General features: G+C 67.3%; 49 protein-coding genes and 2 tRNA genes (1 of these 51 running past the window's edge). 18 read left to right on the top strand and 33 right to left on the bottom strand.

From position 1 onward, the window contains the following. The 3 genes in view from rsmG to WFK98_RS18105 are tightly spaced (at most 37 nt apart) and all read left to right on the top strand, a layout consistent with a single transcriptional unit that may run on beyond the window. Nucleotides 1–533, top strand: partial view of a 16S rRNA (guanine(527)-N(7))-methyltransferase RsmG gene (gene rsmG, locus WFK98_RS18115; protein WP_336801216.1) — the 3' portion only. The gene continues 103 nt to the left of window position 1, outside the view; 533 of the gene's 636 nt are visible here — the last part of the coding sequence; its start codon lies off the left edge, out of view; the stop codon is at nucleotides 531–533. Nucleotides 534–559: 26 nt separating this feature from the next. Next, a complete protein-coding gene (locus WFK98_RS18110; protein ID WP_266336603.1) occupies nucleotides 560–1,408 on the top strand; it encodes a ParA family protein in 849 nt (282 codons plus the stop codon). 37 nt (nucleotides 1,409–1,445) lie between these two features. Next, a complete protein-coding gene (locus tag WFK98_RS18105; RefSeq protein ID WP_266336602.1) occupies nucleotides 1,446–2,330 on the top strand; it encodes a ParB/RepB/Spo0J family partition protein in 885 nt (294 codons plus the stop codon). Between the two features lie 205 nt (nucleotides 2,331–2,535). On the opposite strand, the gene holA is transcribed toward WFK98_RS18105, so the two are convergent. Genes holA through leuS form a run of 3 tightly spaced genes read right to left on the bottom strand, consistent with a single transcriptional unit; the run spans nucleotide 2,536 to nucleotide 6,762 of the window. Beyond that, a complete protein-coding gene (holA, locus tag WFK98_RS18100) occupies nucleotides 2,536–3,567 on the bottom strand; it encodes a DNA polymerase III subunit delta (protein ID WP_336801215.1) in 1,032 nt (343 codons plus the stop codon). 20 nt (nucleotides 3,568–3,587) lie between these two features. After that, complete coding sequence (gene lptE, locus WFK98_RS18095; protein WP_266336600.1) at nucleotides 3,588–4,154, bottom strand: LPS assembly lipoprotein LptE; 567 nt, start codon at nucleotides 4,152–4,154, stop codon at nucleotides 3,588–3,590. Beyond that, complete coding sequence (gene leuS, locus WFK98_RS18090; RefSeq protein ID WP_336801214.1) at nucleotides 4,141–6,762, bottom strand: leucine--tRNA ligase; 2,622 nt, start codon at nucleotides 6,760–6,762, stop codon at nucleotides 4,141–4,143. Before leuS ends, lptE begins: the two co-directional genes overlap by 14 nt. A 293-nt stretch (nucleotides 6,763–7,055) precedes the next feature. Between leuS and WFK98_RS18085 the strand changes: the two genes are divergently transcribed. Further along, a complete protein-coding gene (locus WFK98_RS18085) occupies nucleotides 7,056–7,775 on the top strand; it encodes a YggS family pyridoxal phosphate-dependent enzyme (protein WP_336801213.1) in 720 nt (239 codons plus the stop codon). Between the two features lie 353 nt (nucleotides 7,776–8,128). Here the strand turns inward: WFK98_RS18085 and WFK98_RS18080 are convergent, their stop codons facing one another. Next, complete coding sequence (locus WFK98_RS18080; protein WP_336801212.1) at nucleotides 8,129–8,680, bottom strand: L,D-transpeptidase family protein; 552 nt, start codon at nucleotides 8,678–8,680, stop codon at nucleotides 8,129–8,131. A gap of 151 nt (nucleotides 8,681–8,831) precedes the next feature. On the opposite strand from WFK98_RS18080, the gene WFK98_RS18075 reads away from it, so the two are divergent. Beyond that, entirely contained in the window at nucleotides 8,832–9,515 is a 684-nt protein-coding gene (locus tag WFK98_RS18075; protein ID WP_266333909.1) for a response regulator transcription factor, read from the top strand. 52 nt (nucleotides 9,516–9,567) lie between these two features. Continuing rightward, nucleotides 9,568–10,047 carry a cyclic nucleotide-binding domain-containing protein gene (locus WFK98_RS18070; protein WP_266336596.1) on the top strand — a complete coding sequence of 160 codons (480 nt, stop codon included), beginning with the start codon at nucleotides 9,568–9,570 and terminating at the stop codon, nucleotides 10,045–10,047. Nucleotides 10,048–10,059: 12 nt separating this feature from the next. Here WFK98_RS18070 and WFK98_RS18065 read toward each other — a convergent pair whose 3' ends face one another. The 10 genes from WFK98_RS18065 to tesB form a co-directional block, all read right to left on the bottom strand. Beyond that, nucleotides 10,060–10,857: an SDR family NAD(P)-dependent oxidoreductase gene (locus tag WFK98_RS18065; protein ID WP_336801211.1), complete on the bottom strand. Its 798-nt coding sequence runs from the start codon at nucleotides 10,855–10,857 to the stop codon at nucleotides 10,060–10,062. 64 nt (nucleotides 10,858–10,921) lie between these two features. Beyond that, nucleotides 10,922–11,491, bottom strand: a complete 570-nt coding sequence (locus WFK98_RS18060; protein ID WP_336801210.1) for an SRPBCC family protein — start codon at nucleotides 11,489–11,491, stop codon at nucleotides 10,922–10,924. After that, nucleotides 11,488–11,895 carry an ArsR/SmtB family transcription factor gene (locus WFK98_RS18055; protein ID WP_336801209.1) on the bottom strand — a complete coding sequence of 136 codons (408 nt, stop codon included), beginning with the start codon at nucleotides 11,893–11,895 and terminating at the stop codon, nucleotides 11,488–11,490. Before WFK98_RS18055 ends, WFK98_RS18060 begins: the two co-directional genes overlap by 4 nt. Nucleotides 11,896–12,102: 207 nt before the next feature. Beyond that, nucleotides 12,103–12,906 carry an exodeoxyribonuclease III gene (xth, locus tag WFK98_RS18050; protein ID WP_336801208.1) on the bottom strand — a complete coding sequence of 268 codons (804 nt, stop codon included), beginning with the start codon at nucleotides 12,904–12,906 and terminating at the stop codon, nucleotides 12,103–12,105. 384 nt (nucleotides 12,907–13,290) lie between these two features. After that, the gene (locus tag WFK98_RS18045; protein WP_266336591.1) at nucleotides 13,291–13,965 is read right to left on the bottom strand and encodes a LolA family protein; all 675 of its coding nucleotides are present in this window, start codon (nucleotides 13,963–13,965) and stop codon (nucleotides 13,291–13,293) included. Nucleotides 13,966–14,121: 156 nt separating this feature from the next. Continuing rightward, entirely contained in the window at nucleotides 14,122–16,692 is a 2,571-nt protein-coding gene (locus tag WFK98_RS18040) for a DNA translocase FtsK 4TM domain-containing protein (protein ID WP_442907453.1), read from the bottom strand. Between the two features lie 170 nt (nucleotides 16,693–16,862). Further along, a complete protein-coding gene (locus WFK98_RS18035) occupies nucleotides 16,863–18,044 on the bottom strand; it encodes an aminotransferase class I/II-fold pyridoxal phosphate-dependent enzyme (protein WP_336801206.1) in 1,182 nt (393 codons plus the stop codon). A gap of 181 nt (nucleotides 18,045–18,225) precedes the next feature. Further along, nucleotides 18,226–19,563 (bottom strand): ammonium transporter, encoded by a 1,338-nt coding sequence (locus tag WFK98_RS18030; RefSeq protein WP_266336588.1) that lies wholly within the window; start codon nucleotides 19,561–19,563, stop codon nucleotides 18,226–18,228. 147 nt (nucleotides 19,564–19,710) lie between these two features. Beyond that, the gene (locus tag WFK98_RS18025; protein WP_266336587.1) at nucleotides 19,711–20,049 is read right to left on the bottom strand and encodes a P-II family nitrogen regulator; all 339 of its coding nucleotides are present in this window, start codon (nucleotides 20,047–20,049) and stop codon (nucleotides 19,711–19,713) included. 291 nt (nucleotides 20,050–20,340) lie between these two features. Next, nucleotides 20,341–21,192 (bottom strand): acyl-CoA thioesterase II, encoded by an 852-nt coding sequence (gene tesB, locus WFK98_RS18020; protein WP_336801205.1) that lies wholly within the window; start codon nucleotides 21,190–21,192, stop codon nucleotides 20,341–20,343. A 99-nt stretch (nucleotides 21,193–21,291) separates the two neighbouring features. On the opposite strand from tesB, the gene WFK98_RS18015 reads away from it, so the two are divergent. Then, nucleotides 21,292–22,530, top strand: a complete 1,239-nt coding sequence (locus tag WFK98_RS18015) for a ubiquinone biosynthesis hydroxylase (RefSeq protein ID WP_266336585.1) — start codon at nucleotides 21,292–21,294, stop codon at nucleotides 22,528–22,530. Nucleotides 22,531–22,706: 176 nt separating this feature from the next. On the opposite strand, the gene WFK98_RS18010 is transcribed toward WFK98_RS18015, so the two are convergent. The 5 genes from WFK98_RS18010 to WFK98_RS17990 form a co-directional block, all read right to left on the bottom strand. Continuing rightward, nucleotides 22,707–22,898 (bottom strand): Trm112 family protein, encoded by a 192-nt coding sequence (locus WFK98_RS18010; RefSeq protein ID WP_266336584.1) that lies wholly within the window; start codon nucleotides 22,896–22,898, stop codon nucleotides 22,707–22,709. Nucleotides 22,899–22,907: 9 nt separating this feature from the next. Continuing rightward, nucleotides 22,908–23,585, bottom strand: coding sequence for an LON peptidase substrate-binding domain-containing protein (locus tag WFK98_RS18005; protein ID WP_266336583.1), 678 nt, complete (start codon nucleotides 23,583–23,585; stop codon nucleotides 22,908–22,910). Between the two features lie 12 nt (nucleotides 23,586–23,597). Continuing rightward, nucleotides 23,598–24,524: a thioredoxin gene (gene trxA, locus WFK98_RS18000; protein ID WP_336801204.1), complete on the bottom strand. Its 927-nt coding sequence runs from the start codon at nucleotides 24,522–24,524 to the stop codon at nucleotides 23,598–23,600. Nucleotides 24,525–24,598: 74 nt separating this feature from the next. Next, nucleotides 24,599–25,117 carry a prolyl-tRNA synthetase associated domain-containing protein gene (locus WFK98_RS17995; RefSeq protein WP_336801203.1) on the bottom strand — a complete coding sequence of 173 codons (519 nt, stop codon included), beginning with the start codon at nucleotides 25,115–25,117 and terminating at the stop codon, nucleotides 24,599–24,601. A gap of 143 nt (nucleotides 25,118–25,260) precedes the next feature. Then, entirely contained in the window at nucleotides 25,261–25,863 is a 603-nt protein-coding gene (locus WFK98_RS17990; protein ID WP_266336580.1) for an outer membrane protein, read from the bottom strand. 289 nt (nucleotides 25,864–26,152) lie between these two features. Here WFK98_RS17990 and WFK98_RS17985 point away from each other — a divergent pair. From WFK98_RS17985 to WFK98_RS17975, 3 genes are all read left to right on the top strand, one after another. Beyond that, nucleotides 26,153–26,227, top strand: a tRNA-Gly gene (locus tag WFK98_RS17985). Nucleotides 26,228–26,520: 293 nt separating this feature from the next. Beyond that, a tRNA-Gly gene (locus WFK98_RS17980) sits at nucleotides 26,521–26,595 on the top strand. A gap of 281 nt (nucleotides 26,596–26,876) precedes the next feature. Beyond that, on the top strand, nucleotides 26,877–27,395 hold the full coding sequence (locus WFK98_RS17975) for an Hsp20/alpha crystallin family protein (protein ID WP_336801202.1): 519 nt from the start codon (nucleotides 26,877–26,879) through the stop codon (nucleotides 27,393–27,395). Between the two features lie 34 nt (nucleotides 27,396–27,429). Here WFK98_RS17975 and WFK98_RS17970 read toward each other — a convergent pair whose 3' ends face one another. Continuing rightward, on the bottom strand, nucleotides 27,430–28,797 hold the full coding sequence (locus WFK98_RS17970; protein WP_336801201.1) for a class I SAM-dependent methyltransferase: 1,368 nt from the start codon (nucleotides 28,795–28,797) through the stop codon (nucleotides 27,430–27,432). Nucleotides 28,798–28,848: 51 nt separating this feature from the next. After that, nucleotides 28,849–29,844, bottom strand: coding sequence for a class I SAM-dependent methyltransferase (locus WFK98_RS17965; protein WP_336801200.1), 996 nt, complete (start codon nucleotides 29,842–29,844; stop codon nucleotides 28,849–28,851). 131 nt (nucleotides 29,845–29,975) lie between these two features. On the opposite strand from WFK98_RS17965, the gene WFK98_RS17960 reads away from it, so the two are divergent. Further along, nucleotides 29,976–31,004, top strand: a complete 1,029-nt coding sequence (locus WFK98_RS17960; RefSeq protein WP_336801199.1) for a glycosyltransferase family 2 protein — start codon at nucleotides 29,976–29,978, stop codon at nucleotides 31,002–31,004. Between the two features lie 16 nt (nucleotides 31,005–31,020). On the opposite strand, the gene WFK98_RS17955 is transcribed toward WFK98_RS17960, so the two are convergent. From WFK98_RS17955 to WFK98_RS17935, 5 genes are all read right to left on the bottom strand, one after another. After that, nucleotides 31,021–32,109: an ABC transporter ATP-binding protein gene (locus tag WFK98_RS17955; RefSeq protein ID WP_336801198.1), complete on the bottom strand. Its 1,089-nt coding sequence runs from the start codon at nucleotides 32,107–32,109 to the stop codon at nucleotides 31,021–31,023. A gap of 10 nt (nucleotides 32,110–32,119) precedes the next feature. Further along, a complete protein-coding gene (locus tag WFK98_RS17950) occupies nucleotides 32,120–32,965 on the bottom strand; it encodes a carbohydrate ABC transporter permease (RefSeq protein WP_336801197.1) in 846 nt (281 codons plus the stop codon). Nucleotides 32,966–32,975: 10 nt separating this feature from the next. Next, the gene (locus tag WFK98_RS17945; protein WP_336801196.1) at nucleotides 32,976–33,932 is read right to left on the bottom strand and encodes a carbohydrate ABC transporter permease; all 957 of its coding nucleotides are present in this window, start codon (nucleotides 33,930–33,932) and stop codon (nucleotides 32,976–32,978) included. 10 nt (nucleotides 33,933–33,942) lie between these two features. Further along, nucleotides 33,943–35,049 carry an enolase C-terminal domain-like protein gene (locus tag WFK98_RS17940; protein ID WP_336801195.1) on the bottom strand — a complete coding sequence of 369 codons (1,107 nt, stop codon included), beginning with the start codon at nucleotides 35,047–35,049 and terminating at the stop codon, nucleotides 33,943–33,945. Between the two features lie 236 nt (nucleotides 35,050–35,285). Beyond that, entirely contained in the window at nucleotides 35,286–36,536 is a 1,251-nt protein-coding gene (locus WFK98_RS17935) for an extracellular solute-binding protein (protein WP_336801194.1), read from the bottom strand. Between the two features lie 159 nt (nucleotides 36,537–36,695). Between WFK98_RS17935 and WFK98_RS17930 the strand changes: the two genes are divergently transcribed. Next, complete coding sequence (locus WFK98_RS17930) at nucleotides 36,696–37,364, top strand: GntR family transcriptional regulator (RefSeq protein ID WP_266336570.1); 669 nt, start codon at nucleotides 36,696–36,698, stop codon at nucleotides 37,362–37,364. 221 nt (nucleotides 37,365–37,585) lie between these two features. Here the strand turns inward: WFK98_RS17930 and WFK98_RS17925 are convergent, their stop codons facing one another. After that, on the bottom strand, nucleotides 37,586–40,195 hold the full coding sequence (locus WFK98_RS17925; RefSeq protein WP_336801193.1) for a DNA translocase FtsK: 2,610 nt from the start codon (nucleotides 40,193–40,195) through the stop codon (nucleotides 37,586–37,588). Between the two features lie 321 nt (nucleotides 40,196–40,516). Between WFK98_RS17925 and WFK98_RS17920 the strand changes: the two genes are divergently transcribed. After that, complete coding sequence (locus WFK98_RS17920; protein ID WP_336801192.1) at nucleotides 40,517–41,386, top strand: isopenicillin N synthase family dioxygenase; 870 nt, start codon at nucleotides 40,517–40,519, stop codon at nucleotides 41,384–41,386. Between the two features lie 5 nt (nucleotides 41,387–41,391). On the opposite strand, the gene WFK98_RS17915 is transcribed toward WFK98_RS17920, so the two are convergent. Further along, a complete protein-coding gene (locus WFK98_RS17915) occupies nucleotides 41,392–42,396 on the bottom strand; it encodes a LacI family DNA-binding transcriptional regulator (protein ID WP_336801191.1) in 1,005 nt (334 codons plus the stop codon). Between the two features lie 263 nt (nucleotides 42,397–42,659). Here WFK98_RS17915 and WFK98_RS17910 point away from each other — a divergent pair, with 263 nt between their 5' ends. The 5 genes from WFK98_RS17910 (at nucleotide 42,660) to WFK98_RS17890 (ending at nucleotide 48,398) form a co-directional block, all read left to right on the top strand. After that, a complete protein-coding gene (locus tag WFK98_RS17910; protein WP_336801190.1) occupies nucleotides 42,660–43,778 on the top strand; it encodes a BMP family ABC transporter substrate-binding protein in 1,119 nt (372 codons plus the stop codon). 40 nt (nucleotides 43,779–43,818) lie between these two features. Then, the gene (locus WFK98_RS17905; RefSeq protein ID WP_336801189.1) at nucleotides 43,819–45,345 is read left to right on the top strand and encodes an ABC transporter ATP-binding protein; all 1,527 of its coding nucleotides are present in this window, start codon (nucleotides 43,819–43,821) and stop codon (nucleotides 45,343–45,345) included. Further along, nucleotides 45,342–46,433 (top strand): ABC transporter permease, encoded by a 1,092-nt coding sequence (locus tag WFK98_RS17900; RefSeq protein WP_336801188.1) that lies wholly within the window; start codon nucleotides 45,342–45,344, stop codon nucleotides 46,431–46,433. Before WFK98_RS17905 ends, WFK98_RS17900 begins: the two co-directional genes overlap by 4 nt. Further along, nucleotides 46,430–47,344 (top strand): ABC transporter permease, encoded by a 915-nt coding sequence (locus tag WFK98_RS17895; RefSeq protein ID WP_336801187.1) that lies wholly within the window; start codon nucleotides 46,430–46,432, stop codon nucleotides 47,342–47,344. The genes WFK98_RS17900 and WFK98_RS17895 overlap by 4 nt, the downstream gene beginning before the upstream one ends. 91 nt (nucleotides 47,345–47,435) lie before the next feature. Next, the gene (locus WFK98_RS17890; RefSeq protein WP_266336562.1) at nucleotides 47,436–48,398 is read left to right on the top strand and encodes a nucleoside hydrolase; all 963 of its coding nucleotides are present in this window, start codon (nucleotides 47,436–47,438) and stop codon (nucleotides 48,396–48,398) included. Here WFK98_RS17890 and WFK98_RS17885 read toward each other — a convergent pair. The 5 genes from WFK98_RS17885 to WFK98_RS17865 form a co-directional block, all read right to left on the bottom strand. Next, entirely contained in the window at nucleotides 48,358–50,415 is a 2,058-nt protein-coding gene (locus tag WFK98_RS17885; RefSeq protein ID WP_336801186.1) for a bifunctional DedA family/phosphatase PAP2 family protein, read from the bottom strand. The genes WFK98_RS17890 and WFK98_RS17885 overlap by 41 nt on opposite strands. Before the next feature lie 40 nt (nucleotides 50,416–50,455). Further along, complete coding sequence (gene rnk, locus WFK98_RS17880) at nucleotides 50,456–50,872, bottom strand: nucleoside diphosphate kinase regulator (RefSeq protein ID WP_266336560.1); 417 nt, start codon at nucleotides 50,870–50,872, stop codon at nucleotides 50,456–50,458. A 412-nt stretch (nucleotides 50,873–51,284) separates the two neighbouring features. Continuing rightward, the gene (locus WFK98_RS17875; protein ID WP_336801185.1) at nucleotides 51,285–52,532 is read right to left on the bottom strand and encodes a D-amino acid dehydrogenase; all 1,248 of its coding nucleotides are present in this window, start codon (nucleotides 52,530–52,532) and stop codon (nucleotides 51,285–51,287) included. 134 nt (nucleotides 52,533–52,666) lie between these two features. Beyond that, the gene (locus tag WFK98_RS17870) at nucleotides 52,667–53,644 is read right to left on the bottom strand and encodes an ATP-grasp fold amidoligase family protein (RefSeq protein WP_336801184.1); all 978 of its coding nucleotides are present in this window, start codon (nucleotides 53,642–53,644) and stop codon (nucleotides 52,667–52,669) included. Nucleotides 53,645–53,823: 179 nt separating this feature from the next. Further along, nucleotides 53,824–55,458, bottom strand: coding sequence for a GMC family oxidoreductase (locus WFK98_RS17865; RefSeq protein WP_336801183.1), 1,635 nt, complete (start codon nucleotides 55,456–55,458; stop codon nucleotides 53,824–53,826). Nucleotides 55,459–56,090: the final 632 nt, after the last annotated feature.

The following is a 56,090-nucleotide window of genomic DNA, read 5'->3' as shown; positions in this document are numbered from 1 at the left end:
CGCAGAACCTCGTCTCGCCGAACACGCTCGGCCAGATCTGGACCCGGCATGTCGCCGACTGCGCCCAGCTGGTGGCGCTGTTTCCGGACACGCGGAAATGGCTCGATCTCGGTAGCGGCGCCGGCCTGCCGGGCCTGATCACGGCCATCCTGCTCGCCGACACCGAAGGCGCCATCGTTCATTGCGTCGAGGCTAACCAGCGCAAATGTGCCTTCCTGCGCACGGTGATCCGCGAGACCGGCGCCAAGGCGATCGTGCATGAGGGGCGGATCGAATCGGTTCTGAAACAGTGGAAAGAGCCGGTCGAGCGGATCAGCGGCCGCGCGCTGGCCTCGCTGGCGGATCTGCTCGATCTCTCGGCGCCGGTTCTGGCCGCCGGTGCCACAGGAACCTTTCACAAAGGTGAAGATTTCGAGGGGGAATTGGCGGAAGCCTCTAAATCTTGGTCCCTCGATCTGATAAGACACAAGAGCATGATCGACGAACGCAGTTCGATCGTCGAGATTTGCCGGGCAGAGCGCCGGATCGTCTGATCCCGCGCGCCATCGATGAGGCCGCCATGTCCTATGCCGATACGTTTTCGCCGCCGTCCCTGCTGCCGCCGCAGCCCCGCGTGATCGCGCTGGCCAACCAGAAGGGCGGCGTCGGCAAGACGACGACGGCGATCAACCTGGGGACCGCGCTGGCGGCGATTGGCGAGGAAGTGCTGATCGTCGATCTCGATCCGCAGGGCAATGCCTCGACCGGCCTCGGCATCGACCGCAAGAGCCGGCTGCGCTCGACCTATGACGTGCTGGTCGGCGAATCCACCCTGGCCGAGATCGTCATGGAGACGGCGGTACCGCGCCTGTCGGTGGCGCCGTCGACGATGGACCTGCTCGGCGTCGAGCTGGAAATCGCCAGCCGTTCCGACCGCGCCTTCAAGCTGCGCCGGGCGATCGCCAGCCACATGCAGCGGCCGGAGTCGATTCGGTCCCGAAACTACAGCTATGTGCTGGTCGACTGCCCGCCCTCGCTCAACCTGCTGACGATCAACGCCCTGTCGGCGGCGCATTCGATCCTGGTGCCGCTGCAGTGCGAGTTCTTCGCGCTCGAAGGCCTGAGCCAGCTGCTGCAGACGGTCGACCAGGTCAAGCATGCGCTGAACCCGGAACTGTCGATCCACGGCATCGTGCTGACCATGTTCGACAGCCGCAACAACCTGGCCAGCCAGGTGGTGGCCGACGTCCGCGCGCATATGGGCGACGCCGTCTATGACACGGTGATCCCGCGCAATGTCCGGATTTCGGAAGCGCCGTCGCATGGCAAGCCGGTGCTGCTCTACGATTTCAAGAGCACGGGCAGCCAGGCCTATCTCCGCCTGGCCTCGGAGATCATTCAACGCGAGAAGCGCCTGCGTGCCGCCTGAGGCGCCGCGGGCTCTGGGATTTGTGGGAGTTGACGCTATGAGCATGGAAGACGGATCGCGCCGGCGTCTGGGCCGTGGGCTCGCCGCCCTGATCGGCGATGTCGGCAGCGCCGATCAGGTTGCGAGCGACCCGCGCAGCCGCAATTCGCGCCGCGTGCCGGTCGAGTTCCTGCGTCCCAATCCGCGCAACCCGCGCAAGGCGTTCGAGGAAGAAGACCTCGCCGATCTCACCGCCTCCGTGCGCGAGAAGGGGATCATGCAGCCGATCCTCGTTCGTCCGGTGCCGGGCGGGCCGGCCGACGCCTATGAGATCATCGCCGGCGAGCGGCGCTGGCGCGCGGCGCAGCGCGCCGCCCTGCACGACGTCCCGATCATCATCCACGACGTCAACGACAAGGAAGCGCTCGAGCTCGCCATCATCGAGAACGTCCAGCGCGCCGATCTGAACGCGCTGGAAGAAGCGCTCGGCTATCAGCAGCTGATCGACGAGTTCGACTATAGCCAGACGGCGCTCGCCGACGTCATCGGCAAGAGCCGGCCGCATGTCGCCAACACGCTGCGCCTGCTGAAGCTGCCGCCGGCGGTGCAGACCTATCTGCGCGACGGCAAGCTGACCGCCGGCCACGCCCGCGCGCTCGTCACCGTCGACAATCCTGAAGCGGTGGCGCAGCGCATCGTCGACATGGGCCTGACCGTGCGCGACGCCGAGGCGCTAACCCAGAACGAGCCGAAGAAGGGCCAGCGCGCCGCCAGCAAGGCCGAGAAGGACGCGGATACGCGGGCGCTCGAGAAGCTGCTCGGCGACGTGCTCGGCCTGATGGTGACGATCGACCACAAGTCGAACGGCAGCGGCGAGCTGAAGGTCCGCTACAAGTCGCTCGAACAGCTCGACGAGGTCTGCCGCCTGCTGAAGCGCGACTAGATCTTTCCCACCTGGGCGCTGTCTGCGGCCGGGGCAGGATCGAAAACAGACGCCGACGCCGACCGTTCGCCCAGGGGCCTGCGGTCGGCGTTTTCGTCTGGGTCGAGGTTGTCGTGCCGAACGGCGGATGCAGACGGCCGGATCGGACAGGATCGGCCAAACAAAATAGTTGGTCGGCTAACAAAACCAAAAAGTGACAAAAAACCTAGCGGCGGGCGCGGGACATCATGGCGATGGCGAGCAGCGCCTGGCTGATTACTTCGTCGGCTATGCTGGCCTTCAGGCGGCTGTCGAGGATGGCGCGGTCGAGCCGTTCGAGCGCCTGCTGCAGCCGCTCGGTCGACCAGCTGCGCAATTGCTGTTCGAGCTTGCCCTTGCGCTGGAAGAAGATGCCGCCGGCGTAACGCTCGATCGCGGTCGATTGCGGCATGCCCTCGTCGGCGGCGGCGCGGATCCGGTGCAGCAGCTGGAAATGGCGCAGCGCCGCATTGGCGACGACGAAGGCGGCGGTGCCGGAGCCGAGGATGCGGCGGAAGGCCTTGTCGAGGCCGGTAGCGTCGCCGAGCGCCGCGGCGTCGACCGCCTCGTCGGTTGCCGAGGCGCCGGCATCGCCGACGACCGCGCGCACGGCGTCGGCGTCGATCGAGCCCTGGCCGAGGGCGTAGAGGCAGAGCTTGGCGACCTCGGAGCGGCTGGCGAGCCGGTCGGCGCCGAGCAGGCCGCGCAGCATCTGCCGCGCCTCCGGCTCCATCCTGAGCCCGGCAAGCTGCAGTTCGGAATCGATCAGCCGGTCGAGCGCGGCGTCATTGTCGGCATAGCAGGCGATCGCCGCCGCGCCGCGGGCGTTCTCGCAGACCTTGCGCAGGCCGACGCCCTTCTTGATGTCGCCGGCTTCGAGGATGACCCAGGCGTCCTGAGGCGGGTTGGCGAGCACGGCCTCGACGGCAGACTGGATCGGCCGGTTGCCGGCCACCTTGACCCAGATGGCGCGGGTGCCGCCGAAGAGCGCGATCGTGTTGGCCTCGTCGGCGAGGCGTCCGGTGTCGGAGGCGATCTCGGCGGAATCGAGCCTTACCAGCGCGAAGGGATCGTCGCTCTGGCCGAGCACGGTCTTCGCGAAGGCGGCGGCGCGCTCGGAGATGAGGCCGGTGTCGCTGCCATGCAGCAGCACCACGCGGATGCCGGGATCCGGCCGGCTTAGGAACCGGTCGGCATCCTGGGGCTTGATCTGGACCATTCGTCTGGCCGGCGCCGGGCCTAGCTCGACTTGCCGGTCGCCAGCGCCGCTGCCAGGCGCAGCTGGATATCGTCGGCGACGGACTGGGCGGCGCGGTTCTGCGCGTCGATCTGGGCCCGCTGGTTGGCGAAGGCCTGGTTCGAGCGGTCATAGGAGGCGACGCCGCGATTGATCGAGCGGAGAATGACCTTGCCGGTGGCAATTTCCTTCAGCTGGTAGGCGACGGTGACCGTCACCGAATAGGCCGGCGCCGTCTCGTCGCGTTCGAAGCCGAGGCGCGCGTCGGCCGAGGTGACCCGCATGGTCAGTTCGTAGCGCGGCGGGGCGGGGTTGCCGCCACCCGTGAAGCCGAAGATCAGGTTGTTGCGGACTTCCTGGCCGACGCGGTCGCTGACATCCTCGACCTGGATGGCGGAGAGGTCAGCGGCGACGTTGGGGCCGCTGGCGATAGGCATGTAGATTGGCTGGACCGTGCAGCCGGCCGCCAGCACGCCGAGCGCGAGGGCGGCAAGGCCGCCCCGCACCAGCCGCGTCAGGCCGCTGCCCGAGGGGCGCGCCAAATCCAGTCCGCGATCAGACGACGACATTGACGATCCTCTTCGGCACGATGACGATCTTGCGGGGCGTACGGCCCTCCAGCGCCTTGACGACGCCGTCGAGCGCCAGCGCGGCCGCTTCGATGTCAGTTTCCGACGCCGTCGCCGAGATTGTCAATTCGGCGCGTTTCTTGCCGTTGATCTGGATCGGCAGGACGATCTCGTCCTCGACCAGCAGCGCCGCGTCGACGGTCGGCCAGGGCGACTGCGCGGCCAGACCATCGCGACCGAGCGCGACCCAGAGCTCTTCGGCGAGGTGCGGGATCATCGGGCCGATGGCGGCGACGAGGAACTCCGCCGCTTCGCGGAGCGCGTAGGCAAGGTCCGCCGGCAGCTTGTCGCCGGCCTTGCGGGCGGCGCCGATCGCATCGCCGAAGACGTTGGCGAAGCCGTGGATGCGGGCGACGGCGACGTTGAAGCGCAGCCGGTCGATGTCGTCCTCGACATTCGCGGCCAGCTTGTGGCTGGCGCGCCGCAGCGCATTGGCCTCGGCGCCGAAGGTCTCCGGCCGGGCCTGGCCCGCCTCGGAAAGCTCGACCGCGTCGCCGACCAGGCGCCAGATGCGCTGGGTGAAGCGCCAGGCGCCCTCGATGCCGGCTTCCGTCCATTCGCTGTCGCGCTCGGGCGGCGTGTCGGAGAGCATGAACCAGCGGGCGCAGTCGACGCCGTAGGTCTCGGCCACCACTTCCGGCGGCACGACGTTCTTCTTCGACTTCGACATCTTCTCCGGCGGGCCGACCGTCACCAGCTCATCGGTGCCGACCTTGACTGCCGTGCCGTCGGCGCGCTTCTCGACCTCTTCGGGGAACAGCCACTTGCCGTTCTGGTCCTTGTAGGTCTCGTGCACGATCATGCCCTGGGTGAACAGGCCCGCGAAGGGCTCCGTCACCGAGACACGGCCGGTGCGCTCGAGCGCGCGGGTGAAGAAGCGCGAATAGAGAAGGTGCAGGATCGCGTGCTCGATGCCGCCGATATACTGGTCGACCGGCAGCCAGTGATCGACCGCGTCCTTCGAGAGCGGCGCCTCGCCGGGCGCGCTGGCGAAGCGGGCGAAATACCAGGACGAGTCGACGAAGGTGTCCATCGTGTCCGTCTCGCGGACCGCCGGCTCGCCGCAGTGCGGGCACTTGACGTGCTTCCAGGTCGGGTGACGGTCGAGCGGGTTGCCGGGCTGGTCGAAGGTGACGTCTTCCGGCAGCCTGACCGGCAGGTCCTGCTTCGGCACCGCGACCGGGCCGCAGCTCGGGCAATGGATGATCGGGATCGGGCAGCCCCAGTAGCGCTGGCGCGAGATGCCCCAGTCGCGCAGGCGGAAGTTCACCTGGCGCTTGGCCTGGGGCGCGTTGCCCAGAACCTGGCCTTCCAGGCGCAGCGCCACCGCTTCCTTCGCCTCGGGGATGGTCATGCCGTTCATGAAATCGGAACGGAACAGCGTGCCGTCATCGGTATAGGCGACGTCGCCGACCTCGAAGGAGAGCGCGTCGGCGCCTTCCGGCAGCACCACGGCCTTGACCGGGAGATCGTATTTGCGGGCGAAGTCGAGGTCGCGCTGATCATGCGCCGGGCAGCCGAAGACGGCGCCGGTGCCATAATCCATCAGGATGAAGTTGGCGACGTAGACGGGCAGGTACCAGCCCGGCACCAGCGGGTGCTTGGCGCGGATTCCGGTATCGAAGCCCTTCTTCTCCTGCGTCTCGATCGCTTCGGCCGAGGTGCCGGTGCGGCCGCATTCGACGATGAAGTCGGCGAGCGTCGGATTGCTCTCGGCGAGCTTGGCGGCGAGCGGATGGTTGGCGGCGATGGCGACGAAGGAGGCGCCATAGAGCGTGTCCGGACGGGTCGTGTAGACCTCGATCTCGGTCTCGCCCTGCGGGGCGGAAATGGCGTCGAGGCCGAAGCGGACCATCAGGCCCTCGGAGCGGCCGATCCAGTTCTTCTGCATCAGCCGGACCTTGTCCGGCCAGCGGTCGAGACCGTCCAGCGCGCCGAGCAGCTCCTCGGCGAAATCGGTGATCTTGAAGAACCACTGCGACAGCTTGCGCCGCTCGACCAGCGCGCCGGAGCGCCAGCCGCGACCGTCGATCACCTGCTCGTTGGCGAGCACTGTGTTGTCGATCGGGTCCCAGTTGACCTCGCTCTCCTTGCGATAGACGAGGCCGGCGGCATGCAGGTCGGTGAAGATGCGCTGCTGCTCGGCATAATAGGAGGGATCGCAGGTGGCGATCTCGCGGCTCCAGTCGAGCGAGAGGCCGAGCAGCTTCAGCTGGCCCTTCATCGTCTCGATGTTCTCGTAAGTCCAGATCTTCGGATGGCTGTTGCGCTCGATGGCGGCGTTCTCGGCCGGCAGGCCGAAGGCGTCCCAGCCCATCGGATGCAGGACGTTGAAGCCCTTCTTCCTCTTGAAGCGGGCCACCACGTCGCCCATCACATAGTTGCGGCCATGGCCGATATGGATGCGTCCCGACGGATAGGGGAACATTTCCAGCACATAGTATTTCGGACGCGGGTCGTCGTTCTTCGTCTCGAAAATGCCCTGCTCGGCCCAGGCACGCTGCCAGCGCGGTTCGGCGTCACGAGGGTTGTAGCGTTCTGTGGCCATGGTCCGTCGTCGAAAGGAGTGGGAAAAGGGCGGCTTCACGCCGCCGGAGCAGGGTGCGACCTTCACCAGAAACACGCCGCCCGGTCAACCGCTATCGCTGCCGCAGGCCGATCCGGGGCGGTCGGCGGGCCTCTGCGCGCCGCCGTTCGGTTGAGCGCGGCGGTCCAGCATGCTAGGCGCAGCATCAGCTCCGGTCTGAACGTCGTTTCCCTGAAGCGAGGCCCGACCCAGCATCCGTTTCGCCCTTGCGCGCGAACCCTATCTTGCTCGAAACGCTCCAGTCCGGAGGCGACATGCCCGATCCAGCGCCCGATACCGTCCAGTCCCGTCTTGCCTCCGTCCTCGCCCGCGTCGAGGCGAGGGAAGCGCAGTCCGGTCGCGCTCCAGGATCGGCCCGGCTGATTGCCGTGTCGAAGACGTTCGGCGTCGACGAGATCCGTCCCGTCATCGCCGCCGGCCAGCGCCGCTTCGGCGAGAACCGCGTTCAGGAGGCGCAGGCGAAGTGGCCGCTGCTGCGCGAGATGGCCGATGACATAGAGCTGCACCTGATCGGGCCGTTGCAGTCCAACAAGGCGAAGGAAGCGGTGGCGCTGTTCGACGCCATTCATACCGTCGATCGCGACAAGATCGCCGGCGCGCTGGCGGACGAGATCGCGAAGCAGGGCCGCAAGCCGCAGCTCTTCGTGCAGGTGAATACCGGGCTGGAACCGCAGAAGGCCGGCATCGCGCCGCGCGAGGCGGCCGAATTCGTCGAGCGCTGCCGCACCGTGCACGGGCTGGCCATCGGCGGATTGATGTGCATCCCGCCAGCCGGCGAGGCGGCCGGCCCGCACTTCGCCCTGCTCGCCAAGATGGCGGCCGAGATCGGCGTTTCCGAACTTTCCATGGGCATGAGCGGCGATTTCGACACCGCGATCGCCTTCGGCGCGACCTATGTGCGCGTTGGCGGCGCCATTTTTGGCTCGCGCCCGCCGATCGCGCCGGCGACGCCGGAAGAGCCCGCCGCGGGCTGAGCTTTCCGCTGCACCTGAGCCGGGTCTTGCACCTCTCCCATGGGGAGAGGTCGACGGCCGCAGGCCGGCGGGTGAGGGGTTCAGTCCTCCCCGGAGGTCCGCAACCCCTCACCCGGAGCTACGCTCCGACCTCTCCCCACGGGAGAGGTGAGGGCGGGCGCCTCAGCCCGTGACCACGGCCGCTATCTTACCTCGATCGCCGACGAAGCATGGATCCCTGCTTTCGCAGGGATGACGGCGAGGGTCTGGCTTCGTTCTTCGCGCGTTTCTTGGCGCCGACCTTGTAGCAGGCGCGAGCGCGCCCCCTCTACCGCTCGCGGGAGAGGGTTGGGGTGAGGGTCTTTACAGAACTCCTACCGCACCTCGATCGCCGCGCCGGGCTTCAGTCGGCGCAGGATGTGGCGCATGTCGGCGAGGCGGACCGCGACGCAGCCCTCCGTCGGCAGGAAGCCGGGGCGGGCGAGATGGAAGAAGATGGCGCTGCCTCGGCCCTGGCTGCGGCGGCTCAGGTTCCAGTCCAGGATGACCACGACGTCGTAGAGAGGGTCCGCCCGCCACATCGTCTCGGCGCTCTTCGGATAGGGCATGCGGACCGGCCGGTTGTAGTTGCGGTCGCCGACGGCGTCGCACCAGCCGTCGAGCGGCCGCGACGGGCGCAGCGGCAGGCGGGTCGCCGGCCGGCGGATGCGGTCGGCTCGGTAGCGGATGTCGACGATCGCGTAGCGGCCGGCCGGGGTGGCGCCGTCGCCCTCGCGCTTGGCGTGGGTGACGCCGGAGCGGCCAAGCGCGCAGGGGAAGCGGCGGTCGCCAAGACGGAGGATTCCCTTCGTCGGCGCGCCGGGGCGGACGTGAACGAAAAGCGTCTGGCTGCTGGCGCCGGGAGCGGGGCGGAGGGATTTCTGCATCCAGGCTTTCCCGAGGCGAAGGCCGGCTTAACCGGCGAAACGGGGCGCTTCTTGCATCGCGCCATGATTGGGGTCTAAACCTTACGCCAGCGATTCAGAAGAAGCTTCGGGTCTTCTCTCGAAATCCGAAGAACCGTCAGGGGCAAGAGCCATGGCCGCACGGCGAATTCTGGTTGTTGATGACGATGATCTGCTGCGCGAAAGCCTTGTGGAGCAATTGTCGCTCTACGAAGAATTCGAGCTGATGGACGAAGCCACGGCCACCAAGGGCGTCCAGCGCGCCCGGGCGGAGCCGACCGACCTTCTCATCATGGATGTGGGCCTGCCCGACATGGACGGCCGCGAGGCGGTGAAGCTGCTGCGCAAGGGCGGCTTCAAGGGTCCGATCATCATGCTGACGGGCCAGGATTCGGAATCCGACACCATTTTGGGCCTCGAGGCCGGCGCCAACGACTATGTGACCAAGCCGTTCCGCTTCGCGGTGCTTCTGGCGCGCATCCGCGCCCAGCTGCGCCAGTTCGAGCAGAGCGAGGACGCCACCTTCTCGATCGGCCGCTACACCTTCCGCCCCAGCGCCAAGCTGATGCTCGACGAGCGCGGGCAGAAGATCCGTCTCACCGAAAAGGAGACGTCGATCCTGAAGTTCCTCTACCGCGCCGGCGAGAAGGTCGTCGGCCGCGACATCCTGCTGCACGAAGTCTGGGGATATAATTCCGGCGTGACGACGCACACGCTGGAAACCCATATCTATCGTCTCAGGCAGAAAATCGAGCGCGAGCCGTCGATTGCGGAACTGCTCGTCACGGAAGCGGGCGGATACAAGCTGGTTCCATGATACAGTTCCGGCGTGGCTGCTTCGTTCGTGGCCCCGGGGCAGGGATAACGGTGTGACGCTTGAACAGGATATCGCACTCCTCTCGACGGTGCCGCTCTTCGCGGAGCTGGCGAACGACCATCTGCGGCTGATCGCCTTCAGCGCCACGCGGCTGGAGTTGCCGGCCGGGCGGGTGCTGTTCCGCGCCGACAGCAAGGCGCTCTCCGGCTTCATCGTGATGTCGGGTGAGATCGAGCTTTCCGAGGGCCATGGCGAGGACCACCACCGGCTCGGCGTCTACGGGCCGGGCACGCTGCTGGGCGAGATGGCGCTGTTCATTGAGACGCGCCGGCCGGCGACGGCGACCGCCGTCGGCGAGGCGCTGGTGATCGAGATCGACCGGACGCTGATGCGCCGCATCCTGACCGAATATCCGGACGTGGCGGCGCGGATGCACACCCGCATCGCCGACCAGCTGATGGAAACCGTCAACGAGCTGGGCGGGCTGGAAGGCCGGCTCGACGCCGTGCGGTTCGCCGCGCCGACCCAGTAGGCCGCTGTTTCCTCAGTCGAGCACCGAGCCGCAGGTCAGGTTCGCCAGCGCGCCGGTCATGGCGCCGGCGCGGTCGGAGGCGACGAAGGCGGCATAGTCGGCCACCTGGTCCAGCCGCGGCAGCCGGCCGAGCAGCGTGTCCTGTTTCGCATGCGTCTCCAGCCAGGCCTCGGTCGTGGTGCCGAAGCGGCGGGTCATGTCGTCGAACAGCCCCTGCGTATAGGAAAGTGGCACCGCGTCGGGAATGGCGTCCGAGCGCAGGCAGATGACGCGGATGCCGCGATGGCCGAGCTCCACCGCGAGCAGGCGCGAAAAGGTCTCGACCGCGCTGCAGGCGACGCCGTGGCCGAGGAAGCCGGGGCTGGTGATGCGCGAGCCCGGCGCCGTCAGCGTCAGGATGACGCCGCCACCCCTTTCGGCCATGTGCGGCGCCACGGCCTTTGCCGTGACGTAATTGGTGCGGGCATTGGCGTTGATGACGTGCAGGAACTGGTCGACGCCGACATCGGCCATCGGCAGGCCCTGGGTATGCACGACGCTGACCGCATTGAGCGCGATGTCGATGCCGCCCGCGCGTCTGGCGACCCGGCCGGCATGCGCGTCCACGGCGTCCTGGTCCTGCGCGTCGACGACGTCGACGCTGGCCCGGCCGCCTTCGGCGCGGATGTCGGCGGCGACCCGCTCGAGCCGTTCGAGCGTGCGGCCGGCGAGGAAGATCTCGGCCCCCTCGCGGGCAAAGGCGCGGGCGGTGGCTCCGCCGATGGCGCCGCCGCCGCCATAGATGACGGCGATCTTGTCTTTGAGCAGCATGACAGCCTCCCTGGCTGGTAGGGAAAATGCAAGTCTGGAATCGAGTGGTGCGTGCGGTGCGTCGCTACCAGGCCGGGATCTGCCGCTCATAGGCGGCGTCGAGCCGGGTCATGGTGCGCCAGAAGCTCTTCGGCGCCTCGCCGGCGAGGTTGGCCTCGAGAATGCCGAGATGGGTCTGCCATCCGGCCGAAACGCTGACCAGCGCCGCGCGCGACGGCAGGCGGGTATGGGTCAGGCGCAGCAGCACCTTGTCGCCGCTCGGCTCCATCTCGACGCGCACGTCGGATTCGAGCCCCGGCCCGTGCTGCCAGCGGAACCCGAACAGGCGCGGCGGCTCGCAGACGGTGACATGGCCGATGATCCGGCCCTCGTTGCCATGCTCGGCATATTTCGGCGGCGGCAGGTCGCCGGCGTCGGAGAGGTCGCCGTTGCGGATCTCGATGGCGACATGGCCGCCGGCGCGCGGCTCGATCTCGCCGGCACCGAACCAGGTGCGGCGCTTGTCCGGATCGATCCAGTAGCTCCAGAGGCGTTCGATCGGTCCGGGCATCCATCGTTCGATGCGCACGGCGTCCTTGGCGATCAATTGGCCGAACAGGGTTTCGCCGGATACGGCCTGGTCAAGCATGGTCATGACTGGACTCCTTCGCTGTCGTCCCGCTTCGGGTCTGGGTCGGCCCCCGTCCCGTGATCCTTGTCTTTCCGTTTGGCGTCCTCGGCGACGAGCAGGCCTTCGAGCGTGTCGAGGCCGCGCTGCCAGAACCGTTCGTAGTGGCGCATCCATTCCATGCCGGCATGCAGCGGCGCGGCGTCGAGCCGGCAGACATGCGTGCGGCCGGTGACGGTGCGGGCGACGAGGCCGGCCCGCTCCAGCACCTTGATGTGCTTGGAGGCGGCGGCCAGCGTGATCGCGAACGGCGCCGCCAGCTCGCCGACCGTCTGCTCCGATTGCGACAGGCGCGCCACCATCGCCCGCCGCGTCGGATCGGCCAGGGCATGGAAGACGTCGTCGAGGGGGAATGCGCTATGTTCAACCATGTAGTTGAATATAGCGCATCACCGCTGACAGTCAACCGATCGGTATAATGTTTTGGCGCAGGCGGTCCGGGGGGGCGGCCTCACCCTTTCACCTCTCCCATGGGGAGAGGTCGGAGCGAAGCTCCGGGTGAGGGGGGGCTGGGCTATCCGGTGAGGGCTGAACCCCTCACCCGCCGGCCTGCGGCCGCGCCGATAGACTGCGCCGCCTCAGACCGCGAGGCGGGCGATGACCGGGACGTGGTCGGACGGCTTGTTCCAGCCGCGCGCCTCGGTCAGCACCTTGATGCCCTGCAGGCGGGCGCTGAGCGGCGGCGTGACCCAGACATGGTCGAGGCGGCGGCCGCGATTGGAAGTCTCCCAATCCTTGGCCCGGTAGCTCCACCATGTGTAGAGCTTCTCGTCCATCGGAACGAACCGGCGCATGGCGTCGATCCAGCCGCCGGCCTCGCGCACCTCTTCCAGCAACTTCGTCTCGACCGGCGTGTGGCTGACGACGTCGAGCAGCTGCTTGTGCGACCAGACGTCGTGCTCATAGGGCGCGATGTTCAGGTCGCCGACGAGGATGGCGGGGCCGCTGGTCTCGGCGCCGGTCAGCCAGCTCTTCATCTCTTCCAGGAAGCCGAGCTTGTGGGCGAACTTGTCGTTGATCGCGGGATCCGGCTCGTCGCCGCCGGCCGGGATGTAGAAATTGTGCAGCGTGATCGGCAGCTCGCGGTCGGTCAGCGAGACGGAGATGTGGCGGGCATCCTCCTTGCCGAAGAAGCCGCGCCGCTTCGTCTCGATGAACGGCTTGCGCGAGACGGTGGCGACACCGTGATAGCCCTTCTGGCCGTGGATCGCCTGGTGGACATAGCCGAGCTTGTTGAAGGCACCGGCCGGGAAATTGTCCTCGATGCACTTGATCTCCTGCAGGCAGAGCACATCGGGCTGATGCGCCTCCAGGAAGGCGGTGACGAGATCGATCCGGAGGCGGACCGAATTGATGTTCCAGGTCGCGATGCTGATGGTCATGACAGGCCCCTGCGGCGGAAGAACCGCAGGCCCGCAATACGCAATCGGGCCGCGCATCGCCAACGAAAAATCGTCGCCGCCGCGCGCCGCCGGCGCGGCGTGGCGGACGGGCGACAATGGGAGGAGCGGTCAGAAGCAAGCCCAAAAAGGAACGCCCAGCTCCGGGGGGGAAGCTGGGCGTTGCGCTTTTCAGCGCCTTGCGCCCGTCTGTGACGCGGCGCTTCGCGGGACCATCTTCGGCGAGACGGGGGGCACTACCGATCGATGGAATGGCCCGCTGTCTATAGACTTGGGGATGTCGGAACCGAATTCAAGGCTGCGTGGCATTTCCGTCGCAGTGGCCCGTTCACAAGGTCGCGAGCCCGGCGTGTCGGGGCAGGTCCGTCAGCGCAGGCTCTTGTTGGGCAGGTAGTAATTGATCTTGAAATGCTTCGGATCGGCCGGCTTGCCGATCTCGACGTCATAGACGGCGACCGAGGTGTCGAGGCCCTGCGCGTCGGTGACGACCCACTGGCGCAGCTCGTAGGTCTTGTTGTCGAAGATCAGCTTCAGGCTGCCGCCGCCGAAGGCCGAATCCTGCTCCAGCACCAGCGAGATCAGGTCGGGTTCCTCGATCAGCTTGCGCACGATGTTGGACGAGGTCAGGTCCATCTGGTCGGCGAGAAGATAGCGCAGCGGCGTCTTCTTCAGCGGATAGAGGTCCTGCGTCATCATCTTGTTGTCACGGATCGCGACCTGGTTGCCGTCGCTGACGACGTCCATCTTGACCGGCGGGCTGTAGTTGAAGCGGATCTTGCCGGGGCGGGCGAGGAAGAACACGCCTTCCGACTGCTCGCCGTTCGGGCCGAACTGGATGAAGCGGCCCTGCATGGTGCGGATCGAGTTGAAATAGGCGTTGATCTTGCGCAGCGCCGCCATCTGTTCGGCGTTGAAGGCGGCTTCGGCGCGGCCGGGCAGGCCGATGGCGCCGAGGCCGAGCGAAGCGCCGAGGCCGAGCGTGGTGGTCAGGAACCGACGCCGGGTCATGCCGGCAGCTTTATCGATCGTCACGATGGGCATCCTTCGCGTGGTTCGCGTTTCTCGCGTTCTTGTCGTTCTTGCGTCAATCGCGGCTCTTGCCGCGCCTGCCGGACGCTCGTCTCCGACCGGCCGCAGGCGGCGGCTGAAAACGAGGGCACTCGCGACCTAGTTCCGCTTGATGGCGATTTCGCGACGTCAGAAGCGGCCGTCTTCCTCGCCCTCGACCAGGATCTCGCGCTTGCCGGCATGGTTGGCGGGGCCGACGAGGCCCTCCTTCTCCATGCGCTCGATCAGCGATGCGGCGCGGTTGTAGCCGATGGAGAGGCGACGCTGGATATAACTGGTGGAGGCCTTCCGGTCCCGCAAGACCACGGCGACCGCCTTGTCGTAGAGGTCGTTCGATTCCTCGCCGCCCAGCACCGACGCGGCCGGATCGCCGCCCATTTCGCCCTCGCCGTCGTCCTCGGTGATGGCGTCGAGATAGTCGGGACGACCCTGCAGCTTCAGGTGGTTGACGATCTTCTCGACTTCCTCGTCGCTGACGAACGGGCCATGCACGCGCTGGATGCGGCCGCCGCCGGCCATGTAGAGCATGTCGCCCTGGCCGAGCAGCTGCTCGGCGCCCATCTCGCCGAGAATGGTGCGGCTGTCGATCTTCGACGTGACCTGGAAGGAGATGCGGGTCGGGAAGTTGGCCTTGATCGTGCCGGTGATGACGTCGACCGACGGGCGCTGCGTCGCCATGATGACGTGGATGCCGGCGGCGCGCGCCATCTGCGCCAGCCGCTGCACGGCGCCTTCGATGTCCTTGCCGGCCACCATCATCAGGTCGGCCATCTCGTCGATGATGACGACGATGTAGGGGATCGGATCGAGCGGAAGGTCTTCCTGCTCGTAGATCGCCTCGCCGGTCTCCTTGTCGAACCCGGTCTGGATCGTCCGCGTCAGGATCTCGCCGCGCGCCTTCGCCTGGCCGACGCGGGCATTGTAGCCGTCGATGTTGCGGACGCCGACCTTGGACATCTTGCGATAGCGGTCCTCCATCTCGCGCACGGTCCATTTCAGCGCGACGACGGCCTTCTTCGGGTCGGTGACGACCGGGGTCAGGAGATGCGGGATGCCGTCATAGATGGAGAGCTCCAGCATCTTCGGGTCGATCATGATCAGCCGGCATTCCTCCGGCGTCAGCCGGTAGAGCAGCGACAGGATCATGGTGTTGATGGCGACCGACTTGCCGGAGCCGGTGGTGCCGGCGACGAGCAGATGCGGCATGCGCGAGAGGTCGACGACGACGGGCTCGCCGCCGATCGTCTTGCCGAGGCTGATCGGCAGCCGCGCCTTGGAGTTCTCGAAATCCTCGGCGGCCAGCATCTCGCGCAGGAACACCATTTCGCGGCGGGCGTTCGGCAGCTCGATGCCGATGGCGTTCTTGCCGGGAATGACGGCGACGCGCGCGGCGATCGCGCTCATCGAGCGGGCGATGTCGTCGGCAAGGCCGATGACGCGCGACGACTTGATGCCGGGCGCCGGCTCCAGTTCGTAGAGCGTCACGACCGGGCCGGGGCGGACATTGATGATGTCGCCGCGAATGCCGAAATCGTCGAGTACGCCTTCGAGCACACGGGCGTTCTGCTCCAGCGCCTCGGTGTTGATCTTGGTGCGCGGATCGACGGCGCGCGGCGCGGTCAGGAAGTCGAGCGTCGGCAGTTCGAAAACGTCGTTCTGGCCGCGCGTCGGCTGCACGTCGCGGGTCTGGCGCTTGCCGGGTTTCGCGCGCGCCGCGGGCTGGGCGGCGCGGCCGGTGGGCGCCGGCGGCGGCAGCTCGTCCTCGTCGTCGCCGGACCAGTCGTCCTCGGCGTCGTCGAGCGGGGCGGTGCGGACGCGGCCGCCGGCCTGGCCGGCCGCCTGGCCCGCCATGCGTGGCTCGACCCGGCCGCCTCGAACGTCTTCAAGGTCCGGGTCGCTCCTGCGCACGGCCTTGCCGGCCTCGCCGCGACCGAACAGGCGCGCCAGGCTCGCCTTGGCCGAATAGCCGAAATGGGCCATGGCGCCGAGCGGCACGGCCAGGAAGCTCGTCCGCTCCTCCTCGCCCATCAGGTCGTCGGCATCGAAATCCTCGTCGCGGCGCGGGCGCCTGGCCGGTGCGGCGCGGGCGGTTTCGCGGGCCTGCGGCCGTTCCTCTTCCTCGCGGCCGAAGCGGATGAAGCCGGTGGCGTGCAGGAACAGGACGACGGCGACGATGGCGAAGAACGCGGCGGAGACGAGCGTGGCGTTGGCGCTGACGGGCGTGCCGACGACGAGCGCCGGCAGGCGGGCGAGGATGTCGCCGATGACGCCGCCCATGCCGGTCGGCAGCGGCCATTTCGGCGTGACCGGCATCAGCGCCATCACCGCCGCGGCGAAGGCGCTGGCGCCGAGCCAGGAGAGCAGCATCGTCTTGCGGAAGGGGCGGCCGCCGAACAGGCAGCGCCAGCCCCAGACCACCGCCGGCAGCAGCAGCACCGAGACGGCGAGGCCGAGGAACTGCATCAGGAGGTCGGCGATGATCGCGCCCGGCAGGCCGAGCATGTTGGCGGCCGGCTTGCTCACCGCATAGGAAAGCGAGGGATCGTCGACCGTCCAGGTGGCGAGCGCCGTCGCGGTGGCGGCGATGGCGGCGATGAGCGCCAGGCCGAGCAATTGTCCGAGATGGCGGCGGACGAGGCGGCTCATCCCGCCTTCGTCCTCGGCGGGCATGGGCATTGTAACCGATCGTGTCGAACGCATTGTCCGCTCATGTCCTTTGCGCATCTGGCGCGCCGATGGTCCGACATTGCCGGGCCATCGCCGCGCTGCCTCCTTCGCCGGAGCTGTCGGGCCGATGCCCGTCGATGCTCCCTTTCATGCATGGCCGCGTCGTCGTCACGCGGGCCGGTATTCGTCGCGCATCGCGGCGCTCAGCCAAGCACCCCCGCCATCCGGGTCAGCGCTTCCTGGGTGATCGCGAGATCCTGCACCATGGCGACGCGGATATAGGGCGCGCCGGGATTGCTGCCGTCCGGCAGCGGCAGCGACAGATACTCGCCGGGAATGGTGCGCACGCCCGCCTCGCGCCAGAGCCGGTCCGCCGCCGCGACGCCGTCGCCGACCTCGAGCCAGAGGAAGAAGCCGCCTTCCGGCCGGCTGGCGCGGACCTTCGGTCCCAGCGTCTGCAGCGCGGCGTCGTATTTGGCGTTGTAGAGGGCGCGGTTCTCGGCGACGTGGCTCTCGTCCGAATAGGCGGCGACGGCCACGGCCTGGATCGGGCCCGGCACCTGCGGCGCCGCCACGTTGCGGAAGCGCTGCCAGTTGTCGAGGAAATCGGGGTCGCCGGCGACGAAGCCGCAGCGCAGGCCCGGCAGGTTGGAGCGCTTCGACAGCGAATGGAAGGTCAGGATGTTGCCATAGCCGGCGCCGAGGCTATCGGCCGCCTGCAGCACGCCGGGCGGCGGCGCGTCGCGGTAGATTTCGGAATAGCACTCGTCGGCGAACACCATGAAATCATGCGCGCGGGCGATCTGGATCACCTGCGTCCAGTCGGCCAGCGTGGCGACGTCGCCCTGCGGCGCGGTCGGCGAGGCGACGTAGACGGCGATGGTGCGGGCGAGCACCGCTTCGTCGACGCGGCCGAGATCCGGGAACGAGCCGTCGCGGCCGGAGCCGAGCAGCACCACCTCCGCCCCGGCGACTTCGGCGCCGGCGGCATAGGCCTGGTAGAACGGGTTCGGCAGCAGCACGACCGGCGTCTCGATGTCCGGCCGGCGCTGGCGGGCGCTCAGCGCGGCGAGCGTCAGCCCCTCGCGCGAGCCGTTCAGCGGCAGCACCATGCGCTCGGGATCGATGCGGGCCGTGAGGCCGTAGCGCTGGTCGAGCCAGCCGGCGATGGTCTGTCGGAACGCGTCGGTGCCGCGGATCGGCGGATAGCGGCCGAACAGGGCGACGTTTTCCGCGATCACCGGCGCCACGAAGGACGGGATCGGGTGCTGCGGTTCGCCGATGGTGAGGTTGATCGCCGGCATGCCAGGTTCGACGCCGGCCAGCTGTTCATTCAGGCGGGCGAAGGGCGAGGTCGATTTTCTGGTGCTCGTCGGGCCGAGCATGGCGCCGATCCTTGTATCTGGGGTCCGAGGAAACCACCGTAGTGGCCGTTGGTTAAGCCCGCTTTAACCATGGCCGGCATGGCCAAAAAAAGACCCCGGCCGCGGGGCCGGGGTCTCGTCGCTCTGGAAGGTGTTGTTTCTTGTGTGGTGTGCGGGTGGCGCCTCGCGGCGCCAGCCGGTCTTAACCGTGGTAGGCGCGCTCGCCGTGCTCGACGATGTCGAGACCTTCGCTCTCGACTTCCTTGCGGACGCGCAGGCCGACGATGACGTCGACGATCTTGTAGAGGATCGCCGAGCCGACGCCCGACCAGACGAGGGTGAACAGCACGCCTTCGATCTGGATCCAGAGCTGGTGGCCCATCGCGTAGTCGGCGACGCCGACGCCGCCGAGCGACGGGGAGACCAGGATGCCGGTGGCGATGGCGCCGACGATGCCGCCCACGCCGTGGATGCCGAAAACGTCGAGGCTGTCGTCATAGCCGAAGGTGTTCTTCACCGTCGTGACGAAGAAGAAGCAGATCAGCGAGGCGATGAAGCCGAGGACAATGGCGCCGACCGGGCCGATGAAGCCGGCAGCCGGGGTAACGGCGACCAGGCCGGTGACGACGCCGGAGATGGCGCCCAGCATGGAGGGCTTGCCGCGGACGATCCACTCGATCAGCGACCAGCCGATGGCGGCACCCGCCGTGGCGACGAAGGTGTTGATGGTGGCGAGACCGGCGACCGAGCCGGCCGTCAGGGCCGAACCGGCGTTGAAGCCGAACCAGCCGACCCACAGCATGGCCGCGCCGACCATGGAGAGCGTCAGCGAATGGGGAGGCATCAGGTCCTTGCCGAGGCCGGTGCGCTTGCCGATGATCAGGGCGCCGACCAGGCCGGCGATACCGGCGTTGATGTGGACGACCGTGCCGCCGGCGAAATCAAGCGCGCCGCGCTTGAACAGCCAGCCCGTCGACTGCCAGACCGAGTGGGCGATCGGCAGGTAGACGATCGTGATCCAGAGGATCATGAACAGGATGACGGCCGCGAACTTCGTGCGCTCGGCGAACGAGCCGACGATCAGCGTCGCGGTGATGGCCGCGAAGGTCATCTGGAACGACAGGAAGACATATTCCGGGATGGTGCCGGAAAGCGTATCCGGCGTGATGCCGGCGAGGAAGGCCTTCGACAGGCCGCCGATCAGCGCGCCGCCATCGGTGAAGGCGAGGCTGTAGCCGTAGAACACCCAGATGATCATCGCCACGCAGGCGATCAGGAGAACCTGCATCAGCACCGACAGCATGTTCTTGGCGCGGACGAGGCCACCGTAGAACAGCGCGACGCCCGGAACGATCATGGCGAGGACGAGGATGGTCGAGACGAGCATCCAGGCGGTGTCGCCGGAGTTCAGCGTCGGCACGGCGGCGGTGACCGCCTCGACCGCCGGTTCGGTGGCGTCCTGCGCGAAGGCGGCGACGGCCGAAGCCAGAAGCGCGCCTCCCGCCGCAGCCAGAGAGAAGGGAGCATTTCGAAGGTTCATTGCATTTCTCCTGTCGGGCCGGCGTTTCCGCCGGTTGCCTGCGCCCGGGGCGGTGCCCTTCTCGCAGCTGGTCTTCGATGGGATGGTGGGTCGACTTGAAATTCTGCTCATCCGCCGCCGCCGGGCGACGGCGCGGTCGGACGTGGCCTAGAGCGCGTCGGCGTCGGTCTCGCCGGTGCGGATGCGGACGGCCTGCTCGATCTGGTAGACGAAGATCTTGCCGTCGCCGATCTGGCCGGTCTTGGCGGCGCCGGCGATCGCCTCAACGACCTTGTCGACGGCCTCGCTCGCCACCGCGACCTCGATCTTGAGCTTGGGCAGGAAGCTGACGGCGTATTCGGCGCCACGGTAGATCTCGGTATGACCCTTCTGGCGTCCGTAGCCCTTGACCTCGGTCACGGTCAGGCCCTGCACGCCAATGCCGGTCAGGGCATCGCGGACCTCATCCAGCTTGAATGGCTTGATAATCGCCATGACGATTTGCATCGGTTCGGATCCCATTTCTCTCTGCGTCTGGTGGACGAAGGGCTCCGATCTCTCTCGGCCCTCGGCAACGATCGCGGACAAGCGAGCGCCGCCGCTGGCATAGGCCAATCAAGGTCCGTGCCAAGTTCTGAAATTTGCCGAAAAAAATGCGGACCGCCGAGAACAACGGCAGATAAGACGTCAAAGAATGGGCGTTGCCGCGCTCTTGCCGCAAACCGTGATCACGGCGAAGGCAATTGCGATCATTTGCCTAAATAATAGGCGTCCGGATGGCGCCTGCGCAAATCCGCGTCAGCGGCTGACCGGCCGGACCAGGCCTTCCTGCGCCACCGAGGCGACGAGCACGCCGCGGCGGTCGAACAGGCTGCCGCGGTTGAAGCCGCGCGCGCCGAAGGCGGACGGGCTGTCCTCGACATAAAGCAGCCAGTCATCCATGCGCAACGGCCGGTGGAACCAGAGCGCATGGTCCAGGCTCGCGACCTGCAGGCCGGCGTCGAAGGCCGACCTGCCATGCGCCAGGAGGGTGGTGTCGAGCAGCGTCAGGTCGGAGGCATAGGCGAGCACGCAGCTGTTCAGAACCGGATCGTCGCCGATCGTGGTCTTGGCGCGGATCCAGATCGCCTGGTGGCTGCGCGGCTCGTCGCGGCGGAAATAGCCCTTGAGGTCGACCGGGCGCAATTCGATCGGCCGCAGCCGCTCCCAGTAGCGGCGCACGCCGGGCGGCGCGCCGTCGAGCAGGGCGGCGCCGATCTCGCCGTCGACCGGCAGCTCTTCCGGCGCCGGCACGTCCGGCATGGCGATCTGGTGGTCTAGCCCGGCCTCGCGGATGTGGAAGGAGGCGGACATGATGAAGATGGTCTGGCCGTGCTGGATGGCGACGACGCGGCGGGTGGAGAAGCTGCCGCCGTCGCGGACGCGCTCGACCTCGTAGACGATCGGCGCGGCGGGATCGCCGGCGCGCAGGAAATAGCCATGCAGCGAATGCACGGGCCGGTCGGTGACGGTGCGCGAGGCGGCGACCAGAGCCTGGCCGATGACCTGGCCGCCGAAGACGCGCTGCCAGCCGGGGTCGAAGCTGCGACCCCGGAACAGATTGTGTTCGAGCGGTTCGAGATTGAGTATCGAGAGAAGGTCGTCGATCATGCTTGCATCGGTCGCGTTCGGGAATTTCGTATCGGCAGGTAGCGCTCCGGCGGCTGGCCGGTCAAGTCAAGCGGCGGATCGCCGGAAGGGATGGAGTCCATGGCCACGCAGCAGCAGCGAACCCCTGCCATCGACGTCCTGATCGCCGGCGGCGGCTATGTCGGGCTGTGCACGGCGCTGGCGCTGAAGCAGGGCGCGCCGTCGCTTGCCATCGCCGTCGTCGATCCGGCGCCGGCCGGCAGCGGCGCGCGCGACGGCCGCGCCTCGGCGATCGCGGCGGCGGCGAAGCGGATGCTCGGCACGCTCGGCATCTGGGACAAGATCGTCGACACCAGCCAGCCGATCCACGAGATGATCGTCACCGACAGCCGGCTGCGCGACGCGGTGCGGCCGGTGTTTCTCACCTTTTCCGGTTCCGTCGACGATGGCGAGCCCTTCGCGCACATGGTGCCGAACGGGGCGCTGGTCGGCGCGCTGTCCGAGGCCTGCCGCGATGCCGGCGTCGAGCTGATCACAGGTGATTCGGTCGCCGATTTCGTCACCCGCGCCAGCGCCGTCGAGGCGAAGCTCGGCAGCGGCAGGACGATCTCCGCCCGCCTGCTGGTCGCCGCCGACGGCGCCAGGTCGCGCCTGCGCGATCTCGCCGGCATCCGCACGGTCGGCTGGGACTATGGCCAGTCCGGCATCGTCACCACCGTGCAGCACGAGCGGCCGCATCACGGCCGCGCCGAGGAGCATTTCCTGCCGGCCGGTCCCTTCGCGATCCTGCCGCTGCCGGGCAACCGTTCGTCGCTGGTCTGGTCGGAGCGCAGCGAGCACGCCGAGCGGCTGGTCGCGGCGGACGAGTTCACCTTTCAGCTCGAGCTCGAGCGCCGCTTCGGCCACCATCTCGGCCCGATCGAGGCGATCGGTCCGCGCCGCGCCTATCCGATCGGCCTGAAGCTGGCGCGCTCCTTCATCGCGCCGCGCGTGGCGCTGGTCGGCGACGCCGCGCATGCGATCCACCCGATCGCCGGCCAGGGGCTCAATCTCGGCTTCAAGGATGCGGCGGCGCTTGCGGAGACGGTGGTCGACGCGGCCCGCCTCGGGCTCGATCCGGGCACGCTCGACATTCTCGAGCGCTACGAGCGCTGGCGCCGTTTCGACACGGTGCAGATGGGCATCGTCACCGACGGGCTGACGCGGCTGTTCTCGAACGACAATCCGGCGCTGCGGATTCTGCGCGATGTCGGCCTCGGCCTCGTCGACCGGCTGCCACGGCTGAAGGACAGTTTTATCGGCGCCGCCTCCAATGTCGGCCAGGCCGGCCCCCGCCTTCTGCGCGGCGAGGCGATCTGAGGGAACCCTCGCTGCGCTTCCTTACCTCTCCCATGGGGAGAGGTCGGAGCGAAGCTCCGGGTGAGGGGGGACGGCCCCTCCGGTGAGGACTGAACCCCTCACCCGCCGGCCTGTGGCCGTCGACCTCTCCCTCAGGGAGAGGTGAAGGAAGCTCACCTCGTCGAGGCTAGGCCGCCTCAGAACGGTCGGGCTTCGTCCGGCAGCAGGATCGGGATGCCGTCGCGGATCGGGTAGGCGAGCCGCGCGGCGCGGCTCACCAGTTCCTGGCGCTCGGCGTCATATTCGAGCGTCGTCTTGGTGAGCGGACAGACGAGCAGCTCCAAGAGCTTGGCGTCGATCCGGCTGGCCGGGCGCTCGACATGGACCATGGTCCGCTCCTATTGCAGCTGCGAATTGGCGGTGCCGTCGCCGCGCCGCGCCAGCGAGATCTCGGTGAGCGCGATCAGCGTCTCGGCGCGGGTGCGCAGGTCCGGCGCCTCGAGCAGCGCCTGCTTCTCGGCCATGCCATAGGGGCTCATCATCGACAGCGCGTTGACCAGCGTCTCGTTCGACGCCTTCTCGATGCTGTCCCAATCGGCCTCGAGCTGGTTGGCGTCGAGATAGAGGCGGAACGTGTCGAGCAGGTGGCCGCGGTCGACCGTCTCGGAACCGGCGTCCTCGACGAAATCCGACGGGAAATCGGCGGCCGAGACGCGGCAGCGACGAAAGCCCGATTCCGGCTCCACCTCCTCCAGGATGCGGAATCGGCTGATGCCGGTCAGGCAGATCATGTAGCGGCCATCGCCCGTCTCCGAATAGGAGGTGATGCGGCCGGCGCAGCCGACGGCGAACAGCTCTGCCGCCTCTTCGCCGTCCTCGGTCACCGTCATCGGCTGCACCATGCCGATGATGCGGTCGCCGGCCATGGCGTGGTCGACCATCGCCATGTAGCGCGGCTCGAAGATGTTGAGGGGCATCTGGCCGCGCGGCAGGAGCAGCGCTTCGGGGAGCGGGAAGACCGGAATCAGGCCAGGCAGATCGTCCGGACCTTCGTAGGTGGCATTGCCTGCCTGCATGCGAACAGCGCCTTACGCGAAGAGAAGGGAAGAAAGCCGGCGACGACCATAGAGGGTCGCCTCGTCGGTCGGCCCCCAGGCCTCGAAGAACTGCACGAGCTGCTTGCGGGCCTTGTCCTCTTCCCAACTGCGGTTCATGCGGAAGATGTCAAGAAGCTGGTCGGCGGCGTCTTCGCGCTGGTCCTTGGCGTTGAGCAGCAGGGCGAGGTCGAAGCGGGCGTCGAAATCCTTCGGATTGCCCTCGATGCGGGCGCGCAACTCGCCCTCCTCGCCGAGATCGGCGGCCTGGTCGGCGAGCGCGATCTGGGCGCGGATGGCGCTGACGCCGGGATCTCTGGCCTTGTCGTCGGGCAGCGAATCGAGCAGTTCGCGCGCCGCGTCGATATTGCCGGTCGCGACATCGCAGCGGGCGAGGCCGACCAGCGCCTTGAAGGTGTCCGGCTCGGCGGCGAGGATCGCGGCGAAGAGCTCGGCCGCCTGGGCGAACTGGCCCTGCTCGACGAGGCCGTCCGCCTCGGCCAGCGCCGCCTCGATCTCGGCGCCGCCGGCGGGGCCGGCCACGCGCTCGATGAATTCCTTGATCTGGCCTTCCGGCAGCGCGCCCATGAAGCCGTCGACCGGGCGGCCGTCGACGAAGGCGATGACGGCCGGGATCGACTGGATGCCGAGCTGGCCGGCGATCTGCGGGTGATCGTCGATGTTCATCTTGACCAGGCGAACCGTGCCGCGCGCCGCCTGCACGACCTTCTCGATCACCGGCGTCAGCTGCTTGCACGGGCCGCACCAGGGCGCCCAGAAATCGACGAGCACCGGCTGGCGGCGCGATTCTTCCAGCACGTCCTTGGCGAAGCTGTTGGTCGTCGTGTCCTTGATCAGCGCGTCGGCGCCGTTGCCGGGCTGGGTCGCGGTCGTGCCGGAGCTGAAGCTTTGCTGGTTCATGCGGATTGCCTCGATCGTCGGGGGCCGGCGCGGCGCCGGCATGTTGGGCTGAACATGGCGCTTCGAGCCCGGATTTACAAATCCGGATTGCCGGAAGGCCCGGAAAAGGCGAGCAGAACCGGCTCGTGCCCGGTGGCGCGCAGGAAGGTCATGAGATCCTCCGCGGCGATCGTCGTCGTCGCCGTGTTGACGAGCGGATGGAAGTTGACCGGGCCGCCCTCGACCAGCGCCGCGTCGAGCACGACCCGGATCTCGGCCGGCTGGTCGCTCAGCACGCCGAACGGCGTCACCGAGCCTGGCAGCACGCCGAGCCGGCTCTGCATCAGCTCGGCCGAGCCGAACGAGACGCGGCCGGAGGCGCCGATGCGCTCGTGCAGGCGCTTCAGGTCGATCACCGCGTCCTCCTGCGCGACAACGAGGAACAGCGCTCCCTTCTTGTCCTTCAGGAACAGGTTCTTGCTGTGCAGGCCCTCGATGGTGCCGCGCAGCGCCTGCGACTGCTCCACCGTATGGAGCGGCGGATGGGTGACGGTGGTCGTCTCGATGCCGAGGCTTTCGAGAAACGCGAACAGATCGTCCTGGCTGGCCGGCATCTTTCCATCGCTCTTCGTTGCGGGTTTGCGCCCTTGTGAAGCATGTCGCGGCGGGGGCGGCAAGCGCCCGCGCCAGTGGAGATTCGTCCAAAAAGAAAGCCCGGCGCGAGGCCGGGCTTTCCATGCATTCGGGATCGGGTCGATCAGAACTTGAAGTTCAGGCCGGCCGTGATCGCGTGGCCCGTGGCGCCGCCATTGACGACCGGGTCGAAGTTGCCGATGTCCTTGTTGCCGAGGTCGACATAGTCGTACTCGAGACGGGCGGTGAGGTTTTTGGTGAAGGCGTATTCGACACCGGCACCCGCCGTCCAGCCGACCGCCCACTGGCTCTCGTCGGCATATTTCAGGTCGCCATAGGCGACACCGCCCTTGGCGTAGAGCAGGAAGTTGTCCCAGGCGTAACCGGCGCGGGCCGTGGTCTTGCCGAGCCACTGCAGTTCGGCGACGTCCTTCAGCGACGAATAGGCGATGTCGGTCTCGACGCCGATCACCCAATGGTCGATCTGGTAGTTGTAGCCGGCCTGCGCGCCGACGAGGCCGCCGGTGCCGCTCAAGCCATCGAGATCGCCGGTGAAGTCGCCGAACAGCGCGCCGCCATGCACACCGACATAGAAGCCGGTCCAGTCGAAGGCGGCTTCGGTGACGACAGGGGCGGGAGCGGGGGCCGGCTCGTAGGTGAGATCGGCGGCCGATGCGGCGCCGGTGAGTGCGACCAGGGCGGCGCCGGCGAGAAGGAGCTTATTCATGGGAACCTCAAGAGATGCGAGTCCGGGCAAGAACGCACCCGAAACTTCCTATCTCAGCCACCCCTGGCTTACCCGTGTCGGGGAGGTAGCACGCTCTTTGCCGCCTGACGACCCTGAAGCCGGGGGCGAGGGCGCGAAAGGCCGGATTCACGGGTGCGCTGCGGTAAAAAGGTCGCGCATCGTGGCGGACCGGTGGCAGCTTTCTGGCCCAAATCGGGATGAAAAAACCCTCTTGCAATCGATCAGAGCTTCGGTCATAAGGTGCGCACGCCGGCGGCGCCGGATGTATGCGGGTGTAGCTCAGGGGTAGAGCATAACCTTGCCAAGGTTAGGGTCGAGCGTTCGAATCGCTTCACCCGCTCCAATTCTTCCGGTCACCCACCGGATGCTTAAAAAGGCCACGGTATTCCGTGGCCTTTTTGCTTTTCCGGCCCCGATCGTCTTTGGATCGGGCTGTGGCAACTTTCTCCGAATGGCGCAATCCAGCCGAAATTGCTGCGCCGGCCTGGCGGTTCCCGCCTTCGGCCGGGCGCGTCGCGCCGGCGAAATCGGGGGCTATCGTCTCGTTCCGAAGGCCTGTGCAAACTCGCTCGGACGCTTGCAATCGATCCGGGCTTGCGCCATAAGGTGCCCATGCCCGGCGCGAGCCGGACGGAAGCGGGTGTAGCTCAGGGGTAGAGCATAACCTTGCCAAGGTTAGGGTCGAGCGTTCGAATCGCTTCACCCGCTCCAATGTCTCCGGTCACCCACCGGACGATCAAAAAGGCCACGGTTTCCGTGGCCTTTTTGCTTTTCGGGCCTGCCTCCCGCCGCCGGCCAGGCGCCCGCATGCGTTCCCTCGAAACTCCATCGCCGCACGCTATCTGCTTTCTTGCTGAGACGGCATGCGGCCGGCTTTGGGCTTCTGGCTTGAGCTCCTGGCGCCGGCTCGCCGTCCTGCGCCGCGACGCCGGCCGGGGCAGGGCGGTTCGCATCGGCGAAAGGCCGGCGATCGCATCGACAGGAGCAACATCATGGCACGTCATCCGCTCGCCCCCTTCGGTGGCAGCCATCTGACCGGCGGCGATCCGTTCTCTTCGCTTCAGCGCGGGATGAACCGCCTGTTCGAGGACGTGCTCCGAGGCGGGGGACTGCCTGCGACCGGCGCGGAAGGCCAGGAAGGCGGCATGCTGATGCCGCAGATCAACGTCTCCGAGAGCGATACCGAGATCCGCATCACCGCCGAGTTGCCCGGCGTGGCGGAGAAGGATGTCGACGTGACGCTCGACGACGACATGCTGACCATTCGCGGCGAGAAGCGGCTGGAGCAGAAGGGAGACAAGGAAAACTATCACTTCGTCGAGCGGTCGTTCGGCCGCTTCATGCGCTCCGTCCGCCTGCCGCAATCGGTGAATCGCGACCAGGTGCGGGCGAATGTCGAGAACGGCGTCCTCACCATCGTGCTGCCGAAGAACGCGGCCCAGGAAAAGACCCGCCACATCCCGGTGATGGGCGCCGAGTCCAAGGGCAGCGGCACCGGCACCAGCCACTGAGGCGCGCTGCGCCGTTCCCGACGGAGCGCGGACCCTAGGGCGATTCCGGCAGGCCGAGAAGCTCGTCACGGAGCGCGATCACGTCGGGGCGCAGGTTTTCCGGCACGCGCGGCGAGGCGGCGCCATCGAAATCGACGAAGGCGGCGAGCCGCGCCAGCGCGTGGCTCGTCCTGCCGGCGTATTTGAGCGCCAGCGCCTCATGATAGACCGCCCGCCACAGGAGGTCGGATTCGACCACGGCGGTGTGCGGTCTCAATCGGATCTTGGTCCGGCACAGCCGCGCGGCAGCCCGGAAGCGCTGTGCTGCGCCCGCATAGTCGGCTCGGTGATTGAGCATCAGCATGCCGAGATAGTAGGTTGACGCAGCAATGCAGAGCGGCCAGCGAGCGGCAAACTCCTCCGCGGTCTCGATGTTGTCGGTCTTGGGTGCTACGTCCGTCATGTCGGGCGCGAAGACTGCTTCGGCCAGGGCATAGTTTCCCGCATCGATGGCACCTCGGAACAGCCGATAGCGTAGCCCGGTTTCCACCGGCGTGCCGGGTGTCGCTCGGTCGAGCGCTTGCTCCAGGTAGCCATGCATGAGATCCGCAAATTGCGCCGGCGATCTGTCGAAAAGGCGGAGCGGCTGCCGCGACGCGTAGACCAGCATGCTCGCCGCGCTCTTGTCGACCTCGACATGGTCGAAGCCGGCAGCCTTGAGCGCACGCACTAGAGAGATATCGCTGAAGAGTATGGTATGAGCCCCGGGCGAGAGCAGTCCCAGCAACAAGCTCGTATCGGTTCCACGGTGAATGCGATCGGCATCCGGCGTGGTGAGGATCAGGATGCCGTCGTCCGCGAGATGGCTCGCGAGGATGTCGATGAATTCGCGCGGATCGTGGACGTGCTCGATGACTTCGGAGCAATGCACGATGTCGAAGCGGTCGCCGGGTTCGGCATTCCGGTTCGCGAATGCGCTGACGATATCGAGCTTCAGCTGCTCGCGCCCCAGTTCGCCGTAGCGGGAAGGCTCGTAGCCCTTCACCTGCCAGCTGGACATGTCGCGGATCGCTGCCAGACCGAAGCCGAAGCCGCAGCCGATGTCCAGCAGCCGGCCGTGGCTTTCTTCGGGAATGGCGCGCAGGATGTTTCGCGCGATCAGATCGATCGCGCCATTGAACTCGACATATTCGCGGAAGACGAATTCGGTCGAGGTGTGCTGCGTGTAGTCGATCTCGGGGAACGGATCATAGGTCAGCGACAGGCAGTCATCACAGCGATAGAGATGCAGCGGCGAGCCCGGCGCTTCCGCCGACTGGGTGTTGCCGACCGTGAGAAGATGCGGCTTCGGAGCCGAGCCGGCGCAGACTGGGCAGGCGAAGGTCGAAGGCTGCCAGTGACCTTCGTTGAATCGGATGGACAAGGTTCGGTCCTTTCCGACCGTGCGTTTCGTTGGGAGGGCGTTTCCGGCGCTTCAGCCGGCGCCATGCGACGGATAGGCCCTGCCGTGCTCGAAGGAGGCGTCGCGCTGTAGCGGCCAGCGGACGGCGTCGTCCGGTAGGTCGGACGTCTTGCGGGCGAGGATCCAGGCGGTCACCATGCCGTCATGCAGCTGGAACTCCAGCATCGGCCCCGATCGGACCGAGGGATGCGCCAGCATGCGCACCGGGTTGATCATGCCGGACGCGACGACCTCGAAGCCCATGGCCGGCGAGAAGAGCACCTTCAGCCCCTCGCTCGACATGCGCCAGAAATCGTTCGGCATCTCGTGGATCGGAAACGAGTGCGGCACCGCGTGCAGGGTGAGGCCGCCGATCTTGAGGACTTTGTTGATCTCGTGCGCCACCAGCCATGGACAGGCGAGGTGCTCGATGACGTCGAAGGAGCAGACGCCGTCCAGGCTGCCGGCGGCGACGTGGTCGCTGAGAAAATGCGCGTCACCGACGATGTCGACGCCGGGAGCCTTGTGGATGTCCAGCCCGACGAATTTGCATTCCGGGGCGAACCTGCCGGCGTTCAGGACCGCTAACGGGCTGACGGCGCGCGCGCCGATTTCGAGGACCGTGCCGCCGCTTCGCTTCATCTCGGCGATGAACTGGTCGACCGGCAGGCCGGCATCGCTGGCGGGGGAATTGAGCGGGTGGTCGGCGGGAAGGCCGGCCACGTCGAATTCCAGCGTGCCGTGCGCGGTTTCGACCTGCAGCGTCACGGGGCGGAACGGCGCGCAGGGCAGGTAGACGGCAAAGCCGCAGCGGGTCGAGGCGAGCGAGGGAAAGAATTGCAGCAGGTCCGGACGATCGAAAAGCTCCGTCGCCGTCGTGCGGGATTCGCCGCTACGCAGATGGATGGCCGTCGGAGCCGCGAGATAGGCGTGCGCCCAGCCCTTCACATACACGCCATGCAGATCGCACCACAGCGCGTCGATCATGTGAAATGCGTAGGGGTCTAGCGTCGAGTTCTCTGCGGTCATGGATGATCGATTCAATCAGCGTTGCATACCGCATTCTCTGTACCGGGTGGGCTGGCAATCGTCAGCGATTTTTCCTAACGATTCAGGATCGGACAAGGGTGTGATGAAGCTTGTCTTTTCGGGAGCCATGCATGACGATCCTTACGATCGCGACGATCATCCCGCTCTATAATGGTGGCCCCTTCATTCGCGACGCCCTGGAGAGCGTGCTGGCGCAGTCGGTGCCGCCGGACGAGATTCTCGTCGTCGACGACGGCTCGACCGATGACGGCCCCGCGATCGTCGAAGAAATGGCGAAGATCCATCCGATCACGCTTCTCCGCAAGCCGAATGGCGGCCAGTCGTCGGCCCGAAACTTTGCTGCCGAACGATGCAGCAGCAGCCACATCGCGCTGCTGGACCAGGACGACGTCTGGTATCCGGACCATCTCGCCACCTTGCGGGCCCCCTTCGTCGACGGTTCCAACGACGAGCGGCTGGCGGTCGTCTATGGCAACCTCGATCACGTCGACCGCGACGGGAAGATGGTGGCGCACAGCTGCTTAGACGGCTTCGGCTCGGTCCATCCCAAGACGACGCTGCAGCAGTGCCTGGAGCGGGACATGTTCATGCTTCCGGGAGCCTCGCTCCTGGAAAAGGAGGCGCTCTTCAAGGCGGGACGCTTCGACGAGAGGCTGTCGGGCTACGAGGACGACGATCTCTTCCTGCGGATATTCCGGGAAGGCTATCGCAGCCGTTACATCGATCGGCCGGTAACGAAATGGCGCATTCATCCGGGCTCCACCTCCTACAGCCTGCGAATGGCCGTCTCGCGGATGATCTACTACCGGAAGCTGGTGGAAACCTTCCCGAACGAGCCGAGGCTGCATCAATTCTGGGTGCGGGACTATATCGCGCCGCGGTTCTTTCGTTCCGTCGTCGGCGACTACATCAACGGGTCGAAGGCTGGCGACAAGCCGCGCATGGACCGTTGCTGGGCCGACATGCGGGTCATTGCGCCGGAACTCCCGCGCCGGACGCGCCGGCGCTTCCGGCGGGTTGCGCCACTGATCCATGTCGTCCACCGCGCCCGCTTGACGAACCTTGCCCGGATGCTGCTTCGCTACGCGATATCCGACCGCAAGAAGGCGGCGGTCGTGCTTCAGCGACAGGTCGCCTAGGCGCGCGCGGGGCCGTTTACTCGATCCGGTTGCCCGAGTCCGGGTCGAACAGGCTGATCGAGTCGGGCTGGATGGCGAGGCCGAGGGGTTCGCCCGGTGCGATCGCGAGCTTGGGGCCAAGCCTTGCCGTGATCGATTGCCCGCCCAGCGTCAGAACCACCAGCGTGTCCGGGCCGGTCGGCTCGACGACGTCGATCGTGCCCGTCAAATCCGGCTCGGAGGCATTGGCCGCGAAGGATTCCGGCCGCACGCCGAGCACCACCTTCCGGCCGGCAAGGCCTTCCAGATTGGCGGCGACGCGGGGCAGGCGAATCGTCGTCGGGTCCCTGCCTTCCGTTTTCAGCACCATGTGCTCATCGTCGCGTGCCAAGACGCCATGGACAAAATTCATCGAGGGCGAGCCGATGAAGCCGGCGACGAACATGTTGGCCGGCTTTTCATAGGTGGTCATCGGGTCGGCGAGCTGCTGGATCACGCCGCCCTTCATCACCGCGATGCGGGTGCCGAGCGTCATCGCCTCGATCTGGTCGTGCGTCACATAGACGACCGTGGTGCCGAGCCGGTTGTGCAGGCGCTTGATCTCCGTGCGCATCTCGGCGCGCAGCTTGGCGTCGAGGTTGGAGAGCGGCTCGTCGAACAGGAACAATTCCGGCTCGCGCACGATGGCGCGGCCCATGGCGACGCGCTGGCGCTGGCCGCCGGAGAGCTGGCCGGGCTTGCGGTCGAGCAGGTGGTCGACCTGCAGCATGCGCGCCGCGCCATCGACGGCGCGCTTGCGGGTGTCCGTCTCGACGCCGCGCATTTCCAGGCCGAAGCCGATGTTCCGCTCGACCGGCATGGTCGGGTAGAGCGCGTAGGACTGGAACACCATGGCGATGTTGCGGTTCTTCGGGTGGACGTCGTTGACCCTTTTGTCGCCGATCCGGATGTCGCCTGCGGTCGGCGTCTCGAGCCCGGCGATGATGTTCAGAAGGGTGGACTTGCCGCAGCCCGAGGGGCCAAGCAGGACCAGGAATTCGCCATCCTCCAGCTTCAGGTCGATGCTCTGCAGCACATCGAGCGCGCCGAAGCTCTTGCGTACGCCGTTCAGCGTCAGTGTCGACATGGTTTCGTCCTCAACCCTTGACCGCGCCGGCGGTGATTCCGTGGACCATGGTCCGCTGCACGATGGCGAACAGGATCATGACGGGGATGATGCTGATGATGCCGCCGGCGGCGAGCACGCCCCAGGGCAGCTGGAATTCGCCGACCATCAGCTGCAGGCCGACCGGCCAGGTGCGCGAGCCCTGGCTGGTGGTGAGCATCAGCGCGAACAGGAACTCGTTCCACGCCGCGATGGCGACGAAGACGGAGGTGGCGACGAGGCCATTGCGGGCGAGCGGCAGCACGATGCGGACCATGGCGCCGAGCCGCGTGCAGCCGTCGATGCGGGCGGCGCTTTCGAGCTCCTTCGGCGCCGCGTCGAAGAAGCCCTTCAGCATCCAGACGAACAGCGGCAGCAGGAAGCTCGTATAGGCGAGCGCCAGGCCGAGGCGGCTGTCGAGCAGGCCGACGCCGCGCATCAGGATGAAGAGCGGGATGATCATCAAGACGGCCGGGAACATGCGGATGACCAGATAGCCCAGCATCAGCGCGCTTCGGCCGCGATAGTGGAAGCGCGAGAAGGAATAGGCGGCGAGCGTGCCGGTGATCAGGCAGAGCCCCACCGTGGTCGCCGTGACGACGAAGGAATTGAACACCAGCGTCGGGAAGCCGGACTGGGTCCAGATCGCGACGTAATTGTCGAAGGTGATCCGGGTCGGGATGTACTGGATCGTCTGGGTGACGATGTCGGCTTCGTATTTGAGCGAGGTCAGGAAGGTCCACAGAAGCGGGAAGATGCAGAAGACCGTCAGCGTGATGAGCACCGCATAGGTGGCGATGTTCCAGGCGAGACGGGCGCGTCGGCTTGTCGTGATCATGGCTCGTTCCTCAGTCCTGGTTCACCTTGGAGACGCGTACATAGGCCCAGGCGAACAGCATGAGCAGCACGAACATCACGACGGAAAGCGCGCCGGCATAGCCGAAGTTGAAGTCCTTGTAGGCCTTCTGGAACGCGTAGAGCGACAGCACCTGGGTCGACTGGCCGGGGCCGCCGCCGGTCAGGATCAGCAGCAGATCCGGCGAATTGACCAGGCCGATGACACGGAGGATGACGGCGGCGGCGATGACCGAGCGCAGCATCGGCAGCGTGATCAGCCGCAATTGCCGGATCGGGCCGGCGCCGTCGACGGAGGCTGCCTTGTAGAGGTCGTCCGGCACGCCCTTCAAACCAGCGAGCAGCAGCAGCGCGAAGAAGGGGAAGCCGTGCCAGGCCTCGACGAGGATGGCGGCGCCGAGCGCGGTCGAGGGATCGGCGAACCAGGCCTTGTAGGTTTCGAGGAAGCCGAGGCGGACGAGGATGTCGTTGATGACGCCGAGGCGCGGATCGAGCAGCAGCGCCCACATGTGGCCGGCGACGACGTTGGGCAGGAAGTAGGGCAGCAGGATCAGCACGCCCATCAGCTTGGTGCCGGGCAGGTTGCGGTTGAGCGCCAGCGCGGCGACGAGGCCGAGCCCGAACTCGATCACCACGGCGAAGGTGACCCAGACGGCGGTGTTGCGCAGCGACAGCCAGAACACCTTGTCGGACCACATGGCGATGTAGTGCTTGAAGCCGACGAAGCCGGTGCCGAGATCCGGCCGGTTCAGCCGCATCTGGCGGAAGCTGAGCTGGAAGCCGTAGACGGTCGGATAGAGCACCACCGCCAGGATCAGGATCGCGCTGGGGACCAGCAGCAGATACATCCAGTAGCGGCTTTCGGAGAGACGGCCGAGCGCCGTCGCCGGATCGAGCCGCCGCCAGATCGAGGGTGACGGCTCGGAAAGGGCTGACATGCGTTCGGCCATCCGCTTCTCCTTAGACGATTGCGAGCGCGGTGCGCTCCAGATGGGCCCAGTCCGGCTCGAAGCCGAGGCCCGGCGTCTCCGGTACGGTGATGTAGCCGTCGACGACCGGCAGCTCCGCCATGGTGGCGAGGCCGGCGATCTGCTCGCTCGACATCACGAGCTGCTCGTAGAAGTCGTTGTTGGGGATGGCGCCGCAGATATGCGCGTTGGCGACGCCCATGCCGTGCACCTGGGCGCGCATGCCGTGCGATTCCGCCAGATGCGCCACCTTCATCGCGCCGGTGATGCCGCCCTTGTAGAAGGAAGAGGTGCGCATCATGTCGAGCGCGCCCATGTCGATCCAGGTGGCGGCGTTCCAGTGACAGCCATCCGAGGTCTCGGCCGCGAGCACCGGGATCTCCAGCTGCTCGGTCAGCTTCACATAACTGCGCAGGTCGAATTCGCGCATCGGCTCCTCGTACCAGAGGAAGCCGGCATCCTCGAGCTGGCGGCCGAACCAGAGCGAGGTGACGAAATCCCAGCCGGCCGAGCCGTCGAACATCAGCGCCGCGTCGTCGCCGGTCCATTTGCGCAGATTGTGGCTGAGCCTGGCGTCCTGCTTGGCGTCGCCCCAGGCATGGAGCTTGAAGGCGGTGAAGCCGACATCCATGCATTGCTTGATGTAGCGCTCATACTCTTCCATCGTGTTCCAGGTGACGGTCGAGGCATAGGCCTGGATGCGGTTCGAATTGCCGCCGAGCAGCTGGTAGAGCGGCAGGCCCGCCTTCTTGGCCTTGATGTCCCAGGCGAGCTGGTCGATCAGACCGAGATGGCGCATGTGCAGTTCCTCGATCCGGTCGATCTCCCAGATCCTGGTCCAGAGCCGCTCGGTCATCAGCGGGTTCTCGCCGATCAGCGACTTCAGCCGCCGGCGCGTCAGGCTGGCGATCGCCTCGCCGTCGCCGATCTTGATCGCGCCGGTGATGCCCTCGTCGGTATCCATGCGCAGGATCGCCGATTTCGGGCGCTGGTCGAGCGGCGTGCCGTCGCCCGAGCCGGCGAGGCCCTCGCGCCAGCGGAACGGATATTGCGGGTGATCGTCCTCGACGATGTAGGCACGGATATCGGTGATCTTCACGAAAGGCTCCCGGCGTGATCGGCACGCCTTGACGGATTGCGATGAGCGGTAGGGATGGCGTTTCAGGAACGGTCGAGGGGGGGCGTCGCCTTACCTCTCCCAGAGGGAGAGGTCGGCTCGCAGAGCCGGGTGAGGGGTTAGGGAACCATCCGGAGAGGCCGTAAACCCTCACCCGCCGGCTACGCCGTCGACCTCTCCCTCAGGGAGAGGTGAAGACGATGCCTTGATGCACGGGGCTACTTGGTCTCTTCGAGCCCGGCGATCATCTCGTCGACGGCGTCCTCGGCCGTCATCTGGCCGATCAGCACCTTCTGGAAGGCGGCGAGCACGGTATGCTCCGACCAGCCGGCGATGCCGACGAAATTGGCCGGCAGGCGGCCGAACGAAAGCGTCTCGACGGCCGGCGCATAGAGCGGGTTCGAGGTGATGCGCTCGTCCTTGACCACAGCGGCATTGGCGGGGAAGTAGCCCGTCTTCTCCAGGAAGGCGATCGCCGGCTCGGACTGGCCCCAGTAGCTGATCCAGTCCCAGGCCGCGTCGGCGTTCTCTTCCTTCATCAGCGCATTGTAGAGATAGGCGAGGCGGGCGACCCGGGCCGAAGGGCCGGCGGGAATGGCGAAGGTCTTGAACTCGACGCCCGGCTTCAGCGCGGCCGAGATCTCCTGGAACGAGCCGGTATGGTGCCAGACCATCGCCGTCTGGCCGGTGCGGAAGGCTTCCATGATCTGGCGGTAGCCGTCGCCCGGCGCGCTCGGCGGCACGACCTTCTCGGTGGTGAAAAGGCCGGCATAGAACTTGACCGCCTCGATCGCCTTGTCGCGGTCGAGGCCGATATTGCCCTCCGCGTCGACGACCGGCGCGCCGAAGGATTCCATCATGTCGAGCACGTATTTCTGGCCGCCGGCGCCGCCGCGCATGCCGAAGCCGAAGCGGCCCTTGGCCGGGTCGGTCAGCTTCTTCGCGATGTCGACGAACTCGGCATAGTTGGTCGGCGGACCGGCGATGCCGGCCTCCTCGAACCAGTCGGAGCGGTAATAGCCCCAGTCGACGAAGGCGAAGGCGGGTACGCCGTAGATCTTGCCTTCGCGCGAGATGCCCTTCCAGCGGTCCTCCGGGAAGTGGGCCTTTTCGCTCCAGCCGTCGACGCGGGCGGTGATGTCGACGAGGCCTTCCATCGCCAGCATGTCGGCGAGGCGCTCGGCCGTCACCATCGTCGTGTCGGGGCGGCTGCCGGAGACCACGGCGGCGGTGAACTTCGCCATGAATTCCGGGTTCGGGATGTTTTCCTGGGTGACCGTGATGTCCGGCTTCGCCTTGGCGAACGCCTCCATCACCGCCTGCAGGCCGGCGAACTCGGCCTGGCTGGTGAAATGGTGCCAGTAGTTGATGTTGCTGGCGGCGAGGGCGCGCATCGGCGCCAGCGCTGCGCCGGCAACGAGCGCGGCGCTGCCGGCCATCAGGCTGCGGCGGGTGATGTTGGCGACCATTGGTTTCCTCCCAGTGTCGACATATGGGCGAGTTTGGCCGCCTCTCCCGCAACCAAATTCCGCATCTGATTATTCATATCGATCATCTGATAGCAACAGGCTTGCTGTTTCATATATGAAGAATGTGCTATAGGGCTGGCGAGGAGGACTTTCGTCACCATGGCCCAGATCGCCGAAGCCCCGACCAAGCTCAGCCAGATCGCCTATCAGCGCTTCAAGGAGGCGCTGTTCTCGCGCCGGATTCCGATCGGCGCGACCGTCTCGCAGGGCGAGCTGGCGGAGCTGCTCGAGGTGCAGACGGGCGCGCTGCGCGAGGCGATGCAATTGCTCGAGAAGGAGGGCTTCCTCACGGTCCTGCCGCGCTCGGGCATCCGCATCGTCAAGCCGGACATGAGCCATCTGAAGGACTGCTTCCAGATGCGCCGCGTGCTGGAGGGGGAGGCGGTGCGCCGCTTCGCCGAGCGGGCGACGATGAGCGAATTGGCCGACTGGCGGGCGCGGCACGAGGCGATCATCGAACTCGCACGTGGTGGCACGGTCGAATCGGCCCTGATCGCGCGCTCGGCCGAGGTCGACCAGGCCTTTCACCGGGCGCTGCTGGAGAGCACGCGCAACCCGCTGATGATTTCGGCCCATGCGCATATGATGGAGCAGATCGGCGTCATCCGGCTCGACAACATGTACATGCTGTCCTCGCTCGCCATCGTGCAGACGATGCAGGAGCATCTCGCCGTGCTGGCCGCGCTCGAGGCGCAGGATCCCGACACCGCCGTCGCGGCGATGGACGCGCATCTCGCCCGCGCCATGCATCGCGCCATGGGCCTCTGACGCCGCGCGATCGCAAAAGGCGAAGCAAAAAAGAAGGCCAGGGCATCCCGCCGTACCGGCGAAAGGCCCTGGCCTTTTTCGTGTCGACCGGTCCGGGCGAAGCGCGGCGCCTCGCCCGGACGAAGCGCTAGAGCTTTTCCGTGCTTCACGGAAAGGCTCTAGCTCTTTGTTTGGTCGCGTTTTCTTAACGCGAACCGGTGCCCACTTCGCTCGAAAACGCTCTAGCGCTCCATGAAGATCTCGCGCTTGCCGGCGTGGTTGGCCGGGCCGACGATGCCTTCCTGCTCCATCCGCTCCATGATCGAGGCGGCGCGGTTGTAACCGACCTGCAGGCGGCGCTGGATGTAGGAGGTCGATGCCTTGCGGTCGCGCAGCACCACGGCCACGGCCTGCTCGTAGGCGTCGCCGCCTCCCTCCTCGCCCATCGTGCTCTTGTCGAACACGGCGACGTCGTCCTCGGCCGGCGCGGCGGCTGCCTCGGTCTCTTCCTCGTCGCCGGCGGTGACGGCGTCGAGATATTCCGGCCGGCCCTGGCGCTTCAGATGCGCCACGACATGCTCGACCTCGAGATCCGAGACGAACGGGCCATGCACGCGCTGGATGCGGCCGCCGCCGGCCATGTAGAGCATGTCGCCCTGGCCTAGCAGCTGCTCGGCGCCCATCTCGCCCAAAATGGTGCGGCTGTCGATCTTCGACGTCACCTGGAAGGAGATGCGGGTCGGGAAGTTCGCCTTGATCGTGCCGGTGATGACGTCGACCGACGGGCGCTGCGTCGCCATGACCAGATGGATGCCGGCGGCGCGGGCCATCTGGGCGAGCCGCTGCACGGCGCTTTCGATGTCTTTGCCGGCCACCATCATCAGATCGGCCATCTCGTCGATGATGACGACGATGTAGGGCAGGTTGGAGAGGTCCATGACCTCCTCTTCCTGCATCATCTCGCCGGTGGTGCGGTCGAAGCCGGTCTGGATCGTGCGGGTGATCACCTCGCCGCGCTCGCGCGCCTCGGCGACGCGCTGGTTGAAGCCGTCGATGTTGCGGACGCCGAGGCGCGACATCTTGCGATAGCGCTCCTCCATCTCGCGCACGGCCCACTTCAGGGCGGTGACGGCCTTCTTCGGATCGGTGACAACAGGGGTGAGCAGATGCGGGATGCCCTCATAGACCGAGAGCTCGAGCATCTTCGGATCGATCATGATCAGCCGGCACTCTTCCGGGCGGTGCCGGTAGAGCAGGGACAGGATCATGGTGTTGATCGCGACCGACTTGCCCGAGCCGGTGGTGCCGGCGACGAGCAGGTGCGGCATGCGGGCGAGGTCGGCGATCACCGGCTCGCCGCCGATGGTCTTGCCGAGGCAGAGGCCGAGCTTGGCCTTGGCCTCCGCGAACGCCTCGCTCGCCATCAGCTCGCGCAGCCACACCGTCTCGCGGGTCTGGTTCGGCAGTTCGATGCCGATGACGTTGCGGCCCTCGACCACGGCGACGCGCGCCGACACCGCGCTCATCGAGCGGGCGATATCGCCGGAAAGGCCGATGACGCGCGACGACTTGGTGCCGGGCGCCGGCTCCAGCTCATAGAGCGTGACGACCGGGCCGGGATTGGCGTCGATGATCTCGCCGCGAATGCCGAAGTCGCGCAGGGTCTGCTGCAGGAAGTTGGAGTTCTGGTCGAGATATTCGGCCGAGAGCTCGAAGGGCGGCTCGGTCACCGGCGGTTCGGCCAGCAGCTCGAGCGGCGGCAGTTCGTATTCGCCGGCATGGAAGCTGACGACCGTTTCGGTGCGGACCGGGGCGATGGGGGCCTCGGCCACGACGGCGACGGGCGCCGCCGGTGCGTCAGAAACCTCGGCCGCCTCGACCGCGGCCTCGATGGCGGCGGCTTCGGCGAAGCTCTCGCGGCGCAGGCGGCGGGATTCGCGCGAGCGGACGCTGAGGCTCTGTACCGGCGTCACCCAGATCGGCCATTCGAACCAGACCTGGATCGAGGCCTGGACATGTCCCGGCAGCAGCGTTTCCGGCGCACGCAGGACCGGAGCGACGATCTGCGGAACCGTGATGGCGACCGGCGCCGGAGCGACGGTTTCGACCGGGGCGGCAACGACTTCCGGCGCGGGCGCGACGGGAGCCTGCACGGCCGCGGGCGTTTCCGCCTTTGGCGCATGGCGGACCGGCTGCGTGACGCGGGCCGGCGCAGCTTCGGCGACCGGCGCGCGCGGCGCGGCCTCGAGGCCGATCGCGCGCTGCGGCGGCACGGCGCGGCCGACCTGGATCAGGCGCTCGAGCCGGCGGATGTTGGAGGGACGCGACGCCGCGACGATCTCGGCCTGGTACTCGGCCGGTTCGGTCGGCAGCGGCGCCTCGGCGGCAGGGGCGGGCGGCGGCGGCGCAAGCTCGACCAGCGGCTTGACCGGAGCGGCGACCGCTTCCTCGATGGCGATGGTCTCGGCGATTACGACTTCGGCGACCGGTTCGGCGGTGACGGCCTCGGCGACGACCGGCGCCTCCTCCGTCTCCATCGTCTCGGCCGGCGCTTCAGCCTCGGTCTCGGCATTGCGCGGGCGGCGCAGATAGTCCGGCGTGCGCGTGAAGCGCGCGTTCATGCCGGCGGTGAAGGGCTGCAGCCAGGACGGCAGCGGCTCGCCATCGGGCCCAAGCACGGGGGCCTCGCGCAGGACGGGCGGCGCCGGCGGAGCCGCATTGGCGCGCGTCGGCGCGGCGGGCGCGCGGGACGGATTCTGGTAGCGGGAAGCCTCCCGATCCACCGAACCCGGCACCGCCGGCTCGGCTGGAATGAAGGGGAGAGGCTGGGGAGGCCGATTGGAAGAACGCATGTTTGTCGCTGACCCTGGTACGCGGTCTGGCCGACCGTTGCTGGTCGCTCAGAGATACGAAGAACAGCGTTAACGAATGGTTTGAGTCGGCTGTTCAATCCACCATTCGACCCCCCCTGTTGCAGCGCTCCCACAGGGGGCGGATCCGCCGGCCGCGACGTGTGGACGAGGCCGGCGCGCCGAGCCCGGGAATTCCCTGCCGGACGGTGTGGAAACCAGCCTCGATTTTTCCCCCTTGTCGAAATCCGCAACTGCTAGCAAGCTGCGAGAACTTGGCCGAAAGGCTGGGAGTTAAACGATTACCATTCGGAGGCACCACGCATGGATACGATCGATCCGACGACCAGCCGGGATGGCGTCGCCGCCGTCTCCTACAAGGACCCCGCAGCACCGGCGCTCTTCACGGATTCGCTCCACCGCACCGGCTTCGGCGTCGTCCGCGACCACCCGATTCCGCAGGCGCTGGTCGAGCAGGTCTATGCCGAATGGCTGGACTTCTTCGATGGCGACGCCAAGCATGCCTATGCCTTCGACAGGGCGAAGCATGACGGCTTCTTTTCCTCGGCGGTTTCGGAGACGGCCAAGGGCAACACCAAGCGCGATCTCAAGGAGTTCTTCCACGTCTTCCCGTGGGGGCGCTATCCCGCCGAGGTGTCCGACGCGGCGCGGCGCTATTATGCGCTCGCGAGCGAATTTGCCGGCGAACTTCTTTCCTGGGTCGAGGCGCATACGCCGCCCGAGGTCAGCGCCAAATTCTCGATGCCGCTCGCCAGCATGATCGACGCCAGCCCGGCGACGCTGCTCCGCATCCTGCGCTATCCGCCCCTGACCGGCGAGGAGGAGCCGGGCGCGGTCCGCGCCGCCGCGCATGAGGACATCAATCTCCTGACCGTGCTGCCGGCCTCGAACGAGCGCGGCCTGCAATTGCTGACGGCTTCGGGCGAATGGGCCGACGTTCCGTCGGATTTCGGCACGCTGGTGATCAATGTCGGCGACATGCTGCAGGAGGCGTCCGGCGGTTTCTACAAATCGACGACGCACCGGGTGGTCAATCCCTCCGGCGAGGGCGCCCGCCGTTCGCGCATCTCGATCCCGCTTTTCCTGCAGCCGCGGCCGGAAGTGGTCCTTTCCGAACGCTACACGGCCGAATCCTATTTGGACGAGCGCTTGCGCCAGCTCGGCGTCAAATAGCGCCGTCAGATGTCTCGGATAGACCGGACGCTGTCGCGTTCGGTCAGTTCGACCTCGAGCGATGTGACCTCGGTCGCTTCGCGATCGGTCATCAGCGTCACGATGCGCGCCACGACATGGGCGGCGATCTGCGGGATCGACGGCGAGACGGTGGTCAGGCGCGGCGCGCACTGCTCCGTCTGCTTGCAGTCGATATAGCTCAGGACCGAGAGGTCGCCCGGCACATTGATGCCAAGCTGATAGGCGGCCTGCAGCACGCCGAAGCCGAACTGCGTGCCGAAGGTGAAGACCGCCGTCGGGCGGGGCGATTTCTCCAGCATGGCGCGCGCCCGGTCGCGGGCGTCGGGAAAATCATAGCTCGTCTCGACCATCCAGCGCGGGTCGAGGTTGAGGCCGAGCCGATCCGCCGCCTTGCGCGACGCAGCCAGCAGCCCTTGCGCGCGCGGCAGGCTCGGGCCGGTCATCAGGCCGATGTCGCGATGGCCGCGCTCGGCCAGGTAGGTCAGCGCCCTGTCGGCGCCGAGGTCGAGATGCTCGACCAGGCCCTGCTCGCGGAATTCCACCAGCCGGTCCCAGTTCAGCATGACGGTCGGCAGTTGCGCCGCCAGCGCCGCCTCGTCCTCGATCCATTCGTCGGAATGGCCGAGCACGACGACGCCGGCCGCCCGTTGCAGCAGCGAAGCGAGCGGGCCGCCGCGCCGCATCCGTTCCAGCGTCGCCAGCTGCACCCGCAGCACGCTCAGATCATGTCGGTCGAAGCGTTCCTCGATCGCCGCCGAGACATCGTCGAAGAACGAGGTGTCGGCATGCGGCGTGGCGACGAAGATGACCGGGACCTGGGAGGTCTTGAACCAGGCCGCCATCGAATCCTTGCTGTAGTCGAGATCGGCGATCGCCTTGCCGATGCGCTCGGCCGTCGCCTCGCTGACCGCCTTGGTCTTGTTCATGTAGTGCGAGACCGTGGCGATCGATACGCCCGCCAGCGCCGCTACGTCCTTGATCGTGCTCATGCAAGCCACCTCGTTGGCGCGATCATGGCGTCTCCTTCCGGCCTGTCCAGTCCCTCGGCCGGCGAAGGTTGCATTGTCCCGTCCCGTCTGCCCGCTTCTTCAGCCGCGGCAGCCTGCGAAATCGGCTTGACGCTTCGATAGCCTCGATTAAGCTCATGGAAAACGTTTAACCGAATTCAATACCGTCGTCATCCGGGCCGTGGCGACTCCTAAGAAAACGAGCCCGATCCAGAGCGAACAAGCGAGCAGGGACAATAAAGATCATGGCGCACATCACCCGCAGGGGACTCTCCAGGCTTCTTCTCGCCACCGTCGCGGCAGCGACGTTCGGCTTCGCCGCCTCGACCGGCGCGGCGCTTGCCGACGGCCCGAAGAAGGTGGTCTTCCTCGTCAACGGCAATCTCGGCGACAAGTCGTTCTTCGACCTCGGCGCCGCCGGACTGAAGGAAATCAAGGCCAAGTATGGCGATGCCGTCGAGACCAAGGTCATCGAGATGGGCACCGACCAGACCAAGTGGATGCCGACCTTCGAGGACGTCTCCGAGCAGGATTGGGATCTGATCGTTTCCTCGACCTTCGAAATCTCCGACATCATCGGCGAGGTCGCGCCGAACCATCCCGACAAGACCTATGTGCTGGTCGACGGTGTCGTGCCCTATGAGAATGGCGGCTACGACAATGTCTATTCCGTCGTCTTCAAGCAGAACGAGGGCTCCTATCTCGCCGGCATCCTCGCCGCCGGCCTGCTGAAGGACGGCACGATCCCGGCCGACCAGGGCAGCTCGATCGGCTTCCTCGGCGGCATGGACATCCCGGTCATCAACGACTTCCTCACCGGCTATGTCGAGGGCGCGCGCTCGGTCAATCCGGACATCAAGGTCGCGATCTCCTATGCCGGCTCGTTCAACGACGCCGCCAAGGGCAAGGAACTGGCGCTGGCGCAGTATCGCACCGGCACGGCGATCGGCTTCAACGTCGCCGGCCTGACCGGCCTCGGCCAGCTCGCCGCCGCCAAGGATGTCGGCAAGTGGGCGCTCGGCGTCAATTCCGACCAGGAAGCGATCTTCAAGGAGAGCGATCCGGCCATGGCCGCCAAGGTCGCGACCTCGATGGTGAAGAACATCGACGTATCGATCCTGCGCGCCTACGACCTGTTCCTCGAAGGCAAGCTGCCGACCGGCAAGGTCGAGGCAATCGGCTTGGCCGAGAACGCTGTCGGCCTGGTCGAGACCGGCAACTTCGTGACGCTCGTCCCGGAGGCGCTGAAGAAGCAGATCGCCGATGCCCGCGCCGGCATCATCGACGGGTCGATCAAGGTGACCTCGGCCTTCGGCCTGGAGACCGACAAGCTCAACGCGCTGCGCGACAGCGTTCGCCCCTGAGCCGTCGCCTCCTCCCGCTCCGATAGTTCCAGGAGGTCGCATGACCGATCGGCCGATCATCGCCTTTGCCGGCATTTCCAAGACCTATGGAAACGGCACCCTGGCGCTCGACGACGTCTCGTTCGCGATCCGGCCCGGCGTCATCCACGCCGTCTGCGGCGAGAACGGCGCCGGCAAGTCGACCCTGATGAAGATCCTGTTCGGTCTCGAGCAGCCTTCGGCCGGATCGATCCTGCTCGACGGCGAGGCGGTGGCGATCGCGTCGCCGCGCGTCGCCGCCGATAGGGGCATCGGCATGGTGCACCAGCATTTCTCGCTGGTGCCGTCGCTCTCGGTGGCCGAGAACATCGTTCTCGGCCAGGAGCCGCGCCGCGGTGCCTTTCTCGACCGGGCGGCCGCGCGCCGCCGGGTCGAGGATCTCGCGCGGCGCTACAATCTCGCCGTCGATCCCGACGCGGTCGTGCGCACCCTCTCGGTCGCCGCGCAGCAGAAGGTCGAGATCCTGAAGGCGCTGTCGCGCGACGTCCGCGTACTGATCCTGGACGAGCCGACCGCCGTCCTGACCCCGCCGGAAACCGACGAACTGTTCGAGCGGCTGCGCGACATGCGCGCCACCGGCCTCACCATCCTGTTCATCTCGCACAAGCTGCGCGAGGTTCGCGCGCTGGCGAGCCACGTCACCGTGCTGCGCGCCGGCAGGCTTGCCGGCGACGCGCCGCTCGCCGCGATCGACGACGAGGCGATTGCCCGCCTCGTCATGGGCCAGGCGGCCGGCCCGGCGCTGAAGCGCGGCGGTCGGGTTTCGGGCGCTCCGCGTGTCCAGCTTTCCGACGTCCATCTGAAAGCTCGCGACGCCAATGACCGCATCGACGGCATCGACCTGACGGTGCATGCCGGCGAGATCCTCGGCGTCGCCGGCGTCGATGGCAGCGGCCAGCGCGGGCTCGTCTCGCTGTTGACCGGCCGCGCCCAGCCGACCGCCGGCAGCATCGCCTATGAGGGCCAGCCGACCGCCGGCCTCGGCACCGCCGCGCTCCGACGCCTTGGCCTCGCCCATCTGCCGGCCGACCGCTTCCTGGACGGCGGCTCGAAGCGGATGACGCTGGTCGAGAACGCCATTGCCGGCGCCCATCGCCTCGCCGCCTTCTCAAGCGGCCCCTTCCTGAAGCGCCGCGCCATGGAAACGCGGACCGAGGAGATGATCGCGCGCTACAAGGTGCGCTGCCCCGGCCCGAACGCGCCGCTCTCGGCGCTCTCCGGCGGCAATGCGCAGAAGCTGATCGCGGCGCGCGAATTCGCCACCGAGCCGCGCTTCATGATCGCCGACCAGCCGACGCGCGGCATCGACGTCGCCGCCGCCGCCTTCCTGCATGAACGCCTTTCCGAGCTGGCGGCGAAGGGCGGCGCCGTGCTGCTCGTCACCGCCGATCTCGACGAACTGCTCACCCTCTCCGACCGTATCGTCATCCTCTATGCCGGCCGCATCGTCGCCCGGATGGAGAACGAGCCCGGCCTGACGCCGGAACGGCTCGGCCCCTACATGCTCGGCCTGGAGAGCGCCGCATGATCCGCTCCGCCTTCGCCTCCTTCGTCATCACCGCGGTCCTGCTGGTGCTGGTCGTCGGTATCGTGCTCGTGCCGATCGCCATGAGCCTGCCCGATCCGCTCGCCGTGCTCGACACCTTCGTGTTCGGCCCGTTCCGCAATCCGCGCCACACCGGCAACATCATCGAGATGGCGACGCCCGCGATGATGTGCGGTCTCGCCGTCGCCGTGATGTTCCGGGCCGGCATGTTCAATCTCGGCGTCGAGGGCGCGTTCTTCCTCGGTGGCCTCGCCACGGTCGCGACCGTGCTGCTGGTGCCGCTGCCGGCCTTCGCCATGGCGCCGGTCGGCATTCTCGTCGGCGCGATCGTCGGCTCGAGCGTCTGCGTGGTGCCGGGCTATCTGCGCGCCCGCTACGAGGCGTCGGAACTGGTCTCGTCGCTGATGCTGAACTTCGCGGCGCTGTTCATCGGCCTGTTCGTCGTCAACTACTTCCTGCGCGATCCCGCCGCCGGCGCGATGGTGTCGTACAAGATCCCCAATGACGCGAAGCTGCCGAAGCTGATCGCCGGCACGCGCATCCATCTCGGCACCCTGATCGCGCTCGCCGCATGCGGGCTCGGCGCCGTCTACCTGTTCATGACGCGGGCTGGCTTCGAGGCGCGCATCGTCGGCTCCAATCCGAGCTTCGCCGCGCATCTCGGCCTGCCGATCCGCTCGATCCTGCTGCGCTCGCAGGTGATCGGCGGGCTGATCGCCGCCGGCGCCGGCGGCATCGAGATGCTGGGCCTCTACCAGCGCTTCTCGTGGCAATCGCTGCCCGGCAATGGCTGGACGGGCGTCGTCGTCGCCATCCTGGCGCGCGACAGCCCGATCCTGCTGATTCCCGCCGCCCTGTTCCTCTCCTACCTGCAGGTCGGCGGCGATTTGATCGCCCGCAATTTCGACGTGCCGAGCGAGGCCGTCGGCCTGATCCAGGCGCTGGTGCTCATCGTCGTCACCGCCCAGGCGATCATGCGCAATCCGCGCCTGCTCCGCTTCGTCGCGGGCAGCAAGCCGGCGACGAACGCCGCCAAGGAGACGAAGGCCGTGGAAGGAGGCATCGCGTGACCCAACTCGACCTCGCCAGCCTGATCACCTTCATTCCCGCCATCCTGCGCGTCACCACGCCGATCCTGCTGGCCGCGCTCGGCGTGCTGATCTCTTCACGCGCCGGCGTGCTCAATATCGGCGTCGAGGGCATGATGCTCTCCGGCGCCTTCGCCGGCGTCGTCGTCAGCGCCGCGACCGGCAGCGCCACGCTCGGCTTCCTCGCCGCGCTGGTGGTCGGCGGCGCGCTCGGCGCGGCGCTTTCCTTTGCCGTGCATGTGCTGAAATCCGACCTGATCCTCTCCGGCATCGCGCTCAACATGGCCGCCGCCGCCGGCACGACGCTGCTTTTGTTCATGCTGACCGGCGACAAGGGCATGTCGGGATCGCTGTCGAGCCAGGTGCTGCCGAGCCTGACCATTCCCGTCCTTGCCGGCATTCCCGTGCTCGGTACGCTGCTCTCCGGCCACCACATTCTGACCTATGCCGCCTTTCTGGCGGTGCCGGGCGTCGGCCTGTTCCTGATGCGCACCCCGATGGGGCTGCGGCTGCGCGCCGTCGGCGAAAATCCGGAATCGGCGGAGATCGCCGGCATCAATGTCCGTCGCGTCCAGGTCGGCGCGCTGGTGGCATCCGGCGTCTTCGCGGGCGCGGCCGGCGCGTTCCTGTCGATGGGCTATGTCAGCTGGTTCTCGCAGAACATGAGCGCCGGCCGAGGCTTCATCGCGCTCGCCGCAGAGGTGATGGGCCATGGCAGCGCGACCGGCACCATGTTCGCCTCGCTGCTGCTCGGCATCGCCGAGGCGGCGTCGATCGCGCTGCAGGGCGTTGGCCTGCCGAGCGAGCTGATGCAGACCGTGCCCTACCTCGTCCCCGTCATCGCCCTCGTCGTCCACGCCCGCCGCCGCCAGCGCCTGCTGGCGCGGGCGTGATCGCGCGGCCGGAACGCACCCGCCCTTCCCTTCCTGCCCGGCCACGGCATCCCGGCCGGACGGCAATCGATAACCAGAGGAAATGCCCCGCATGAGCAAGATCAAGGTCATCTTCGATACGGATCCCGGCGTCGACGACGCCATGGCGCTGCTGTTCCTGAAGCACTCGCCGGAGATCGAGCTGGTCGGCATCACGACGACGCTCGGCAATGGCACGATCGCGACCACCACCCGCAACGCGCTCTATCTGGTCGAGCGCTTCGGCATCGACGTTCCCGTCGCGCAGGGCCCGGCGACGCCGCTGGTCGGTCCGGCCGGTGATCCGCCGCATTATGTCCATGGCCACAACGCCATCGGCGACATCGAACTGCCCGAGACCATCGCCAGGACCGTCGATCCGCGTCCGGCGCATCGCCTGATCATCGACCTCATCCGCGAAAATCCCGGCGAGATCGCCATCGTCGCCGTCGGCCGCATGACCAATCTGGCGCTGGCGCTGCGTGAGGCGCCGGAGATCGCCGGGCTGGTGAAGCAGGTCGTGATCATGGGTGGCGCCTTCGGCTTCCACGGCAATCACGGCAACGTCACGCCGGCCGCCGAGGCCAACATCGCCGGGGATCCGCTGGCGGCCGACGAAGTGGCGGGCGGCAGCTGGCCGGTTACCTGGGTCGGCCTCGACGTCACCCAGCGCACGCAGCTTTCGACCGAATATCTGGAAGCGCTGGCGAAGGACGGCGGCGAAGCCGGCCGGTTCATCTGGGACATCACCCGCGTCTATGTCGCCTACCACCACGCCGCCGGCGTGGAAAACATGTTCGTGCATGATTCCTCCGCCGTCGCCTACCTGCTCGATCCCACCCTGTTCACGACGCGCAGCGGCGCCATCCGGGTGATCACCGAGGGCATGGCCGTCGGCCAGACCATCCAGAAGCCGGACAGCCACCGCTTCCCGCCGGGAGACTGGGACAACCGTCCGTCGCACAGGATCTGCACCGAGGTCGATTCCGAGCGCTTCAAGGCGCTGTATCGCCAGACGATTCTCCGCGGGGCATAGGCGGAGCCGGAGGCGACGGGCGGGTCAGCAGCAGGACCCGCCGGTCGCCCAGCGCCCTCGTCTCCGCCCGCCATTCCGGCCGGCCGGCCAGCGGCGCGAGGAGGCCCAGTTGTTCGGTGGCCGCGATTTCGCGGTCATGCAGCATGGTGGCGAGGTGGAGCGGCCGGCTGACGGTCTCGACCGTCATCGAGGCGAGAAGGATCCGCTCCGGCGCGCCGCTTTCGAGCACGAGATTCGGCGTCGGCCAGAAGCGAAGCACCAGCCGGCTCGCCGGCCCCGTTTCGCGCACCATCGTCAGTCCGGCAAACCGGCCGGCATGGGTGAGCGGCAAGGGCGGCAGGCTGTCGAGCGCCGCTTTCGGCGACAGGAACCCGGCTATGCCGACGACATCGCCGGCCGGCGCGATCTGCCAGCCGGACGCGATCAGCCCCTGCCGCAGCGCCGCGAGCGAGACGTCCGCCTGTAGCACCAGCGCGCCGCCATCCGATCCGTCGAGCTCCAGCCTCTCCGCCGCAAGATCCGCCCAGCCGCCACCCAGCCAGCTTTCCGCCGTCACCGTGGTTTCGACGACGCGCGGCCGATAGACCTCGAGCGCATGCGGGAAATTGGTGTAGGCGCGCGCGCCGCCGGCAACCAGCAGCGTCGCCAGCACGACGGCGACCAGCCGCCACGGACCCATGGTGCGGCTGTCGGTACGACGGAAAACGAGCGCATAGATCGCCGCCAGCGCCAGGCCGAGCGTCAGGCCCGCCAGCACGTCGGAAGGCCAATGCGCTGCGAGATAGACGCGCGAGGCGGCAATCGCCGTGATCAGGACTCCGGCCAGCGCGAAGCCGGCGATCTTCCAGCGCAGCGCCGCATTGTGGGTCGCGAGCCAGGCGAGCGAGGCATAGAGGGCCGCTGCCGACGTGGCGTGGCCGCTCGGAAAGCTGAAGGCATCGGCGCCGGAATAGATCTCGATCGGACGCGGGATTGACAGCACGCTCTTCAGCGCCGGCACCGAGACTGCCGCCAGAACCATGGTGAGCGCCAGCCCGACGCCGAGCTTCCGCTCGCGGCCGACGAACAGCCAGATCACGGCCGCGGCCACCACGGCGGTGACGACGACGCCGTCACCAAGGCTGGTGATCGCGATCATCACATCGTCGAGCGCCGGCGTGCGCCAGCCCTGCACCAGCGTCGAGATCGCCGCATCCATGCGGGTGATCTGCTCGCGCATGAACACGTCTTCGGCGAGGCCGACGAAGATCCGCGCCAGCGCGATCACGGCGACGCCCATGACGATCAGCGTCGAGGTGCCGGGATCGTCCGGATCGAGCGCATAGACGATGGCGCGGTCCACCCAGCTGCCGCGGCGCTTGCAGCCGGCGACGAAGCGGCGGTAGCGCCGGGCGGCGCCGGGCGCGATCCAGCGCACGCCGAGATGAATGGCCCAGATCGCGAGGCCCGCGAAGACGAGGACGCCGACCAGGACCGCGACGAGCCTTCCGGCGATCGAGCCGAGCACGCCGAGCGCGAGGCCCATCCCGGCGCCCGGCAGGATATGCGCCGGCGCCCAGACCATGGCCGAGAGGATGTTGACGGCATAGAAGCGCAGCGGCGGCATGCCGACGACGCCGGCCACCACCGGGATGATGGCGCGGACGCCGGGCACGAAGCGGCCGATTGTGACGCTCATGGCGCCGTAGCGATGGAAGAACGCCTCGCCCTTCTCGAACAGTTCCGGCCGCTCGCTGAGCGGCCAGGTGGCGCGGATCTGCTGCTTGTAGCGATGGCCGAGCCAGTACGAGACGCCGTCGCCGGCGACCGCGCCGAGCGTCGCCCAGACCAGCAGCGGCCAGAGCTTGAGCTCGCCGAGCCCGGCAACGGCGGCAATGCCGATCAGGATCGCCGTTCCCGGCACGAACATGCCGACGACGACGATCGATTCGGCCATCGCCGTCACGAAGACGAGCAGGCCCGCCCAGTGCGGGTGCTGGACGACGAGATCGATGAAGCCCTGCAGCCAGTCGTTCATGGCGGTGCCCGCTATCGATCCCGGATCGCCCGTTCCCGCATCAGGCGGCCGCTTCGTCGCCGCCGACCTGCAGCACGGTCAGCCGCTTCAGCTCGCCATTGCGGGTCTCCCAACTGATCGATTCGCCAACCCCGACGCCGATCAGCGCGGCGCCGATCGGAGTGAGGACGGAGATCCGGCCCTGGCCGATATCGGCGTTTTCCGGATAGACGAGCGTCACCTTGCGCACCGTGCCGGCGACGTCGTCGCGAAACTCGACCTCGTGATTCATGCGGACAAAGGGATGCGAGCGCCTGGCATCGGCGACGACCCGGGCCCGGTCCAGCTCCTCGGTCAGCACGGTCGCGACATCCGGCAGCGTATGGGCCGCGGCGCGCGCCAGTGTCGAGAGCCGCTCGTGATCGGCCGCCAGAATGGTGATCCGGGGCTTCAGGCGGCCGGCGCTGCGGGTGGTCATGTCTTGTCTCCAGTCTGGGTCGGGAGCTTCGCGCTTCAGCGGCGGTCCCGGGAAGGGGGTTGGGGTCGTTCGCTCCCCGCGCAGCGCTCGATGGCAGGGAGCGGTAAGATTCCGGCAGCCCGCGCGAAATGCGCATGGCGGCCCGTCTGTCAGGAAAGGTTTGGGCAGGAGCAGTCGTACCGGCAGAAGCCCCGTGTTCGGGGCGAACGCGCACGCCGAACCCGGGGCTAATGGCCCGCGATCAGGAGACCCGCATGGTGCAGGGAACGGCAGAAGGTCGAATGGCTCAACATGGTCTTCAAGACATAAGCACGCCGGCTGGAAAGTCAAACGGTCGGCGAGGGAGGGCGAATCAGGGCCGCGCCGGGCGCTCCGCGCGGAAAAACGTCACACGTGAAACACCGGCATCCGCCTAGCGCGGCGCAAACGGCGCGATGTCGACCTCGGGTCGGACGCCGGAGATGTGGTCGGCCAACGTCTTGCCGGAGCCGCAGGCCATGGTCCAACCGAGCGTGCCATGGCCGCTGTTCAGATAGAGATTGGGATAGCGGCAGCGGCCGATCCGCGGCGGTCCGTCCGGGGTCACCGGCCGCAGGCCCGACCAGCGTTCGGCCGAGGCGATCGCCGCTTCGGGCACCTTCGGGAACAGCATTCGGAGCGAGGCGATCAGCCCCTCATAGCGCTTCTCCGGCTGGGAGAAATCATAGCCGGCCAGCTCCGCCGTGCCGCCGACGCGGATGCGGTTCTCCAGGTTCGTATGGCCGACCTTGAGCGATTCGTCCGAGACCGTGCTGACCGGTCCGACGTCGTCGGAATGCGCGTCGATGGTCAGTGAATAGCCTTTCACCGGATAGATCGGCACGGGGATGCCATGCGGTTCGAGCAGGCCCTTCGACCAGACGCCGAGAGCGACGACGACGGCGTCCGCCGCGACCGTCTCGCCGCCGTTGGCGACGCCGATCACCCTCTCCCGCTCGATCACCAGCTTGTCCGCGGTGCGGCCATAGAGGAACCGCACGCCGCGCGCGGCGCATTGCTCGGCCAGCGCCTGGGTGAACAGGAAGCAGTCGCCGGTCTGGTCGGTCTCCAGCAGCACGCCACCGACGACGCCGCTTTGCGGGTCGATGTTCGGCTCCAGGCCGAGCAGGTCGTCGCGGCCGAGGCGGCGATGCGGCACGCCGAGTTCGTCGAGCACGGCGAGGTCGCGCTGGTAGCCCTCGACCTGCTTCGCCTCGCGGAAGGCGACGATCAGTCCCTTCTGCCGGCCATCATACTTTATGCCGATCTCGGCGCGCAGCGCGTCGGAGCAATCGCGGCTGTATTCGGCGAGCCGGACCATGTCGCGCTTGGCGCGCAGATATTGCTCGAGGCTGGAGGCGCGCCACATCCGGAACAGGAACTGGCTCATGGCGAAGTCGGGCATGCGGCTCAGGATCAGCGGCGGATGCTTGGCGAAGATCCACGACGCCGCCTTGCCGATCAGACCGGGAAAGGCCCAGGGCGAAGACAGCGCCGGCGAGATCTGCGCCGCATTGGCGTAGCTGGTGCCGTGCCCGGCGGAAGCGTTCTTCTCGATCACCGTGACCTGGTGGCCGGCCTCGGCCAGATACCAGGCCGTCGTCACGCCGATCACACCGGCACCGAGCACGACTATGCGCATTGCGTTCCTGTCCCCATCGCCGGAAGCCGAGTGGCTCCAGCCGCCGCCGATGCAGCGCCTTTATCGTTCAAGCGGAAGTCGGTCCGACGATCAAGCGCTCCCTCCCGAAAGCCGGACGGCGGCGCGAAGATCGTTCAGGCGAGGCGGGGGATCGGATCACTGCCGAGCGTCTCGACATGCCGGCGCAGCATCGCCTGATAGAGCGCGCGCCAGCCAGTCTGTGGCGTCCGCAGGAACCAGGAACGGCGGAGATCCCAACTGCGCCCCATCTGCGCCAGCACCGCCGGATCCGAGTTGGTCATGAGCCCGGCCGAGGGATAGGGCGTGATCTCGCCGCCATGGAGCTTGCCGTCGACGACCATGAAATCGACGCGGAGATAATCCGTGTCGGCCGCGAGCCGCCGCGCCACTTCGATGGCGCGACCGAAGCAGTCTGGCACGCGGTAACCCGCAGGCAGCGCCCGGCCGGGATCCTTGGCCACGACCGAATTGGTGACGCGGAGCCGGCGGCCATCCCGGTCGAAGATGCCGGACCGGCCGTCGGGCGTCTTCTCGCCCCGGTAGATCAGCGCATAGAAGACCTCGCCCGAGAACAGATGCACCTTGATCTCGTCAATCCCGCGCGGATCGTCCGCGAGGACGCGTTCGGCAAGGAGCCGCTTCGGCGCCGCGCCATAGGCCCATTCGAGCGCGTCGACGCCAAAAGTCTGCTCCAGCCAGCCCCGGCAGGTCGCTTCGAAGGCGGCGCGGTCCTCGTCGCGGTGGCGGAAGAACCAGTTGCGGTCGCAGGCGGCGTTCATTTTCACCACGACGTCGCCATGGCGCAGCGCGTCGGGCAGGGCGGCCGGGTCGGTTCCGCTCCACAGCAGTTCGGCCACCGCAACGTCCTGTTGGGCGAAAAGCCGCTTCGTCGCGAGCTTGTCGCAATGGGCGACGAAGGCCGGGTTGCGGTCGAACATGCGCCGCCAGAACATCTTGTCGCTATAGCTGACGGGAAGCAGGATCCGCGGCAGCGCGCCGATCTCGGCCCGGAAGGCGCGCGTCGCCTTGCGATGCTTCGCGTGCAGCGCCGCATCGATCGGGCGCGCCAGCAGGCGGTGTGCCCCCGTCATGCCGGGCTCCCCGCCGCCGGGCCCGAATCAAGGCGGGTCGGCAGCATTGCCGCGGCATGAGGATGAAGACGGTGTCGCAAGATTGGCCCCCCGGCCCTTGTGGCGAAAGCCGTGCTTCAACCGTCCCGCGTCACGGTCGTCAAGCCGCGGGCAGATCTTCCGCGCTGTGGCCCTGCGGTTCAGGCGTCGAGCACGGCCGGCGCCACCGTCTCGTTCATCAGGATCGACACCGCCTTGTTGCCGAGCGCGAGCGCGATCGCGTTGGTGTTGGCGGAGGGAATGAAGGGGATCGCCGCGCAGTCGATGACGCGCAACCCCTCGACGCCGCGCACGCGCAGCTTGCTGTCGAGCACCGCCATCGGATCGTCGTCGCGCCCCATGCGGGCCGAACCGGAGGGATGGTAATTCGTCTTCACCGTCTTGGCGCAGAAGGCGGCGAGTTCATCGTCGCTGAGCTTGTCGGAACCCGGCAGCAATTCGCCCCTGATGTTCGAGCCGACCGGCTCGGTCTGCAGCAGTTTTCGAGCGAAGCGCATCGAGGCGATGGTCAGGCGCAAATCGTCGGGATCGCCGAAGAAGTTGGAATCGACCACCGGCTTCGCCGACGGGTCGGCCGAGCGCAGCTTCACCGAGCCGCGCGCCTTCGGCCTGAGCAGGCAGGAGGTCAGCGTCACGCCATGCGTCGGCTGCATGTCGGTGACGTCGCGGTCGAGATAGACGATCGGCGCGCAATAGAGCTGCACGGTCGGCCGGTCGCCGCCATCGGGATCATAGAACAGGCAGGATTCGATGCCCGTCGTCGTCACCGGACCGGTGCCGAACATCATGTATTGCAGGCCGTTGCGCAGCATCGGCCAGCCCTTGTCCTCGCCGAAATAGCCGCTCGCCCGCCTGGTCGTGGCGATCACCGGCACCTCATGGTGATCCTGCAGATTCTGGCCGACGCCGGGCAGGTCGGTATGGACCGCTATGCCGTGCTCCTTCAGATGCGCCTCGGGCCCGATGCCCGACAGCATCAAAAGCTTGGCCGTGTTGTAGGTGCCGGTCGCGACCAGCACCTCCTGGTCGGCCCGCGCCTCGATGCGCTTGCCCTCCCGGACATATTCGATGCCGACGGCGCGGCTGCCCTCGATGAGGATGCGCGTCACCAGAGCGTCGGTGACGACGGTGAGGCGCTTGTCGTTCATCACCTGCGACAGGAAGGAGAACACCGCATCGCTGCGGCGCATCCTGCCGTCGACCACGCCCATGGTGTGCTGCATGACGCCGACGCCGTTCTGCCGGGCGCCGTTGAAATCGGGATTGTAGGGAATGCCGGCGCCCTGCGCGGCGAGAATATAGTCGCGCGTCATCTCGCAGAGCTGGCCGGGATCGGAGACGAGCAGGCTGCCGTCGATGCCGTGATAGGCATCGTTGAACTTCTGGTTCTTCTCCAGCGCCTTGAAGTGCGGCAGCAGGTCGGCATAGCTCCAGCCGGCATTGCCGCCGAGGAAATTGTCCCAATGGTCATAGTCGGCGCGCTGGCCGCGCATATAGACCATGGCGTTGACCGAGCTGCCGCCGCCGAGCACCTTCGCCTGCGGCACGATCGGGCCGCGGCCGCCAAGGCGCGGCTGCTCGACCGTGTGGTGCATCTCGAGGAAATCCTCGCGGCCGAGATATTTCATGTAGCCGGCCGGCATCTGCATCAGCCTGGCGTAGTGCGCCGGGCCGCGCTCGACCAGCAGCACGCGCGCGCCGTGGTCGCGCACCAGCCGGGTCGCCGCGACGCAGGCGGACGAGCCGCCGCCGGCGATGATGTAGTCATAGGCCATCAGGATCGGTCCTGTCAGAAGCGGAAGCGCGGGGTGCGCGGCGCTCCAAGCTGAATCGGCCGGGTCGATTGCGCAAGGGTGGCGCGGCTCTCCCTTTCACCAAGGCGTGATGCGTGTGTGATCACAACCGCGCGATCATCCGGGCGGTTCGTGTGGCGCCGGTAGGCGAGGGCCACCCCGGAATCGGCAGCGGAGGTCGCTCCCGGCGCCGGCATCTGCGGCGTGTCGGTCGGAAAATCGACCGGGAAGCTGAGCCGGCGATGTTGTGGCGAACCTCTGCTTGAGCTCCAGGGCGGTGTCGTCCGGCCCGATCGATCAGGCTCGATTGTCTGCTTCGGCAGGCTTGCTAATTGCTAATGAAAATTAATGTTTGTCAGTGTGTTAGCTGGAACCAAGCAATTGCGCGGCTTTGCGCCTGGCGCGGCCCGTCTTATCCACATGGCGGGCCGGCCGGCGTCAGGAAAGTTCGAATTTTCGGAAAATGTCGATTGACGGGGTGGGGCTCGGTGCCTATAACCCGGCTCAAGAACGCGGGCGGCACCGCTGCCGGCGAACGGAAAACTCGTCTTCGAGTTTTGTTAATTTGGTAGTTGACTGGTTGTCGGAAGGCGACTAGATAGCTGCCTCCGGTT

Origin of the sequence: Kaistia sp. MMO-174 (assembly GCF_037147815.1) — a bacterium.
In the GTDB taxonomy this organism is placed as follows: domain Bacteria; phylum Pseudomonadota; class Alphaproteobacteria; order Rhizobiales; family Kaistiaceae; genus Kaistia; species Kaistia nematophila.
This window is presented reverse-complemented; position numbering and strand designations above follow the sequence as displayed.

Excerpts from the sequence above, each read along its gene's own strand:
- WFK98_RS18110 (WP_266336603.1), top strand. The coding sequence starts at position 560 with ATGTCCTATGCCGATACGTTTTCGCCGCCGTCCCTGCTGCCGCCGCAG.
- WFK98_RS18105 (WP_266336602.1), top strand. The coding sequence starts at position 1,446 with ATGAGCATGGAAGACGGATCGCGCCGGCGTCTGGGCCGTGGGCTCGCC.
- holA (WP_336801215.1), bottom strand. The coding sequence starts at position 3,567 with ATGGTCCAGATCAAGCCCCAGGATGCCGACCGGTTCCTAAGCCGGCCG.
- lptE (WP_266336600.1), bottom strand. The coding sequence starts at position 4,154 with ATGTCGTCGTCTGATCGCGGACTGGATTTGGCGCGCCCCTCGGGCAGC.
- leuS (WP_336801214.1), bottom strand. The coding sequence starts at position 6,762 with ATGGCCACAGAACGCTACAACCCTCGTGACGCCGAACCGCGCTGGCAG.
- WFK98_RS18085 (WP_336801213.1), top strand. The coding sequence starts at position 7,056 with ATGCCCGATCCAGCGCCCGATACCGTCCAGTCCCGTCTTGCCTCCGTC.
- WFK98_RS18080 (WP_336801212.1), bottom strand. The coding sequence starts at position 8,680 with ATGCAGAAATCCCTCCGCCCCGCTCCCGGCGCCAGCAGCCAGACGCTT.
- WFK98_RS18075 (WP_266333909.1), top strand. The coding sequence starts at position 8,832 with ATGGCCGCACGGCGAATTCTGGTTGTTGATGACGATGATCTGCTGCGC.
- WFK98_RS18065 (WP_336801211.1), bottom strand. The coding sequence starts at position 10,857 with ATGCTGCTCAAAGACAAGATCGCCGTCATCTATGGCGGCGGCGGCGCC.
- WFK98_RS18060 (WP_336801210.1), bottom strand. The coding sequence starts at position 11,491 with ATGACCATGCTTGACCAGGCCGTATCCGGCGAAACCCTGTTCGGCCAA.
- WFK98_RS18055 (WP_336801209.1), bottom strand. The coding sequence starts at position 11,895 with ATGGTTGAACATAGCGCATTCCCCCTCGACGACGTCTTCCATGCCCTG.
- xth (WP_336801208.1), bottom strand. The coding sequence starts at position 12,906 with ATGACCATCAGCATCGCGACCTGGAACATCAATTCGGTCCGCCTCCGG.
- WFK98_RS18045 (WP_266336591.1), bottom strand. The coding sequence starts at position 13,965 with ATGCCCATCGTGACGATCGATAAAGCTGCCGGCATGACCCGGCGTCGG.
- WFK98_RS18040 (WP_442907453.1), bottom strand. The coding sequence starts at position 16,692 with ATGCGTTCGACACGATCGGTTACAATGCCCATGCCCGCCGAGGACGAA.
- WFK98_RS18035 (WP_336801206.1), bottom strand. The coding sequence starts at position 18,044 with ATGCTCGGCCCGACGAGCACCAGAAAATCGACCTCGCCCTTCGCCCGC.
- WFK98_RS18030 (WP_266336588.1), bottom strand. The coding sequence starts at position 19,563 with ATGAACCTTCGAAATGCTCCCTTCTCTCTGGCTGCGGCGGGAGGCGCG.
- WFK98_RS18025 (WP_266336587.1), bottom strand. The coding sequence starts at position 20,049 with ATGCAAATCGTCATGGCGATTATCAAGCCATTCAAGCTGGATGAGGTC.
- tesB (WP_336801205.1), bottom strand. The coding sequence starts at position 21,192 with ATGATCGACGACCTTCTCTCGATACTCAATCTCGAACCGCTCGAACAC.
- WFK98_RS18015 (WP_266336585.1), top strand. The coding sequence starts at position 21,292 with ATGGCCACGCAGCAGCAGCGAACCCCTGCCATCGACGTCCTGATCGCC.
- WFK98_RS18010 (WP_266336584.1), bottom strand. The coding sequence starts at position 22,898 with ATGGTCCATGTCGAGCGCCCGGCCAGCCGGATCGACGCCAAGCTCTTG.
- WFK98_RS18005 (WP_266336583.1), bottom strand. The coding sequence starts at position 23,585 with ATGCAGGCAGGCAATGCCACCTACGAAGGTCCGGACGATCTGCCTGGC.
- trxA (WP_336801204.1), bottom strand. The coding sequence starts at position 24,524 with ATGAACCAGCAAAGCTTCAGCTCCGGCACGACCGCGACCCAGCCCGGC.
- WFK98_RS17995 (WP_336801203.1), bottom strand. The coding sequence starts at position 25,117 with ATGCCGGCCAGCCAGGACGATCTGTTCGCGTTTCTCGAAAGCCTCGGC.
- WFK98_RS17990 (WP_266336580.1), bottom strand. The coding sequence starts at position 25,863 with ATGAATAAGCTCCTTCTCGCCGGCGCCGCCCTGGTCGCACTCACCGGC.
- WFK98_RS17975 (WP_336801202.1), top strand. The coding sequence starts at position 26,877 with ATGGCACGTCATCCGCTCGCCCCCTTCGGTGGCAGCCATCTGACCGGC.
- WFK98_RS17965 (WP_336801200.1), bottom strand. The coding sequence starts at position 29,844 with ATGACCGCAGAGAACTCGACGCTAGACCCCTACGCATTTCACATGATC.
- WFK98_RS17960 (WP_336801199.1), top strand. The coding sequence starts at position 29,976 with ATGACGATCCTTACGATCGCGACGATCATCCCGCTCTATAATGGTGGC.
- WFK98_RS17955 (WP_336801198.1), bottom strand. The coding sequence starts at position 32,109 with ATGTCGACACTGACGCTGAACGGCGTACGCAAGAGCTTCGGCGCGCTC.
- WFK98_RS17950 (WP_336801197.1), bottom strand. The coding sequence starts at position 32,965 with ATGATCACGACAAGCCGACGCGCCCGTCTCGCCTGGAACATCGCCACC.
- WFK98_RS17945 (WP_336801196.1), bottom strand. The coding sequence starts at position 33,932 with ATGGCCGAACGCATGTCAGCCCTTTCCGAGCCGTCACCCTCGATCTGG.
- WFK98_RS17935 (WP_336801194.1), bottom strand. The coding sequence starts at position 36,536 with ATGGTCGCCAACATCACCCGCCGCAGCCTGATGGCCGGCAGCGCCGCG.
- WFK98_RS17930 (WP_266336570.1), top strand. The coding sequence starts at position 36,696 with ATGGCCCAGATCGCCGAAGCCCCGACCAAGCTCAGCCAGATCGCCTAT.
- WFK98_RS17925 (WP_336801193.1), bottom strand. The coding sequence starts at position 40,195 with ATGCGTTCTTCCAATCGGCCTCCCCAGCCTCTCCCCTTCATTCCAGCC.
- WFK98_RS17920 (WP_336801192.1), top strand. The coding sequence starts at position 40,517 with ATGGATACGATCGATCCGACGACCAGCCGGGATGGCGTCGCCGCCGTC.
- WFK98_RS17915 (WP_336801191.1), bottom strand. The coding sequence starts at position 42,396 with ATGAGCACGATCAAGGACGTAGCGGCGCTGGCGGGCGTATCGATCGCC.
- WFK98_RS17910 (WP_336801190.1), top strand. The coding sequence starts at position 42,660 with ATGGCGCACATCACCCGCAGGGGACTCTCCAGGCTTCTTCTCGCCACC.
- WFK98_RS17905 (WP_336801189.1), top strand. The coding sequence starts at position 43,819 with ATGACCGATCGGCCGATCATCGCCTTTGCCGGCATTTCCAAGACCTAT.
- WFK98_RS17900 (WP_336801188.1), top strand. The coding sequence starts at position 45,342 with ATGATCCGCTCCGCCTTCGCCTCCTTCGTCATCACCGCGGTCCTGCTG.
- WFK98_RS17890 (WP_266336562.1), top strand. The coding sequence starts at position 47,436 with ATGAGCAAGATCAAGGTCATCTTCGATACGGATCCCGGCGTCGACGAC.
- WFK98_RS17885 (WP_336801186.1), bottom strand. The coding sequence starts at position 50,415 with ATGAACGACTGGCTGCAGGGCTTCATCGATCTCGTCGTCCAGCACCCG.
- rnk (WP_266336560.1), bottom strand. The coding sequence starts at position 50,872 with ATGACCACCCGCAGCGCCGGCCGCCTGAAGCCCCGGATCACCATTCTG.
- WFK98_RS17875 (WP_336801185.1), bottom strand. The coding sequence starts at position 52,532 with ATGCGCATAGTCGTGCTCGGTGCCGGTGTGATCGGCGTGACGACGGCC.
- WFK98_RS17870 (WP_336801184.1), bottom strand. The coding sequence starts at position 53,644 with ATGACGGGGGCACACCGCCTGCTGGCGCGCCCGATCGATGCGGCGCTG.
- WFK98_RS17865 (WP_336801183.1), bottom strand. The coding sequence starts at position 55,458 with ATGGCCTATGACTACATCATCGCCGGCGGCGGCTCGTCCGCCTGCGTC.